Annotated in this window: 29 protein-coding genes (1 of these 29 only partly in view); 22 read left to right on the forward strand and 7 right to left on the reverse strand. The window is 71.0% G+C overall.

Annotated features, from left to right (window positions below; genetic code table 11):
- Window positions 1–1,373, forward strand: partial view of a GTPase HflX gene (hflX, locus tag ACFVTC_RS38100; RefSeq protein WP_390133661.1) — the 3' portion only. The gene continues 121 nt to the left of window position 1, outside the view; 1,373 of the gene's 1,494 nt are visible here — the last part of the coding sequence; its start codon lies off the left edge, out of view; the stop codon is at window positions 1,371–1,373.
- Between the two features lie 158 nt (window positions 1,374–1,531).
- On the opposite strand, the gene ACFVTC_RS38105 is transcribed toward hflX, so the two are convergent.
- The gene (locus ACFVTC_RS38105; RefSeq protein WP_390133663.1) at window positions 1,532–2,761 is read right to left on the reverse strand and encodes a trypsin-like serine peptidase; all 1,230 of its coding nucleotides are present in this window, start codon (window positions 2,759–2,761) and stop codon (window positions 1,532–1,534) included.
- A gap of 337 nt (window positions 2,762–3,098) precedes the next feature.
- Between ACFVTC_RS38105 and ACFVTC_RS38110 the strand changes: the two genes are divergently transcribed.
- The 5 genes from ACFVTC_RS38110 to ACFVTC_RS38130 all read left to right on the forward strand — a co-directional run bounded on the left by ACFVTC_RS38110 (window position 3,099) and on the right by ACFVTC_RS38130 (window position 12,053).
- Window positions 3,099–4,481 (forward strand): diaminobutyrate--2-oxoglutarate transaminase family protein, encoded by a 1,383-nt coding sequence (locus ACFVTC_RS38110; protein ID WP_390133721.1) that lies wholly within the window; start codon window positions 3,099–3,101, stop codon window positions 4,479–4,481.
- A gap of 194 nt (window positions 4,482–4,675) precedes the next feature.
- Window positions 4,676–6,922, forward strand: coding sequence for an IucA/IucC family protein (locus tag ACFVTC_RS38115; RefSeq protein WP_390133665.1), 2,247 nt, complete (start codon window positions 4,676–4,678; stop codon window positions 6,920–6,922).
- 39 nt (window positions 6,923–6,961) lie between these two features.
- On the forward strand, window positions 6,962–7,975 hold the full coding sequence (locus ACFVTC_RS38120; protein WP_390133667.1) for a GNAT family N-acetyltransferase: 1,014 nt from the start codon (window positions 6,962–6,964) through the stop codon (window positions 7,973–7,975).
- A 57-nt stretch (window positions 7,976–8,032) separates the two neighbouring features.
- Entirely contained in the window at window positions 8,033–9,910 is a 1,878-nt protein-coding gene (locus tag ACFVTC_RS38125) for an IucA/IucC family protein (RefSeq protein ID WP_390133669.1), read from the forward strand.
- Between the two features lie 112 nt (window positions 9,911–10,022).
- Window positions 10,023–12,053 carry an ATP-dependent DNA helicase gene (locus tag ACFVTC_RS38130; protein WP_390133671.1) on the forward strand — a complete coding sequence of 677 codons (2,031 nt, stop codon included), beginning with the start codon at window positions 10,023–10,025 and terminating at the stop codon, window positions 12,051–12,053.
- Between the two features lie 371 nt (window positions 12,054–12,424).
- Here ACFVTC_RS38130 and lexA read toward each other — a convergent pair whose 3' ends face one another.
- Window positions 12,425–13,201 carry a transcriptional repressor LexA gene (gene lexA, locus ACFVTC_RS38135; RefSeq protein ID WP_168530554.1) on the reverse strand — a complete coding sequence of 259 codons (777 nt, stop codon included), beginning with the start codon at window positions 13,199–13,201 and terminating at the stop codon, window positions 12,425–12,427.
- 518 nt (window positions 13,202–13,719) lie between these two features.
- Here lexA and nrdR point away from each other — a divergent pair.
- Window positions 13,720–14,283, forward strand: a complete 564-nt coding sequence (nrdR, locus tag ACFVTC_RS38140; protein WP_390133674.1) for a transcriptional regulator NrdR — start codon at window positions 13,720–13,722, stop codon at window positions 14,281–14,283.
- A gap of 150 nt (window positions 14,284–14,433) precedes the next feature.
- A complete protein-coding gene (locus tag ACFVTC_RS38145) occupies window positions 14,434–17,337 on the forward strand; it encodes a vitamin B12-dependent ribonucleotide reductase (RefSeq protein ID WP_390133676.1) in 2,904 nt (967 codons plus the stop codon).
- A 91-nt stretch (window positions 17,338–17,428) separates the two neighbouring features.
- On the opposite strand, the gene ACFVTC_RS38150 is transcribed toward ACFVTC_RS38145, so the two are convergent.
- On the reverse strand, window positions 17,429–17,962 hold the full coding sequence (locus ACFVTC_RS38150) for a TerD family protein (protein ID WP_390133678.1): 534 nt from the start codon (window positions 17,960–17,962) through the stop codon (window positions 17,429–17,431).
- A 156-nt stretch (window positions 17,963–18,118) separates the two neighbouring features.
- On the opposite strand from ACFVTC_RS38150, the gene ACFVTC_RS38155 reads away from it, so the two are divergent.
- The 3 genes from ACFVTC_RS38155 to ACFVTC_RS38165 all read left to right on the forward strand — a co-directional run bounded on the left by ACFVTC_RS38155 (window position 18,119) and on the right by ACFVTC_RS38165 (window position 20,408).
- Window positions 18,119–18,724, forward strand: a complete 606-nt coding sequence (locus tag ACFVTC_RS38155) for a YdbC family protein (protein WP_390133680.1) — start codon at window positions 18,119–18,121, stop codon at window positions 18,722–18,724.
- Between the two features lie 105 nt (window positions 18,725–18,829).
- On the forward strand, window positions 18,830–19,513 hold the full coding sequence (locus tag ACFVTC_RS38160) for a histidine phosphatase family protein (protein WP_153288193.1): 684 nt from the start codon (window positions 18,830–18,832) through the stop codon (window positions 19,511–19,513).
- Window positions 19,503–20,408 (forward strand): ADP-ribosylglycohydrolase family protein, encoded by a 906-nt coding sequence (locus ACFVTC_RS38165; protein WP_390133682.1) that lies wholly within the window; start codon window positions 19,503–19,505, stop codon window positions 20,406–20,408. Before ACFVTC_RS38160 ends, ACFVTC_RS38165 begins: the two co-directional genes overlap by 11 nt.
- A gap of 483 nt (window positions 20,409–20,891) precedes the next feature.
- On the opposite strand, the gene ACFVTC_RS38170 is transcribed toward ACFVTC_RS38165, so the two are convergent.
- Window positions 20,892–22,439, reverse strand: a complete 1,548-nt coding sequence (locus tag ACFVTC_RS38170; protein WP_390133684.1) for an MFS transporter — start codon at window positions 22,437–22,439, stop codon at window positions 20,892–20,894.
- Window positions 22,440–22,689: 250 nt separating this feature from the next.
- On the opposite strand from ACFVTC_RS38170, the gene ACFVTC_RS38175 reads away from it, so the two are divergent.
- The 3 genes from ACFVTC_RS38175 (at window position 22,690) to ACFVTC_RS38185 (ending at window position 24,789) form a co-directional block, all read left to right on the forward strand.
- Window positions 22,690–23,313, forward strand: a complete 624-nt coding sequence (locus ACFVTC_RS38175) for a TetR/AcrR family transcriptional regulator (RefSeq protein WP_390133686.1) — start codon at window positions 22,690–22,692, stop codon at window positions 23,311–23,313.
- A gap of 82 nt (window positions 23,314–23,395) precedes the next feature.
- Entirely contained in the window at window positions 23,396–24,097 is a 702-nt protein-coding gene (locus ACFVTC_RS38180) for a ribonuclease HII (RefSeq protein ID WP_390133688.1), read from the forward strand.
- A gap of 68 nt (window positions 24,098–24,165) precedes the next feature.
- Complete coding sequence (locus ACFVTC_RS38185; RefSeq protein WP_390133690.1) at window positions 24,166–24,789, forward strand: hypothetical protein; 624 nt, start codon at window positions 24,166–24,168, stop codon at window positions 24,787–24,789.
- A 1,119-nt stretch (window positions 24,790–25,908) separates the two neighbouring features.
- Here the strand turns inward: ACFVTC_RS38185 and ACFVTC_RS38190 are convergent.
- A complete protein-coding gene (locus ACFVTC_RS38190) occupies window positions 25,909–26,544 on the reverse strand; it encodes a hypothetical protein (protein ID WP_390133692.1) in 636 nt (211 codons plus the stop codon).
- A gap of 223 nt (window positions 26,545–26,767) precedes the next feature.
- Entirely contained in the window at window positions 26,768–28,948 is a 2,181-nt protein-coding gene (locus tag ACFVTC_RS38195; protein WP_390133694.1) for a RecQ family ATP-dependent DNA helicase, read from the reverse strand.
- Window positions 28,949–29,081: 133 nt separating this feature from the next.
- On the opposite strand from ACFVTC_RS38195, the gene ACFVTC_RS38200 reads away from it, so the two are divergent.
- The 7 genes from ACFVTC_RS38200 (at window position 29,082) to ACFVTC_RS38230 (ending at window position 39,890) form a co-directional block, all read left to right on the forward strand.
- Window positions 29,082–30,734, forward strand: coding sequence for a DUF4192 domain-containing protein (locus ACFVTC_RS38200; protein WP_390133697.1), 1,653 nt, complete (start codon window positions 29,082–29,084; stop codon window positions 30,732–30,734).
- 290 nt (window positions 30,735–31,024) lie between these two features.
- Complete coding sequence (locus tag ACFVTC_RS38205) at window positions 31,025–33,163, forward strand: glycogen debranching N-terminal domain-containing protein (protein ID WP_390133699.1); 2,139 nt, start codon at window positions 31,025–31,027, stop codon at window positions 33,161–33,163.
- A gap of 132 nt (window positions 33,164–33,295) precedes the next feature.
- Window positions 33,296–34,054 (forward strand): NUDIX domain-containing protein, encoded by a 759-nt coding sequence (locus ACFVTC_RS38210; RefSeq protein WP_168530566.1) that lies wholly within the window; start codon window positions 33,296–33,298, stop codon window positions 34,052–34,054.
- A 109-nt stretch (window positions 34,055–34,163) separates the two neighbouring features.
- Entirely contained in the window at window positions 34,164–35,924 is a 1,761-nt protein-coding gene (locus tag ACFVTC_RS38215) for an ATP-binding cassette domain-containing protein (protein ID WP_390133702.1), read from the forward strand.
- 162 nt (window positions 35,925–36,086) lie between these two features.
- Entirely contained in the window at window positions 36,087–36,974 is an 888-nt protein-coding gene (locus ACFVTC_RS38220) for a FadR/GntR family transcriptional regulator (RefSeq protein ID WP_390133704.1), read from the forward strand.
- 429 nt (window positions 36,975–37,403) lie between these two features.
- Window positions 37,404–38,939, forward strand: coding sequence for an RNA polymerase sigma factor (locus ACFVTC_RS38225; RefSeq protein WP_390133706.1), 1,536 nt, complete (start codon window positions 37,404–37,406; stop codon window positions 38,937–38,939).
- 132 nt (window positions 38,940–39,071) lie between these two features.
- The gene (locus ACFVTC_RS38230) at window positions 39,072–39,890 is read left to right on the forward strand and encodes a serine protease (protein WP_390133708.1); all 819 of its coding nucleotides are present in this window, start codon (window positions 39,072–39,074) and stop codon (window positions 39,888–39,890) included.
- A 350-nt stretch (window positions 39,891–40,240) separates the two neighbouring features.
- Here ACFVTC_RS38230 and ACFVTC_RS38235 read toward each other — a convergent pair whose 3' ends face one another.
- The gene (locus ACFVTC_RS38235; RefSeq protein WP_153288178.1) at window positions 40,241–40,471 is read right to left on the reverse strand and encodes a hypothetical protein; all 231 of its coding nucleotides are present in this window, start codon (window positions 40,469–40,471) and stop codon (window positions 40,241–40,243) included.
- Between the two features lie 439 nt (window positions 40,472–40,910).
- On the opposite strand from ACFVTC_RS38235, the gene ACFVTC_RS38240 reads away from it, so the two are divergent.
- Window positions 40,911–43,034: a type IIA DNA topoisomerase subunit B gene (locus ACFVTC_RS38240; protein ID WP_390133711.1), complete on the forward strand. Its 2,124-nt coding sequence runs from the start codon at window positions 40,911–40,913 to the stop codon at window positions 43,032–43,034.
- Window positions 43,035–43,293 lie beyond the last annotated feature (259 nt).

Consider the following 43,293-nt stretch of genomic DNA (forward strand, 5'->3'; position numbering starts at 1 on the left):
AACGGGACGGCGACCAGTTCGACCGCTCCGAGCGCGCGGCCCTGCGCCGTGTCGCCGGCCTCTCCACCGAACTCGAGGACGTCACCGAGGTCGAGTACCGACAGCTCCGCCTGGAGCGCGTCGTCCTCGTCGGTGTCTGGACCTCGGGAACCATCCAGGACGCGGACAACTCGCTCGCCGAGCTGGCCGCCCTGGCGGAGACCGCGGGCGCGCTCGTGCTCGACGGTGTCGTCCAGCGCCGCGACAAGCCCGACGCGGCCACGTACATCGGATCCGGCAAGGCCAACGAGCTGCGGGACATCGTCCTGGAGACCGGCGCCGACACCGTGATCTGCGACGGTGAGCTGAGCCCCGGCCAGCTGATCCACCTCGAGGACGTCGTCAAGGTCAAGGTCATCGACCGTACGGCCCTGATCCTCGACATCTTCGCCCAGCACGCCAAGTCCCGTGAGGGCAAGGCGCAGGTCGCGCTCGCGCAGATGCAGTACATGCTGCCGAGACTGCGCGGCTGGGGTCAGTCGCTGTCCCGTCAGATGGGCGGCGGCAAGGGCGGCGGCCTCGCCACCCGTGGTCCCGGTGAGACCAAGATCGAGACGGACCGGCGCCGTATCCGCGAGAAGATGGCGAAGATGCGCCGGGAGATCGCGGACATGAAGACCGGCCGCGAGATCAAGCGCCAGGAGCGGCGCAGGAACAAGGTGCCCTCGGTCGCCATCGCCGGTTACACCAACGCCGGCAAGTCCTCCCTGCTCAACCGCCTGACCGGCGCGGGCGTCCTGGTCCAGAACGAGCTGTTCGCCACCCTGGACCCGACCGTGCGCCGTGCCGAGACGCCCAGCGGGCGGATCTACACCCTCGCGGACACCGTCGGCTTCGTACGGCACCTGCCGCACCACCTGGTCGAGGCGTTCCGTTCCACGATGGAGGAGGTCGGCGACTCCGACCTGATCCTGCACGTGGTCGACGGATCGCACCCGGCGCCGGAGGAGCAGCTGGCCGCCGTGCGCGAGGTCATCCGTGACGTCGGCGCCACCGGCGTCCCCGAGATCGTCGTGATCAACAAGGCGGACGCGGCCGACCCGCTGGTCCTCCAGCGCCTGATGCGGAACGAGACGCGCTCCATCGCGGTCTCGGCCCGCACCGGCCTGAACATCGACGAGCTGCTCGCGCTGATCGACAACGAGCTGCCCCGCCCCTCGGTCGAGATCGAGGCGCTCGTGCCGTACACACACGGCAGGCTGGTCGCGCGTGCCCACTCCGAGGGCGAGGTGATCTCCGAGGAGCACACCCCGGAGGGCACGCTGCTCAAGGTGCGGGTCCACGAGGAACTGGCGGCGGACCTCGCGCCGTACGTTCCGGCGCCGGCGTTCTAGCTCCACCCGGTGCGCCCGGGTTCCGGGCACCCCGGTCCCGTGCACGTACGAAGGCCCGCCCCCTCGCGCAGGGGGCGGGCCTTCGTACGTGTGGCGCCGCGGGCACCGGTCCCGGCAGCGCCTACCGGCCGCCGTACGTCCCGCTCACGCCCGTCGCCCTACCGTCCCGCGAACTTCTTGCTCACCGAGTCGTACACACCCTTGGCCACATCGCCCAGGTGCGGGCCGGCCAGCCAGCCCGCGCTGACCGGGCCGATCGAGGTGTTGGAGACCAGCGCGGGCTTGCCGTCCGGGCCGGCGGCCACCCAGCCGCCGCCCGAGGAGCCGCCGGTCATGGTGCAGCCGATGCGGTACATCGTCGGATCGGCCTGGGCGACCGAGAGCCGGCCGGGCCTGTCCGTGCACTGGTACAGCTTCTGGCCGTCGAACGGCGCCGCCGCCGGGTAGCCCGTCGCCGTGATGCTCGAGACCTTCGGTACGGCCGGGGCGTTGAAGTCCACCGAGAGCGCGGCGCCGACCGTCTCCTCGAGGGACTTGCCGTCGCCGCCCTTCTCGGGCGTCACGTGCAGCACGGCGTAGTCGTACGGCGCGCCCTGACCGCCCGTGGGGCCGCCCCCTTCGATCCACTGGTCCGAGGTCTGCGCCCAGTCGCTCCACCAGACACCGTACGGAGCGACCTCCGTCCGGTCGGCGTTCTGCAGCTCGGCGGACGACTTGCCGGCGCTGTTGTACGAGGGCACGAAGGCGATGTTGCGGTACCAGCCGCCCTTCTTGCCGGCGTGCACGCAGTGGCCGGCGGTCCACACGAGGTTCGACTTGCCCGGGTGCGCCGGGTCCTCGACCACGGTCGCCGAGCAGACCATGGTGCCCTCGGGGGAGTCGAAGAACACCTTCCCCGCCTCGGGCACGCTGTCGTGGTAGGCGGGGCTCACGGCCTTCGCCGCCACCGGATCGGGGGTCGGATCGGTGACGCCCTGGTCACCGGAGAGGTCGTTCTCGTCGACGCCCTTGTTCTTGTCCGGGTCGTCGGCGCCGCGCATCCGGTCCGGGTTCCACAGCCCCTTGATGATGGGGTTGACGAAGTCGTTGGCCTCGCGCAGCCAGTCGTCCCTGTTCCAGTTCTTCCAGGCGCCGTTCTTCCACTTGTCGATGTCGATCCCGTGCTCTTTGAGCTTGTTCTTGATGTCGTCCGGGATCTTGATCTTGTCGTCGCCGTTCTGCGACGCCGGCGTGCTGGGCCGGTCGCCCGCCGTACTGCTGCCCGAGTCGCAGGCGGTGGCGGTCAGCGTCAGCGCCGCGGCCAGGCCGACCGCGGCCAGGACGGGGGAGGTCGTGCGGCGCGCGCTCCCGCCGCGACGGGCGGTGAAGGGCGGGCGTATGGATGGCATGGTGTAACTCCCCCTGGACGTAAGAGAACTTGTCAGGATCCGCCGGTCCGGAACACCTGGCACGGGACCGCGGGCGTCGACCGGCCGGCCGGAACCGGCGATCGTTCGATATCGCTGAACGGCACCACACACTATGCGCTCGCTGTAGGGGACATCCCACGGAACGGCAACGGTTCCGTCACGGCAAGGATCTTCGCCGCACCCGCTTCCCCACGCCGGTCACGTCGTTGATACGTACGGGGGGCCTGCACCGTGCGTTCAGAACCCCCCGCCAACTCGCGTCTGCACAGCGGGAGGACCTGAAGTCGTGGCGGTGACCGAGTCTGCGGTGGTGCCGGTGGGGCGCGAGCCCGAAGAGACGCGGGAGGGTTCGCCGGGCGTCTCCGAGGGGGCGCACGCGGCGCACGAGGGGATTCTGCGGCGCCAGTCGGCGCGCGAATCGGCGGCGCGCACCTATGCGCGCGCCCTGCCGATCGTTCCCGTACGGGCACGCGGGCTGACCATCGAGGGTGCGGACGGGCGCCGTTACCTCGACTGTCTCTCCGGGGCGGGGACGCTGGCCCTCGGCCACAACCACCCGGTCGTCCTGGAGGCGATCAGGAAAGTCCTCGACTCCGGGGCGCCGTTGCACGTCCTCGACCTCGCCACACCCGTCAAGGACGCCTTCACCACCGAGCTGTTCCGCACCCTGCCACCGGAGTTCGCCGCACGCGCGCGGGTGCAGTTCTGCGGACCGGCCGGGACCGACGCCGTCGAGGCCGCGTTCAAACTGGTGCGCGCGGCCACCGGACGCACCGGAATACTCGCGTTCACCGGCGCCTACCACGGGATGACCGCGGGGGCGCTCGAGGCGTCCGGCGGCGCGAGCGAGGTCAGGGTCGGCCGCCTGCCCTACCCCCAGGACTACCGCTGCCCCTTCGGCATCGGCGGCGAGCGTGGCGCCGAACTCGCCGCGCGCTGGACCGAGTCCGTGCTCGACGACACCAAGTCGGGCGTGCCCCACCCCGCCGGGATGATCCTCGAACCCGTCCAGGGCGAGGGCGGGGTGATTCCCGCGCCGGACGCCTGGATGCGGCGGATGCGCGAGATCACGGCGGCCCGGTCCATCCCGCTGATCGCGGACGAGGTCCAGACGGGAGTCGGTCGGACCGGCACCTTCTGGGCGGTGGAGCACAGCGGGATCACCCCGGACGTGATGGTCCTGTCCAAGGCCATCGGCGGCAGCCTGCCGCTGGCCGTCATCGTCTACCGCGACGACCTCGACGTCTGGCAGCCGGGCGCCCACGCGGGCACATTCCGCGGCAACCAACTCGCCATGGCCGCGGGCACGGCGACCCTCGCGTACGTACGCGAGAACCGACTGGCGGAGCGCGCCGCGACCCTGGGCACCCGCATGATCGCCGAACTCCGCCGCCTCGCCGGGGAGTTCTCCTGCATCGGCGACGTACGGGGCCGCGGGCTCATGATCGGTGTCGAGCTGGTGCGGCCCGAGGCGCCGTCGGACCCCGCAGCCGACGGACCCCGGCCCGCCGCGCCGGAACTCGCCGCCGCCGTGCAGCGCGCGTGCCTGCGCCGCGGCCTGATCGTCGAACTGGGCGGCCGGCACGCCAGCGTCGTGCGGCTTCTGCCACCCCTGACGATCACCGACGAACAGGCGGCCGCGGTACTCGACCGGCTCGCGGACGCCGTGGGCGCGGTGGCGCGAGGGGGATCGGGCTGAGGGGGCGCGCCGACCGGTCCCCGGTCCGGCCCCGTCCCGGCGGGCTCGTCGCCGCCCCGCACACCGCCCGGCCCCGGCCCGACGACGTCCGCGGCCACCGCCCCCGGCAGCCGTAAAAGGCGAAGAGCCCACGCCCCCAGGTACCGCCCCGACCCGTCGCCGCACGAGTCCGAACGACCCCACGAGGATCTCTCTTGAACGCCACCCCCGCACCCGACGGCCGTTTCGTCACCCCCGAGCGAGCGGGGCGTGGCCCGCACACCCCGCTCGCCGCGAATGCCGAATCGGTCCCCCGGCAGATGGGAGGGGCCCGGCGGGCCGAGCGGCTGCGCGGCGCCACCACCGACCCGCTGGAGCACCCCGTCGCGCACACCGCGGCCCAGGCGGCGGCGGTGGAGAACCTGCTGCGCTGCTGGGTACGGGAGAACGACCTCGCCGCGCCCGTGGACGGCACGCTGCGCATCCCCCTCCCGGCCAGCGGAACGGCCCTGCTGGTCCCGGTCCACTACTGGTCCCCGACGGGCTGGCACCGTTTCGGGCTCCCGTATCTCGCCGACGCCCCCGAGGGAGCACCGCCCGCCGACGCGGTCACGGTGGCGGCACTCCTCGCGCGCCAGTCGGCGCCGGGCACCGGGACGGCGTCCACCATCGGCGGGGCACCGGCAGACGATGCGGCGCCGACGTCCGGAACGGACCGTGCGCCGGCGTCCGCCACGACTTCCGCGCCCACGTCGGGCATGGCGTCCGCGCCCACGTCGGGCATGGCGTCCGCGCCCACGTCGGGCATGGCGTCCGCGCCCACGTCCGACATGGGCGGCGGTGCCCGCACCGACATGGGCGGCGGTGCCCGCACCGGCACCGGCACCGGCACCGGCACCGGCATCGACACCGGCATCGACGCCGGCATCGCGCGCGGTACGGATTCCGCGCTCCCGTGCGTCACGGATCCCGCTCCCGCCCACCACCCCGTCGGTGACGGATCCGACCTGGTCGGACGGGTCGCCGACTCCGTACGCCGGACCGTGGCGTTCCTCAGCGACCGCAGAGAGCGGCCCGCCGACACCTCCGACCTCTTTCTCGCGGCCGAGCAGGCGCTCCTGCTGGGCCACCCCCTGCACCCCACCCCGAAGAGCCGGGAGGAACTCTCCGAGGCCGAGATGCCGCTGTACTCACCCGAGTTGCGCGGTTCGTTCCCGTTGCACTGGATGGCGGTCGCCCCCTCGCTGCTGGCGTCCGACTCGGCGTGGACGGAGCGGGGACGCCCCGTCAGCGCACAGCAGCTCGCCGTCCGGCTGGCCGGGGCCGGCCTGCCGCTGCCCGACGGGTACGCCGCCCTGCCGCTGCACCCCTGGCAGATGGGCGAGGTCCGGCACCGCCCCGGGACCGCGGCCCTGCTCGACGCGGGGCTGCTCCAGGATCTCGGCCCGTACGGCTCCCCCTGGCACCCCACGTCCTCCGTCCGAACCCTCTACCGCCCCGGCGCCCCCGCGATGCTGAAGCTGTCGCTGGGCCTGCGGATCACCAACTCCCGCCGGGAGAACCTCCGTAAGGAACTCCACCGCGGTGTCGAGGTCCACCGGCTGCTGCGCGGCGGCCTGTCCAAGCAGTGGCAGGCCGCCCACCCGGGCTTCGACATCGTCCGCGACCCGGCCTGGCTCGCCGTCAACGCCCCCGACGGCACTCCCCTGACCGGCCTCGACGTGATGATCCGGCACAACCCCTTCGGCCCCACGGACGACGTCGGCTGCGTCGCCGGGCTCGTCTCGCCCCGGCCGTACCCCCAGCCCGGCGCACGGGCCGACGCCGAGCCGAGGCCCGTCATGCGGTCCCGGCTCGCCGAGATCGTCACCCGGCTGGCCGGCCGCGCCGGCCGGTCCCGTGGAGCCGTCGCCACCGAGTGGTTCCTGCGCTACCTGGAACACGTCGTCCGCCCCGTGCTCTGGCTGGACGGCGAAGTCGGAATCGCGCTGGAGGCCCACCAGCAGAACACCCTGGTCGTGCTCGACCGCGAGGGATGGCCCGTCGGCGGCCGCTACCGCGACAACCAGGGCTACTACTTCCGCGCGTCACGACGCGCGGAGCTCGACGCCCGGCTGCCCGGCATCGGTGTGCGCAGCGACACCTTCGTCTGCGACGAGGTCACCGACGAACGCTTCGCCTACTACCTCGCCATCAACAACGTGTTCGGCCTCATCGGCGCGTTCGGCTCCCAACACCTCGCCGAGGAGCGCCTGTTGCTCGCCGCGTTCCGCCGCTTCCTCACCGAGGCGGCGGCGGGCCCGGGGCGCCTCGACACGCCGCTGCCGTCCCTCCTGCTCGACTCGGCCGTTCTGCGCTGCAAGGCCAACCTGCTCACCCGGCTGCACGGCCTCGACGAACTCGTCGGCCCGGTCGACACCCAGTCCGTCTACGTCACCGTCACCAACCCCCTTCGTTCCTGAAGGACTTGACCCACCCCGTCTCCTGAGAGGAGCGTCGCCGTGCCTCCCACCGATGCGAGCGCCGACGCCGGTACCGCCCCCGACACCGATCCCGGCGCGGACCCGTACCCCGGGCCGGGCACGGACTGCGAGGACACTCTCGACCTGCGCCTGCCCGACGAGCTGATCGCCCTGTTCGGCGGCACACCCGCGCCGGTCGAGCGCGGCGGGCCGGTCGAGCCGATCAGCTCGGCGGGGTCGGTCGCGTCGGCAGGACCGGCTCACTCGGCCGAGTCGGTCGGCCCGGTCGGCCCGGTCGGTTCAGCCGGTTCAGCCGGGGAATCCCGGGGAGACGGCCGATCCGGGGAGGCCCACGCCCACTCCCGCGCGTCCGGGGCACCAGCGGTCGGCGGAAGCCGGCCCGGCGGGGACCGTGCGGGCGACGCCGGAGACCACCGCGCCGCGGGCGCGGCCCACTCCGCTTCCGTCGGTCCAGCCCGTGAGGACCTGCTCGGCGGCATCGGCGACTGGGGTCCGACCAGCACCCCCGTGGGCACCTTCCAGCTGGTTCCGGTACGAGTCGAACGCGATCTCCCACTCGTCACCCGATGGATGAACGACCCCGCCGTCTCGGCCTTCTGGGAGCTCGCGGGCCCCGAGTCGGTGACCGAGGAGCATCTGAACCGACAGCTCGCCGGCGACGGACGCAGCGTGCCCTGCATCGGCCTGCTGGAAGACACCCCCATGAGCTACTGGGAGATCTACCGCGCGGACCTCGACCCACTCGCCCGCCATTACCCCGCCCGCCCGCACGACACGGGAGTCCATCTGCTCATCGGCGGAGTCGCCCACCGCGGGCACGGTCTCGGCTCGGCCCTGCTCAGAGCCGTCGCCGATCTCGTACTGGACCGGCGTCCCGCCTGCGCACGGGTCGTGGCCGAACCCGATCTGCGCAACATCCCCTCCGTCTCCGCCTTCCTGAGCGGGGGCTTCCGGTTCTCCGCCGAGGTCGAACTGCCCGGCAAGAAGGCGGCACTCATGATGCGCGACCGGGCCCTGCGCGACCTGATGTAGATCCGTCACTCTCCGTACTCCACTCGTCCCGTCCCGGTTCCCCGTCGAGGAGTCCCCGTGCCGAATCCGTCCGCAAGCCCGGCCTCCGAAGGACTGTCCGCCCTGTACGACCCGCCCGAGCTGCGCGAGGACCGCTGGGAGCAGGCCGGCCGTCGACTGCTCGCGAAGATGATCGGGGAGTTCGCGCACGAGGAGATCGTCCGGCCGGAACAGGGTCACCCACGTCCATCGGCGCATCGCGACTCCCCGCACCCCGACGCTCCCCACGCCGGCGCCCTTCGCCCCTACACCCTCCGGCTCGACGCCGGCGACAGCCTCTCCTTCCGCGCCCGCCGCCTCTCGTACGACAGCTGGCGTGTCGACCCCGCCTCGCTCACCCTCACCGAAGAGGGGAAGGAACCGTGTCCGTTCACCGACCCGCTCGGCTTCCTCACCCGGGCCCGCGGCACGCTGGAACTGGACGGCGCGACGCTGGGCCACGCCCTGCGCGAGCTCAGCACGACACTCGCCGCGGACGTGCGCCTCGACCGTGACGCCCGTACGGCCGCCGAATTAGCCGACCTCGGGTACGCCGAGCTGGAGGGCCATCAGACCGGCCACCCCTGGATCGTGCTCAACAAGGGACGCCTCGGCTTCTCCGCGCGGGACGCCGCCGCCTGGGCCCCCGAGGCCCGCCGGGCCACGCCCCTTCCCTGGATCGCGGTGCACACGACGCTGGCCACCTACCGAGGCGTCGGCGGCCTCGACACCGCCGAACAGCTCTACGCACGCGAACTGGCCCCCGCCACCCGCGGGGCCTTCGACGAGGTCCTCCGCACCCGCGGGCTCGCACCGGAGTCGTACCTCTATCTGCCCGTCCACCCGTGGCAGTGGGACGACGTCGTGCTCCCGCTGTTCGCGCGGCACGTCGCCGCGGGGGCGATCGTGCCCCTGCCCTCCGACGGTGATCTGCGCCTGCCCCAGCAGTCGATCCGCACCTTCCTCAACGTCTCGCGCCCGGACCGGCACACGGTGAAGCTTCCGCTGTCCGTCCTCAACACGCTGGTGTGGCGGGGCCTCCCCACGAAACGCACGCTCGCGGCCCCCGCCGTCACCGCCTGGATGCGGACCCTGCGGGACGCCGACCCGTTCCTGCGCGACACCTGCGGGGTGATCCTGCTCGGCGAGGTCGCCTCGGTCACCGTCCACCACCCCGTGTACGACGGCCTCCCCGAAGTGCCTTACCAGTACCGGGAACTGCTCGGCGCGATCTGGCGCGAGCCGGTCTCACGGCACCTCGCACCCGGCGAGCGTGCCCGCACCCTGGCCGCCCTCCTGCACACCGACCCCCAGGGCCGCGCCTTCACGGCGGAGCTGGTCGCCCGCTCGGGTCTCGCCCCCAGGGCCTGGCTGCGCCGCCTCTTCACCGCGCTCCTGCCGCCGCTCCTGCACTTCCTCTACCGGTACGGCACGGTGTTCAGTCCGCACGGGGAGAACGCGATCGTCGTCTTCGACAACCACGACGTACCGGTCCGACTCGCCGTGAAGGACTTCGTCGACGACATCAACGTGAGCGCGGATCCACTGCCCGAACACTCCTCCATGCCGGACGAGGTGCGCGAGGTGCTGCTGTCCGAGCCGCCGGCCTTCCTGACCCAGTTCATCCACTCGGGGCTCTTCGTCGGGGTCTTCCGCTATCTCGCGCCGCTCTGCGAGGAACAACTGGGTGTTCCGGAGGCCGAGTTCTGGTCACTCGTCCGCGCCGAGGTCGTCCGCCACCAGACCCGCTTCCCCGAGCTCAAGGAACGTCACGAGACGTTCGACCTGCTCACTCCGCGTATCCAGCGGCTGTGCCTGAACCGCAACCGGCTGCATCTCGACGGATACCGCGACCGCTCCGAGCGCCCGCACGCCGCCGTGCACGGCACCGTGCCGAACCCCCTTCACGCGTCGTGATCACCCGCCCCGCGCCCGTGCTCACGACCCGTCCCGCGATCGTCCTGATCGTGTCCGTCCACCGGGCCGTGATCGCCCGGTTGTCAGTGGAGCCCCGTAGGCTGGCATCGCTATGACAGAGCCCTCACTCCCCGAACTCCTGCACGCCGCCGTCACCGCCGTCGGTGGCACGGAGCGCCCTGGTCAGGTGACCATGGCCGAAGCCGTCGCGGGTGCCATCGACGACAGCTCCCACCTGCTGGTGCAGGCGGGCACCGGCACCGGAAAGTCCCTCGGCTATCTGGTGCCCGCGCTCGCCCACGGGGAGCGCGTCGTCGTGGCGACCGCCACCCTGGCGCTCCAGCGGCAGCTCGTGGAGCGTGATCTTCCACGGACCGTCGACGCGCTGCATCCCCTGCTGCGCCGCCGCCCCGAGTTCGCGATGCTCAAGGGCCGGTCGAACTACCTGTGCCTGCACCGGCTGCACGAGGGTGTGCCGCAGGAGGAGGAAGAGGGCCTCTTCGACCAGTTCGAGGCCGCCGCGCCCACCAGCAAACTGGGCCAGGACCTGCTGCGTCTGCGGGACTGGTCGGACGAGACCGAGACCGGTGACCGCGACAACCTCACGCCGGGCGTCTCCGACCGCGCCTGGAGCCAGGTGTCCGTGTCGTCCCGGGAGTGCCTGGGCGCGAGCAAATGCGCCTATGGAGCGGAGTGCTTCGCCGAGATGGCCCGCGAGCGCGCCAAGCTCGCCGAGGTCGTCGTCACCAACCACGCGCTGCTCGCGATCGACGCCATCGAGGGCGCACCGGTCCTCCCGCAGCACGAGGTGCTGATCGTCGACGAGGCCCATGAGCTGGTCTCCCGGGTCACCGGCGTCGCGACCGGCGAGCTCACCCCCGGCCAGGTCAACCGCGCCGTCCGGCGCGCCGCGAGGCTCGTCAACGAGAAGGCGGCCGACCAGCTGCAGACCGCCGCCGAGGGCTTCGAGCGGCTGATGGAGCTGGCGCTTCCCGGTCGTCTGGAGGAGATCCCGGAGGATCTCGGATACGCGCTGATGGCGCTGCGTGACGCCGCGCGCACGGTGATCTCCGCGATCGGCTCCACCCGCGACAAGTCCGTCCAGGACGAGGACGCGGTCCGCAAGCAGGCCCTCGCCGCGGTGGAGTCGGTCCATGACGTGGCGGAGCGCATCTCCAACGGCTCCGAATGGGACGTCGTCTGGTACGAGCGCCACGACCGCTTCGGCGCGTCGCTGCGGGTGGCCCCCATGTCGGTGTCCGGTCTCCTCAGGGAGAAGCTCTTCTCGGACCGGTCGGTCGTCCTGACGTCGGCCACCCTGAAGCTCGGCGGCGACTTCAACGGGGTGGGGGCGTCGCTGGGGCTCGCCCCGGAGGGCACCGAGGGCGAGGACCTCCCGCAGTGGAAGGGCGTCGACGTCGGCTCGCCCTTCGACTACCCCCGGCAGGGCATTCTGTACGTGGCCAAGCACCTGGCACGCCCCGCGCGTGACGGCGACCGCGGCGACATGCTGGACGAGCTCACCGAACTGATCCAGTCCGCCGGGGGCCGCACGCTGGGCCTGTTCTCCTCGATGCGGGCCGCCCAGCTCGCGGCGGAGGAGCTGCGCACGCGCATCCCCGAGTACCCCATCCTGCTGCAGGGCGAGGAGACGCTCGGCGAGCTGATCAAGAACTTCGCGGCCGACCCGAAGACCTGTCTGTTCGGCACGCTCTCGCTCTGGCAGGGCGTGGACGTCCCCGGTGCCAGCTGTCAGCTGGTCGTCATGGACAAGATCCCGTTCCCGCGCCCGGACGACCCGCTGATGAGCGCCCGCCAGAAGGCCGTCGAGGACAAGGGCGGCAACGGCTTCATGGCCGTCGCCGCCACGCACGCCGCGCTGCTGATGGCGCAGGGCGCCGGCCGCCTCGTACGCGCCACGGGGGACCGCGGTGTGGTGGCGGTGCTGGACCAGCGCCTGGCCACGGCTCGCTACGGCAGCTATCTCAAGGCCTCGCTGCCCGACTTCTGGTACACGACGGACCGCAACCAGGTCCGGCGGTCGCTCACGGCGATCGACGAGGCGGCGCGCAAGGCGGAGGACGCGGTGCACGAGCAGAAGGCGGAGGAGGCGGAGACGCCGGGGCCGGCCGAGGAGGCGTAGCGGCTGCATGCCGGCGGCCGGTCGTGCCGGCGGCCGGTCGGTTCGGGCGGTGCTCCGGTGGAGTCGAGGGCCTGGTTCGAGCGGTGCCCAGGTGGAGTCGAGGGCGTCGGATGCCCGGGTCGCCACGATCGACGGACACCTCGAGGTCACCGTCGAGGTGTATCGAGGCCGGCGCGCCTTGAGGGTCAGCGTCGAGGTGTATCGAGGCCGGCGCGCGGGTGTGAGACGCCGGGGCGTTCCGCGGCCCGTACCGATCTCACCGGGCGCGGCCGCGGGGCCGCGCGGTGGAACGTGCAGGGCCCCGGAACCGGCGCAGTTGGTCCCGGGGCCCGGTCAGGGGCGGGGCGGACGGTGCCGCCCGGCGCGCGCTGTCACACTCGCCGCAGTACGGCCACCACCTTGCCCAGGATGGTCGCCTCGTCGCCGGGGATCGGCTGGTAGGCGGAGTTGTGCGGGAGCAGCCACACGTGGCCGTCCTCGCGCTTGAACCGCTTCACGGTGGCTTCGCCGTCCAGCATCGCGGCCACGATGTCGCCGTTCTCCGCGACGGGCTGGCGGCGGACCGTCACCCAGTCACCGTCACAGATGGCCGCCTCGATCATCGAGTCACCGACGACCTTGAGGACGAACAGCTCACCGTCACCCACCAGCTGCCGGGGGAGCGGGAAGACGTCCTCCACGGACTCCTCGGCCAGGATCGGGCCACCGGCGGCGATACGGCCCACGAGCGGGACGTATGACGCGGCCGGCTTGCCCGCGGTGTCCGTGGGCTGTGCCGAGGACTGGTCGGAGCCCCTGACCTCGTACGCGCGCGGGCGGTGCGGGTCTCGGCGCAGGAAGCCCTTGCGCTCCAGTGCCATCAGCTGGTGTGCGACCGAGGAGGTGCTGGAGAGGCCTACCGCCTGTCCGATCTCCCGCATCGACGGCGGGTAGCCGCGTCGCTGCACGGAGTCCCTGATGACCTCGATCACCCGGCGTTGCCTGTCGGTGAGTCCCGAGCTGTCCGCACGGATGCCTGGAGGTCGGCCCGGCAGGGAACGCTTGGGCCCCTCATGGTTCGTGGCTTCGTTCATCGCATGCACCGGCTCGAGTCGGCCCTGGGAGCGGTCCTGGGCAGTGATGGTGGCGCTGTCTGCGGTGGTGGTCACGTCGGCCCCTCTCGATGGTCTCCCTGCTGGACAACGGTAGTTGCTTTCGAAAGGTTGCGCCAAACACACGTTCGAGTGAAAAAACGCGGATTGCCCCACGCGATCATGTGGCTAGGTGTATGGCTGATGCCGCATCCGTCGGACAAAAGGTCTCATTGCTGTACTCTTCAGCGCCGAGGCGATGACCGTGCCGGCGGATGTGGGCCGCGCCCCAGTCTGCCATCCGGCACCCCGTCCGGCGGGTACCGACCCCCCGTCCGCGCGCTGACCACGGTATCCCCGTGTGTCCGGGATCGGTACGCCCGTGCGGCACATGCCCATACGTGCGCGACACGCGCGCCCTGGGCGAATTTACGGGTCGATCCCCACATCTAGTGGTTGGATTGCCGGAGCGGCCCAGAAGTTGTGGTCCCCCGGGTCTTCGAGCCTCCGGTCATCGCCTATGCTTGGGGCTGCTCCGAGAGGCCCGTGAGGTCTCGCGGGGTCTATGAGTCGTGCTGTGAAGGAGGGTTGGAGCCATGCACTGCCCCTTCTGCAGGCACCCCGACAGCCGCGTCGTCGACAGTCGTACGACCGATGACGGCACGTCGATCCGCAGGCGCCGCCAGTGCCCCGACTGCTCCCGTCGTTTCACGACCGTGGAGACGTGCTCGCTGATGGTGGTCAAGCGGTCCGGCGTCACCGAGCCCTTCAGTCGTACCAAGGTCATCAACGGCGTGCGCAAGGCGTGCCAGGGGCGGCCCGTCACCGAGGACGCGCTCGCCCAGCTCGGCCAGCGGGTCGAGGAGGCGGTGCGAGCCACCGGAAGCGCCGAACTGACCACCCACGACGTGGGGCTGGCCATACTCGGCCCGTTGCAGGAACTCGACCTCGTCGCCTATCTGCGGTTCGCGTCCGTCTACCGGGCGTTCGACTCGCTCGAGGACTTCGAGGCCGCCATCGTGGAACTCAGGGAGACGGGGCGCTGCCCCGCCGCGGGGAACGAGGGAGGCGCGGGCGCCGCGGACGCGGAGCGCCCGGAATGCGACCGCGGGTCCGGAGGGACCGTCCAGGTCCCTGTGCCCGCCACCGCCGCCGACTGACGGGAAGGCCGGCTCGGGCCGGCCGCCCGGCGGCGACCACAGACCTGCCGCGCAAGGCCGTACGGACGGCGCGCGCGGCATCAGACACACAACGTGCCATGGGAAGAACGTGGCACTTCAGGGCGTTTTAGCCTGAAACAGGGAGGCGGCATGACAGAGACGGCGAGCGGTCCGGCACGAGGTTCCCGCGCCAAGGGCACCAAGGCCAGCAAGGGACTGCGCATCGAGCGTATCCACACCACCCCCGGCGTGCATCCGTACGACGAGGTGGAGTGGGCGCGCCGTGACGTCGTCATGACCAACTGGCGCGACGGCTCGGTCAACTTCGAGCAGCGTGGCGTCGAGTTCCCCGGCTTCTGGTCGGTGAACGCGGTCAACATCGTCACCAGCAAGTACTTCCGGGGTGCCGTGGGCACCCCGCAGCGCGAGGTGAGCCTCAAGCAGCTCATCGACCGCATCGTGAAGACGTACCGGAAGGCCGGCGAGGACTACAAGTACTTCGCCTCGCCCGCCGACGCCGAGATCTTCGAGCACGAGCTGGCGTACGCGCTCCTGCACCAGATCTTCAGCTTCAACAGCCCCGTCTGGTTCAACGTCGGGACGCCGCAGCCCCAGCAGGTCTCCGCCTGTTTCATCCTGTCCGTCGACGACTCCATGGAGTCGATCCTCGACTGGTACAAGGAAGAGGGGATGATCTTCAAGGGCGGCTCCGGCGCCGGCCTGAACCTCTCCCGTATCCGCTCCTCCAAGGAGCTCCTCTCCTCGGGCGGCAACGCCTCCGGTCCGGTCTCCTTCATGCGCGGTGCCGACGCCTCCGCAGGAACGATCAAGTCGGGCGGCGCCACCCGCCGCGCGGCCAAGATGGTCATCCTCGACGTCGACCACCCCGACATCGAGGACTTCATCGAGACCAAGGTCAAGGAAGAGGAGAAGATCCGCGCCCTGCGCGACGCGGGCTTCGACATGGACCTGGGCGGCGACGACATCACGTCCGTCCAGTACCAGAACGCCAACAACTCGGTCCGCGTGAACGACACGTTCATGAAGGCGGTCGAGTCGGGCGGCAAGTTCGGCCTCACCTCGCGCATGACCGGCGAGGTCATCGAGGAGGTCGACGCCAAGTCGCTCTTCCGCAAGATGGCCGAGGCCGCCTGGGCCTGCGCCGACCCGGGCATCCAGTACGACGACACGATCAACCAGTGGCACACCTGCCCGGAGTCCGGCCGTATCAACGGCTCGAACCCCTGCAGCGAGTACATGCACCTGGACAACACGTCCTGCAACCTCGCCTCGCTGAACCTCATGAAGTTCCTGAAGGACGACGGCAAGGGCCGCCAGTCCTTCGAGGTCGAGCGCTTCGCCAAGGTCGTCGAGCTCGTCATCACCGCGATGGACATCTCCATCTGCTTCGCGGACTTCCCGACCCAGAAGATCGGCGAGAACACCCGCGCCTTCCGTCAGCTGGGCATCGGCTACGCCAACCTCGGCGCCCTCCTGATGGCGACCGGTCACGCGTACGACTCCGACGGCGGCCGCGCCCTGGCCGGTTCCATCACCTCGCTGATGACCGGCACCTCGTACCGCCGCTCCGCCGAGCTCGCCGCGGTCGTCGGCCCGTACGACGGCTACGCCCGCAACGCGCAGCCGCACCAGCGCGTCATGAAGCAGCACTCCGACGCCAACGCCGTGGCCGTCCGGGTGGACGACCTGGACACGCCGATCTGGGCCGCCGCCACGGAGGCGTGGCAGGACGTGCTGCACCTCGGTGAGAAGAACGGCTTCCGCAACGCGCAGGCCTCGGTCATCGCCCCGACCGGCACCATCGGTCTCGCGATGTCCTGCGACACCACCGGCCTGGAGCCCGACCTCGCGCTGGTCAAGTTCAAGAAGCTGGTCGGCGGCGGCTCGATGCAGATCGTGAACGGCACCGTCCCGCAGGCCCTGCGACGCCTGGGCTACCAGGAGGAGCAGATCGAGGCGGTCGTCGCCCACATCGCCGAGAACGGCAATGTCGTCGACGCCCCGAGCCTCAAGCACGAGCACTACGAGGTCTTCGACTGCGCCATGGGCGAGCGTTCCATCTCCGCGATGGGCCACGTCCGCATGATGGCCGCGATCCAGCCCTGGATCTCCGGCGCGCTCTCCAAGACGGTCAACCTGCCGGAGACGGCGACCGTCGAGGACGTCGAAGAGGTCTACTTCGAGGCGTGGAAGATGGGCGTCAAGGCGCTCGCGATCTACCGCGACAACTGCAAGGTCGGCCAGCCCCTCTCCGCCAAGACCAAGGAGAAGTCCGCGACCGACGCCGTCACGGCGAAGGCCGAGGCGACCATCCGTGAGACGGTCGAGAAGGTCGTCGAGTACCGCCCGGTGCGCAAGCGCCTCCCCAAGGGCCGTCCCGGCATCACCACCTCCTTCACGGTGGGCGGCGCCGAGGGCTACATGACCGCCAACTCCTACCCGGACGACGGTCTCGGCGAGGTCTTCCTGAAGATGTCGAAGCAGGGCTCCACCCTCGCGGGCATGATGGACGCCTTCTCGATCGCGGTCTCCGTGGGTCTGCAGTACGGCGTGCCCCTGGAGACGTACGTCTCGAAGTTCACCAACATGCGCTTCGAGCCGGCCGGCATGACGGACGACCCGGACGTGCGGATGGCGCAGTCGATCGTCGACTACATCTTCCGCCGCCTGGCGCTGGACTTCCTGCCGTTCGAGACGCGTTCCGCGCTCGGCATCCACTCGGCCGAGGAGCGTCAGCGTCATCTGGAGACGGGTTCCTACGAGCCGTCCATGGAAGATGTCGACATGGACGTCGAGGGCCTCGCCCAGTCCGCGCCCCGCGCGCAGGAACTGAAGGCCGTCGCCGCCCCCGTGGCCGAGGTCGCGGTGGCCGAGCCCGCCCCGAGGCAGGCTCACACCAGTGCCGAACTGGTGGAGATGCAGCTGGGCATCCAGGCGGACGCCCCCCTGTGCTTCTCCTGTGGCACGAAGATGCAGCGGGCCGGTTCCTGCTACATCTGCGAGGGCTGCGGTTCGACCAGCGGTTGCAGCTGATCACACCGGCGAAGGGCGGCACGACCACCGGTCGTGCCGCCCTTCGGCGTTTTCGCGGCCCTACGGAGAGGGCGGTTTCTTCGGGTGCGGTTCAGGAGCCGTGCCGGCGGCCCATGATCGCGGGGAACGCCGCCGGGTCCGTGTCGTAGCCGTGGATGCCCGGGTGGAAGGTCCACTCCCCGGAGTCGTCGCGGAGGAACTCACCGACCGTCGCGGCCGTCGCGCCCAGGACACCGCCGAAGCTGTCCTCCGCCAGGACCGTGTAGCCCTCGCGCATCCGCAGACCGGGGTTGAGCACGCCGACGAACGCCTTGTGGCCGGAGCGCTGCTGGATCAGGACGCCGACCACCACACGCGTGTACCGGCTGTTGAGACGGTCCAGCTCCAGTGTCATGACCTCGTCCCAGCCGAAGCCCTTGCCGTCCTTGCTGTCCCGGTTGAGGTAGATCGTGCCGTCCGGGGAGCGGCTGTCGAAGTGCACCACGTAGACAGGGCTTCCGTACGGGTCGTCGGCCCCGTAGGTCGCCGCGATGATGTCGAGGTCGGTCGCGGGCTCACCGACGGGACTGGGGTCCCATTTCACCGCGAGCTCGACCTTGCGTATCCCCTTGTTGAGACCGTTCATCCGAATTTCCCCTCCCCGCGTTCCATCAGTTTCCTGCCCCAACTGCTGTGCGGTCAGGTTCGGTTGCCCATCGTGCCACGCGCGCGGGAGCGCTCGCGCGGGTGGACTCCGCCGGAGCGTGACCGACGCCACGCTCCGTGGCCTTACGATGGCGCGGTGCTGGTCAAGTGGATTCGCTGCACCGTGGTGGACCGTCGCGGTTTCGAGCGCGGGCAGCGAAAGTGGGCGGGGCTTCTGGGCGAGCCCGGATTCCGAGGACAGGGTGGGGGCTGGAGCCGGGGGCGGCCCGGTGTGGCGCACCTCTTCACCTTCTGGGAGAGCCGTGCCTTCTACGACTCCTTCATGGCCCGCTCGCACGATCGGCTCGCCACCGCTCAGTCCGGGACCTTCAAGGACGCGCAGGTCAAGCTCTTCGATCACCGGTTCGACGTGAAGACCGGCTTCGAACCGCGCTTCGCGGACGCCGACGTGCTGCGGGTGGCCCACTGTCGTGTCCACGAGGAGCGGGCCGAGCACTTCGCGCTGATGCAGGAGAAGGTATGGAACCCCGCGATGGCCGGGTCGCCCGGCATGGTGCGGGGGCTGTTCGGCGAGGCGCCCGGCCACGAGTTCCTGATCCTGTCCATGTGGCTGTCGGCCGCCGAGCACGGCAAGTACCGAGCCGAGCGTGTCGAGCGGCTCACACTGCGTGCCCAGACGGACGCCGATGTCGCCGCCCTCGCGGGCGACATAGTGGCGCTGGAACCCGCCTGGACGGTCTGAAGGCGTGGTGACCATGGGTGCCCGATGTGGGGGACGCGTGTGATCTGTGCCGTATGGAGCCCGTACGAGTGCTCGATCGGCCATCACCCGAATTAGGGTCTTGGCATGGTAAGACCACGGCGCATCGTCCTTGTCCGGCACGGCGAGTCAGCGGGCAACGCGGACGACACCGTGTACGAACGCGAACCCGACCACGCTCTCGCGCTCACCGAGAAGGGGTGGCAGCAGGCCGAGGAGACCGGAAAACGGTTGCGGGAGGTGCTGGGACGCGAGCGCGTCAGCGTGTACGTCTCCCCGTACCGGCGTACGCACGAGACGCTCCGTGCCTTTCACCTCGACCCCGAGCTCATGCGGGTGCGCGAGGAGCCCCGGCTGCGCGAGCAGGACTGGGGCAACTGGCAGGACCGCGACGACGTACGTCTTCAGAAGACGTACCGGGACGCCTACGGGCACTTCTTCTACCGCTTCGCCCAGGGTGAGTCCGGCGCCGACGTGTACGACCGGGTCGGCGGCTTCCTGGAGAGCCTGTACCGCAGCTTCGAGGCGCCCGACCACCCGCCGAACGTGCTCCTGGTGACCCATGGTCTGGCCATGCGCCTGTTCTGCATGCGCTGGTTCCACTGGACGGTCGCCGAGTTCGAGGCACTGTCGAATCCGGGGAACGCGGAGATGCGGATGCTCGTTCTCGGCGACGACGACAAGTACACCCTCGACCGCCCGTTCGAGCGCTGGCGTGATCCGGAGCCGTACGGGGTCAGCGGGATAGAGTGGCAGGGCGATGACCGCTGACACCTCTCACGACGCACGCATGGGCCGCGCCCTGGCCAGCCTGCGTGGACTCGCGGTGGGGGACGCGCTGGGCTCACAGTTCTTCGTGCCCGCGAACTACCCGCTGCTCAAGCGCCGCGATCTTCCGCCCGGCCCCTGGCAGTGGACGGACGACACCGAGATGGCCTCCTCCGTGGTGGCCGTCCTGGGCCGGCACCGCCGCATCGACCAGGACGAGCTCGCCCGCTCCTTCGCCGAGCACCACGACTTCGACCGCGGGTACGGTCCCGCGGTCAACCGGCTGCTGCGACAGGTCCGGGAAGGCGGCGACTGGCGACAGCTGGCCTCCGCCCTCTTCAAGGGGCAGGGCTCGTGGGGCAACGGCGCGGCGATGCGGATCGCCCCCCTGGGGGCCTGGTACGCGGACGACCCCGAGCAGGCGGTCCACCAGGCGGAGATCTCGGCGTACCCCACCCATCAGCACCGTGAGGCCGTCGTGGGCGCCATGGCTGTCGCCGCGGCCGCCGCCCTCGCGGCCGACCCGGCGGGGCCGCCGAGCCCCGGGGCGCTGCTCGACGGCGTCATCGCGCTCGTGCCGCGCAGCGCCGTCGGTGCAGGGCTGCGCAGGGCCCGGGACATGCTCGACTACGGGGACACCGCGACGGTCGCGGCCGTACTGGGATGCGGGCGGCGCACCACGGCGCACGACACGGTGCCGTTCGCGCTCTGGTCGGCGGCACGGACCCTCGGGGACTACGAAGCGGCCTTCTGGGCGACGGCCCAGGTGGGCGGCGACATGGACACGACCTGTGCCATCGTCGGCGGAGTGGTCGGCTCCGGTAAGGCGGGGGCCCCACCGGGGGAGTGGGTGACGCGGACGGAGAGCCTGCCGCGGTGGATGGCTGTCGCGGCGTAGGCGGGGTGTCGCTCGGGTGCGGGTGTCCTCCGCGCCCGTGAAGGTTCAGGTGCGGGTGTCCTCCGCACCCGTGAAGGTTCAGGTGCGGGTGTCCTCCGCACCCGTGAAGGTGATGCGAGCGGTCCCGCGGCGCCCCGGGTCGGTCGATGGGCCTCCTGGGACCGTCCATGGGGCCCATGGGTCCACCCAGGGGGGCCATGGACGGGCCCAGAGATCCAACCCTGGGCCCCTTGCGCCCGTCGATGGGCCCCAGAGAGCCGTCCTCGGGGCAGTGGAGCGGTGACGCGTCCCGTTTGCGACGCGGGGTCGGGACGGTGTTCCGTCCGTGACGCGGGGTCGGGACGGTGTTCCGTCCGTGACGCGGGGTCGGGACGGTGTTCCGTCCGTGACGCGCGACGGCACGGTGCCGCGCGCTGCGGAGGGCCGGACCGTGGACCGTACCGGTCATCCCCGGGCCGGGCCCGCCCTCCGCAGCCCTCCTCGTCAGGCTCCTGCCGGTCCCGCCGTGCCCGCCAGGGCTTCCAGGTCGCTCTTGCGGACGCGGATCACCACGGAAGCGGTGAGCAGGGCCAGTACCGCCATCGCGACGGCCGGTACGAAGGCGGTCGAGATGCCGTGGGCGAGCACGTCATGGCCCCAGGGCGCGGGCAGTTGACGCGTCTTGGCGAACTCGGCCTTCTGCTCCGGCGAGGAGCCGGTCAGGAACTTCGGCACCTGCTTCTTCGCCTCGTCCCGGCTCGCGGTGCCGAAGACCGTGGTCAGGATGGAGAGACCGAGCGAACCACCCACCTGCTGCGTGACGTTGAGAAGTCCGGACGCCGCGCCCGCCTCGTGCTGGGCGACACCGGAGACCGCGGTGACGGTCAGGGTCACGAAGTTCAGTCCCATACCGAAGGCGAAGAGCAGCATCGGACCGAGGATCCCGCCGACATAGGTGCTGTCGGGGCTCATGAACGTCAGCCAGCCGAGCCCGACCGCCACCAGCGCGGAACCGCCCATCATGAAGGGCTTGGGCCCCAGTACGGGAAGGAACCGCTGCGACAGGGCCGCGCCGATACCGATCGCCGCCGTCACGGGGAGGAAGGCGAGGCCCGCCTGGATCGGGGTGTAGCCCAGAACGTTCTGCACGAACAGCACGATGAAGAAGAACATCCCGAACATCGCCGCCGCCAGGCTCAGCATGATCACGTACGTGCCGGAGCGGTTGCGGTCGGCGAACATCTTCAGCGGGGTGATCGGCTCCTTCGCCCGGGTCTCGGTGAAGGCGAAGGCCAGCAGCAGGAGCAGTGCCGCGACGAACGACCCGATGGTGAGACCGTCCCGCCAGCCTTCCGCCGCAGAGCGGATGAAGCCGTACACGAGGGTGGCCATACCGGCCGTCGAGGTCAGCGCGCCCGTGATGTCGAAGCGTCCGGGATGGCGCTCGGACTCGTTTATGTACATCGGCGCGAGCACCGCGATCAGCACACCGATGGGCACGTTGACGAAGAGCACCCAGCGCCAGTCGAGCCACTCGGTGAGCATGCCGCCCGCGAGGAGTCCGATCGCGCCACCGCCCGCGGAGACCCCGGCGAAGACGGCGAAGGCCCTGTTGCGTTCCGGGCCTTCGGGGAAGGTCGTGGTGATGAGCGCCAGCGCGGTGGGCGACGCGATCGCGCCACCCACGCCCTGGAGGGCACGCGCGGCCAGCAACTGCCAGGGTTCCTGGGCGAGTCCACCGAGCAGCGAGGCGAGCGTGAAGAGCAGGATGCCGGTCATGAAGACCCGGCGACGACCGAGGATGTCGCCTGCCCTGCCGCCGAGCAGCAGCAGGCCACCGAAGGTGAGGGTGTACGCGCTGACCACCCAGGTCAGGTCGGTTGTGCTGAACTTGAGCGCGTCTTGAATGTGCGGGAGGGCAATGTTCACAATCGTCGCGTCGAGTACCACCATGAGTTGGCAGGCCGCGATGACGGCGAGCGCGAGGCCGGGATGTCCTTCCCGACGGGCCGCTCCTGGCTTCGATTCCTGAATCAACTGAGAGGTTGTCACTATGGGTCCCCCACAAGTGCGTTAGTGAACGCTCGCGTTCACTGTCGCGTCAACGGTAGTGAGTCCCCGACAGTGAACGCAAGCGTTCACTGAAGTCGCTGCCGCGTGACGTCGGTCGGGCGCTCGTACCGGTCCCGAGTTCGCCTACCGCACCCGACCGCGGCGGCCCTCCCCCCAGGAGGTCTCGCCTTCGGCCTCACCCCAGGTCCCGCCCCAGTCCCCCGCCTCCTCGCACAACGGAGACACTCAGATGGTTACTTCGCGTTGGACGGCCGCCCCCGCTCAGGCGGCCTCCCTGCGCCGACGCGGTGCTGTGCTCGAACGCGCGATCCTCGAAGCCGCACTGGAGCAGCTCAGTACGGTCGGCTGGAGCGGCCTCACCATGGAGGGTGTCGCCGCGCGGGCCCAGACCGGAAAGGCGGCGGTCTACCGTCGCTGGCCCTCCAAGGAGGACCTTGTCGCGGACGCGCTGAAGGCCGGGCTGCCGAGTCTGGCCGACGCCCCCGACCTGGGGAGTGTCAGGGAGGATCTGCTGGAGCTGTGCCGGCTGGTGCGGGAGGCGATGTACTCGCAACCCGGATTCGCGCTCCGATCGGTACTTCACGAGTGCGACGCGGCACAGGCCGAACGCTTCCACGGCGTGATTCTCGGCGGGGTCATCGAGCCGACGACGCATCTGCTGCAGGACATCGTCCTCCGGGGGATCGAGCGGGGAGAGGTGCGTCCGGACGCCGCGAACCCCTACGTCTTCGACGCCATTCCGGCGATGATGATGTACCGCTCGAAGGTGTGCGCGAGCGAATGGGGCGAGCGGGATCTGGAGGAGATGATCGACCAGCTGATGGTTCCGCTGCTCCGGCGCGACGGTGCCTGAACCGGGTCGGGGGCGGGGCCCCGGCCGCCGTGGGAAACCCTGGTGTCGCGAGGGGCTCCGGGCGGCGTAGGCTGAGGTCGCCATGCCGTACGAACCACCCACCCACACTGTCGAGCGCTCCCTCCGCGCCACGACCGGAGCGAAGATCATCGCCGGTGTCGACGAGGTGGGCCGCGGTGCATGGGCCGGCCCGGTCACCGTCTGTGCCGCGGTCACGGGTCTGCGCCGTCCCCCCGAAGGTCTCACCGACTCCAAGCTCCTCACCGTCAAGCGGCGAACCGCCTTGGCCGTGGAGTTGGAGAAGTGGGTGACGTCGTACGCCCTGGGGCATTCCTCTCCCGAGGAGATCGACGAACTGGGGATGACGGCGGCCCTGCGCCTCGCGGCGGTGCGGGCCCTGGAGGCCTTGCCCGTCCGGCCCGACGCGGTCATCCTCGATGGGAAGCACGACTACCTCGGGTCGCCGTGGCGGGTCCGCACGGTGATCAAGGGTGACCAGTCCTGCGTGGCCGTCGCGGCGGCCTCGGTGATCGCCAAGGTTCAGCGCGACAAAATGATGGCCGAACTGGGTGTCGGCCATGCAGACTTCGCCTTTGCGGCCAACGCCGGGTATCCGTCTCCCGTGCACAAGGCCGCACTGGCGGAGCGGGGCCCCACCCCGTACCACCGGCTGACATGGGCGTACCTTGATGCGCTGCCCCAGTGGCGGCACCTCAAGAAGGTCCGCAGCTGGGCGGACGGAAGCGCTCCGGAGATCGAGGGTCAGCTCGGCTTCGATTTCTGACGGTTCCGTTCGCACTCATGTGCCACCCGCCGACGCGAGTCGTGTCGGCGTTTGATAAAAATCAGCTCATGCCTCTCATTCCCGAGGAGCCTCAGATTCACGAGAGTGCCCAGGGTCCCCGCGCGACTCCGGCCAGTGGCCGTACCGCGCCGACCCCTCGTCCCGTACCCGGTCCCCGTCCCGTGGCTCCGCCGCGTCCCGGACGTCCGGGACCTGTCAGGCCGATGCCGGCCCAACGCACCCCGCGCGAGCCGGTCGTGGCCGCGTCGGGGCCGTCCGTCCCGGTGGCCGCACCCGCTGCCGCCACCCCGAAGATCCAGCTGATCCCGGCTCCGGCCGAGGGTGCGCTGGACGCCGCCGAAGAAGCGGTCGATCTGCTGTTGGAGTCGGGCCGTGCCCCCGGTGAGGTGCTGGTGATCACCACCGGCCAACCGCACCCGTGGGCCGCGCACGAGCTCTCCTTCGGCGAGACCGCCTACTGGGCGCAGCTCGACGCGGGCGACGACGTGTTCTACGCCGATGCCTCCGTCGTGGGCCGGGCCAAGTCCCGTCCCGTCGTCGTGGTCGCCGTCAACGGCGGTTCCGACACTGTCGCCACCGCTCTGCCCCTGGCCCTCGGCCGGGCCGGCGCCCTGTTGATCGTCTGCGGTGACCCGCAGCAGATCAACTCGGTTCTGGGCGCCGGAGTCTGAACGAGTCCCGGACGCCGTCCGAGGCCGTCCGGGGCTCGCTCGGAGCCGCCGCCCGCCGGTGAGTCGGCGTGGTGACGTACGCGGGGTGATCGTTTCGGCGTGCCCGCAGATCACTGTGTGCGCCGCGATCACGCCGCGACCGCGGTGACGGCTCCCTCCCTCGGACACCTTTCGTCGTGGTTCCGCCGGACACCTTTCGTCGTGGTTCCGCCGGACACCTTTCGTCGTGGTTCCGCCGGACACCCTTCGTCGTGGTTCCGCAGGTCGCTGCGGGCTGCGAACTGTGGATCGCGGGCTGTGCGCCTCGGTCCCGGGGCCATGTCCTGTCGCGCGGGGTTCCACAGGGGAGTACCCGAGCCGTCGGGTGCCGGGTTCGGGTGCCGGGTTCGGGTGCCGGGTGCCGGGTGCTGGGTTCGGGTGCCGGGTGTGGGTTCGGGCGTCGGGTTCCGGTGTTGGGTTCGGCTGTCGAGTGCGGGGTGTCGACTACGGAGCGCTCACCGGTGTACGCCGTTTTCGTACGGTTCCGAAGACCGGCGGCAGGCCATGAAGGGCCTCGTCGACGGGTCGCCCCATGGGCGCCGGCGCCGCTGCTATGCCGGCGGGTGGCGGGTGGCGGGTGGCGGATGTCGGATGGCGGATGGCGGATGGCGGGCTGAGGTTCACCGAAGCGGGTCCGCGCGCGGGCTCGCCTGTAGGTGACTGCTGGCGGAGACGGCCTGTTCGTCGCGGAACCGTGGATGGTGGGCCCTCCGGTATCCGGTGCGGCTGATCGACAACGCCGCTGTCGGCGATCGGCAATGCCGCGGTCGACGAACGGCCCGTCGGCGGGCCCGCCCTCTCCCAGGCGGCCTTCTGGACGTCCTGAGCCGCTCCGAACTGGCCGAATCATGCAGCGCCGAGGCGGTCCGCGTCGGCGCGGGTGACCTTCCCGCCCCCGGGTGCCTCCCGCGCGGTGAACGCCCATCGGGTGCGGTCGTCCCGCCCGGTGGCCGCCCGCCGAGCGGCTGCCCGCCAGGAGGCCGGTGCCGGGGCACCGACGGTTCGAGGATGGTCGGCGGTGCCCGAAGCCGCCGCCGGTGGCGGTGTGGCCGAGGACCAGCGTGGAACGAGGCGTTTGAATCAGCGGGCGGCCGCCCGCCGCAACACCTCCGACGCGACGCCTCCGGTGCGCGGCAGCGGCGGCGGTGCTTCGGACATCGCGAAGGACTCCGGTGGTGAGTCCGCGTTCGGACGACGTCCACCCCGGCCCTCGCCGAGAACCTGCCAGCCGTCGTGCGTCAGCGTGATGTACGCCCCGCAGCGCAGCCCGTGCAAGGTGCACGCGTCACGCAGTCCCCACATCCACGCCCCGTCCTCCTGTGTCCAACGCGCGTCGCCCTCGCGGCAGTAGAGCAGGACCGCCGTACGAACCGGGGTGCGCCGCCGCAGGTCGTGCGGGATGACCCGGCGCAACTGCGCGAGCAGGGCGTTGCGGAACATCCAGCCGTCGGCCGGAGCCGGCCGCCGCACGAACGAGGCGCTCGCGCTCAGCCGCTCGTCCGCGTCGAGGACGGCCACGATCGCCGTCGCCGGTCCGGGCCGGTGCCGAGCGTGCAGACCACTGACGACCTCACGGGGATTGCGCAGAAGCGGAATGCCCGCGGCCGCCCATTCAGCGGGTTCGAGCATGCGGGTCAGTGGGTTGGCGGAAGCGACGGACAGATCGGCAGACGTCGACATCGATGCCGCCGAGGACGGAGCGAATCCGAAGGTCACGGTCCTCCCTTCGGCTACGCGCCCACACTGCGGGCGGGGTCGGACTTGGGGGAGCGCACGTCGCGGCAGAGCCCTACCGGACCACGGGCGAGCCGTGCGGGGAGCGGACTTCAATTCTTCCTGTCGAACTTGGTTGCGGCAACGAGCAATTGGGGCCACCGACCGAATTCTTGCTATACGCCGTTTATATCCTTGCCCACTGTTCTTGATGACGACACATGGTTCACGCCTGTACGGCCAGGACCAGCGGCAACACTCCCTGCGCCCCGGACTTGCGGAGCAGTCGCGCGGCGACCGCGAGCGTCCATCCGGTCTCCGTCGCGTCGTCCACGAGCAGCACCGGGCCGGCCGCGGCTCTCAGTGCCTCGGCCAGTGGGGGAGGCACGGACAGTGCGCCGTCGAGAGCCTTCAGGCGCTGGGCGCTGTTGCTCCGCGAGAGCTGCGAGGCCTCGCCGACGTACTCCACGGACCCCAGCAGCGGCAGTCGGCCGATCTCCGCGATCCGCGCGCCCAGCGACTGGATCAGTTGCGGACGGGTGCGTGAGGCCATGGTGACGACGCCCACGGGTCGCGGCTGCGCGTCGGGCCGTCCCGATGCCCAGCCGCCCGGCCCCTTCGCCCAGTCGGTCAGCACACCGACCACGGCCTTCGCCACATCGTCAGGCACAGGTCCGTCGGAGGCCTGGCGGGCGAGCAGGGGGCGCAGTCGGTTGCCCCAGCCGATGTCCGAGAGCCGTCCCAGGGCACGCCCCGCCGCGGCCTGTTCGCCGGCCGGGATACGGCCCTTCAGATCGACGCCGACCGCCGGCAGGCCCGTCGGCCACATCTTGCGCGGCTCGACGTCGACGCCCGCGCGGCTCAGCTCGCCGTTGGCGGCGTCGAGTGCCGACGAGGAGACGGAAGCCTCGAACCGGGCTCCCGCGCAGGTGTCGCAGCGCCCGCACGGCGCGGCCCGCTCGTCGTCCAGCTGCCGCCTCAGGAACTCCATCCGGCACCCGGTCGTCGAGACGTAGTCGCGCATCGCCTGCTGCTCCGTGGCCCGCTGTCTGGCCACCCACGCGTAGCGCTCGCTGTCGTACGTCCAGGGGACGCCGGTGGAGATCCAGCCGCCCTGGACACGTCGTACCGCTCCGTCCACGTCGAGCACCTTGAGCATCGTCTCCAGGCGGGACCGGCGCAGCTCCACCAGGGGTTCGAGGGCGGGCAGCGAGAGCGGCCTGTCGGCGCGGGCCAGGACGTCCAGGGTGCGGCGCACCTGCTCCTCCGGAGGGAAGGCGATCGACGCGAAGTACTGCCAGATCGCCTGGTCCTCCTTCCCCGGCAGCAGGAGTACTTCGGCGTGCTTCACGCCGCGGCCCGCACGTCCCACCTGCTGGTAGTAGGCGATGGGAGAGGACGGGGAGCCCAGGTGCACCACGAATCCGAGGTCGGGCTTGTCGAAACCCATGCCCAGCGCCGACGTGGCGACCAGGGCCTTGACCCGGTTGGCGAGCAGGTCCTCCTCGGCCTGCTGGCGGTCCGCGTTCTCCGTTTTCCCGGTGTACGACGCCACCGTGTGCCCGGCCTGCCGGAGGAAAGCGGTGACCTCCTCGGCTGCGGCCACGGTCAGCGTGTAGATGATGCCGGAACCCGGCAGGTCGTCCAGGCGCTCGCCGAGCCAGGCCATCCGGTGGGCCGCGTCCGGCAACTGCAGCACGCCGAGACTCAGGCTCTCCCGGTCCAGCGGCCCGCGCAGGACGAGCGCGTCCGTGCTCGCACCGGTGCCCAGCTGCTCGGCCACATCCGCGGTCACGCGCGCGTTGGCCGTCGCCGTGGTGGCCAGGACGGGGACACCGGGCGGGAGATCGGCGAGCATCGTGCGCAGTCTGCGGTAGTCCGGCCGGAAGTCGTGCCCCCAGTCGGAGATGCAGTGGGCCTCGTCGACCACGAGCAGGCCGGTAGCCGCCGCAAGCTTGGGCAGCACCTGATCGCGGAAGTCCGGATTGTTGAGCCGCTCGGGACTCACCAGGAGCACGTCGACCTCGCTCGCGGCCACCTCGGCCTGGATGGTCTCCCACTCCTCCGTGTTGGACGAGTTGATGCTGCGCGCGTGGATGCCGGCACGGGCCGCCGCCTCCACCTGGTTGCGCATCAGGGCGAGGAGCGGGGAGACGATGACGGTGGGCCCGGCACCCCGCTCGCGCAGCAGCGCGGTCGCGACGAAGTACACCGCGGACTTGCCCCAGCCGGTGCGCTGCACGACCAGCGCTCTGCGCTTGTCGGCCACCAGGGCCTCGATGGCGCGCCACTGGTCCTCGCGCAACCGGGCCTCGCCCGCCGGGGCGCCGACGAGGCGGGCGAGTACGGCATCGGCCGCGATGCGCAGGTCTTCGCCGGACGTGGGTCGCGGGTCTTCGTTGGTCATGGCCCCATGCAACCCGATGAGTCGGACATCGCGCGAATGAGGCCACCGCGTTGTGGACAACTCGTGTCGTGCTCATGGCCATGGTTATCCACAGGTCGAAGCGGGATTTCGTGATCCGCGGGATGGTCACGGCATGACGAATCACAGCGAAGCGGCCGGTGCGTCCGGCGACAGCGACATCAGCGGGCGCGGCGGGCGCGGGGGAGAAGACGTGCACGGCGGACGCGATGAGGGCGGTGCGCGCGGAGTGCATGACGAGTGCGGGGCCCGCGGTACGCGCAGCGGACGGTGGAAGAAGCGGCCGGGGCACGACGGACGCGATCTGCCCGGCGGACACCAGGTCACCCTGCGGACACCGGCCGAGCTGGCGGACGCCCTGCCGTACCTGCTCGGGTACCGGCCGGAGGACAGCATCGTGCTCGCCGCCCTGCACGACGGGGAGAGGCGAGGCCGCTTCGGCGGGCGGGCGCGGCTCGGCATCCCGGCCCAGGCGGACGACTGGCCGTCCGTGGCCGAGCAGCTGGCGCACGGGCTGGTGAAGGGGAGCGAGCGCAGAGGCGCCCGGCCGGGGAGCATGGTCGCGTACCTCTGCCAGGAGCCCGGGAGCGGCGAGTCGGGCCGGGACGTCATGGAGCGCCTGCGCCCGCTCGCCCAGTTGCTGCGGACGGCCTGCGGCCGCCTGGACGTGCCGGTGATCGAGGCCCTCTGCATCTCCGACGGACGCTTCTGGTCGTACTGCTGCCCCGGTCAGGGATGCTGCCCATCGGACGGAGAGGCGATGGGACTGCCCGGCACCTCCGTCCTCGCCGCCGCGGCGACCTACGCCGGCCTCCAGGTGCGCGGAACTCTGCGGGAGCTCACGGCTCGCCTCATCCCCTGGGAGCGCGGGGCCGCCGTGGATCAGGAGCTGGCGCTCGATGCCGCGAACAGGGCGCTGATCCCCAGGATCCTGGACGACGAGAGCCGCGCGGCCCTGTCCGAGGAGACACTCGGACAGGCGCGACGGCTCCTGAAGCGGTTCGCGGACGCTCCGCCCGTCTCCGGTGTCCGTCCGGCCGACCTCCGCGACGACGGACTCCTGGATGCCGAGGAGGCCGCCACCCTGATCCTCGGCCTTCAGGACCGTACGACCCGTGACCGCGCCGCCGAGTGGATGGAGGGCGACGAGGCCGGTCCGGCCCTGCGCCTGTGGCGAGCGTTGGCCCGCCGTTGCGTCGGCTCCTACGGCGAACACGCGGCGGCCCCTCTCTCCCTCGCCGGATGGGTCGCCTGGTCGAGCGGTGACGAACTGGAGGCCCGAGAGGCCCTGGCCATGGCTCTGGGCGCCGATCCCGACTATCTCTTCGCCCGCCTCCTGCATCAGGCCTGCAACGAGGGACTGGACCCCGAGTCGATCCGCCGGTGCCTTCGCGCGGAACGCACCGGCAGGCCGGGGGCGGAAGCGGCGCGGACGTCGGAAGCCGACCGCGCGGCACCGCTCGGAGCCGCGGAGCCGTCACCGGACCCGGGAGCATCGGCTCCTGCCGGATCGTCCGATCCTGCCGGATCGTCCGACGTCACGTCGCGGCCCGCCGGAGCGGCCGGCCGGCGTCGGCGCAGGGCGCGACCGGCGGGGAGCGGAGGGACGCGCGTGAGCCGCCGCTCTCCCGGGGCACGCGCTCTCCCCGTGCTCGGTCCCGCCGAGGACACCTCGCCCACCGGGGAAGGACCGGGGCGTGCGTTCGGGCGGACGACCGATCGGGCTCGCCGCGAGGGCGGTCGCCGGGATGCGGAGGAGGCGACATGAGCGGTCGGTCCCACCGAGCACCTGGAGGCAAGGCACGCGCACCCGTGTTCGCCCGGCGAATCCCCGGCGTGTTCCGTCGGCCCGTCAGCCTCCCCGCCACGGACGGCCGTCCGTCCCGCCGCCATTCGGTCGGCTTCCGGCATCGAGGGCGTGACCCGGAGCAGGTCCGTTCCGTTCACCTGTGTGGCGGTACCAGCGGCCGGGCCGCGCCGCCGAACGCCCCCGACCCTCCGGAGTCCCCGACCCGGCGCCGAGCGCGCCCGCAGCGCACCGAGCGCGGAGGAAGCCGCATGCCCATGTCCAACCCGCCCTCCGAATCCGACGGCGACGTCCCGCCGCCGCGCGGCCCCGCGCGACACCTCAACCGCCGAGGCGGTTCGGCACCCCCGTTCGCAGGAGTGGAGACCGCATTGAGCCCTTTCGCGGCGACGGCGGGTGCCCCCACGGCCCGCCCGGCACCGGTTCCCTTTCCGCGCCGCTCCACCGACCTGCCTCCCGTGCACACGTCGCTCGTCTGTGTCGCCCTGCCGGGACTGGCGATCTCCACGGAACAGGGACAGCTGACCGGTCGCGGACTGGACGGGTTCTACCGCGCGGGCCGGCGGATGCTGTCCCGCTGTCAGGTAAAGGTGGCGGGGCGCGAACCGCTCCCCGTACAGGCCCGGATGATCGGCGCCGACCGGGCCCGCTTCGTGGGGACGGTGCGCGCGTCCACCGACTCGGGCCCCGATCCGGACGTGATCGTGGAACGGACCAGGAGCGCGGACGGCACGGAGGCGATCGTCCTGCACAGCGCCGCCTCCCGCACGTTGCGCCTCTCGCTGGAGGTCGCCCTCGGCACGGACCTCGCGGAGCTCGCTTCGGTCGCCTCGGGCCGAGCGGGACCCGAACTGCCCGCCACCGTCAACGACTCGGGCCTCCGGTGGACCTGCGCCACGGGAAACTCCACCGTCACCGCCGACCCGCCACCCGCCGACGCGCTGGCTTCCGCGGGACTGCTCCGCTGGGAGCTGGAACTGCCGCCGGGCGGCACACGCACCGTGGAGCTGCGGGTACGGCCGGACGGCGCGGGGCCCCACAGAGCCGTGGGGCGTGGCGCGACGAGCCCGCTGGCCCAGGTCCTGGCGGTGGGCGACGACCCCAGGATCCAGGCGCTCCTGCACACCGGCGTGGAGGATCTCCGGGCCCTGCTGCTGCGCGACCCCGCGCATCCGTCGGACCCGCACCTCGCGGCCGGCGCGCCGTGGCGCTGCGGCCTGGCACCGGCCGACGCGCTCGCCGCGGCCCGGATGACGCTGCCGCTCGGCACCCGCCTTGCGGCGGGCACCCTGCGGACTCTCGCCCGGACCCAGATCGTGGGCCAGGGAGCACGGTCCGGCCTGATCCCCGGGCCGCTCCGGGACGCGGGTCCCTATCTGCCGCCGGGATGCACGGCAACCGAGGCGACCCTGCTTTTCCCCGTGCTCCTCGCCGAGGCCCGGCGCTGGGGGCTGGCGGAGCAGGCCACCGAGGAACTCCTGCCCGCCGCCCAGCGGTGCCTCGCCTGGTTGCGGGCGACGGTGGGCGACGGCACCTACCTGCCCGACCCGCAACCCGGCGGGCCGTACCGCTGCGAGACGCAGGCCCACGCCCATCGGGCGGCCGTGCTGGGTGCCGACCTGCTCGACGAGACGGGCCGGCCCGGTGGCGCGGGACTACGGCAGTGGGCGCAGGACCTGCGGGCGGCGTTCCACGAGGACTTCTGGGTCGAGGACAGAGGCGAGGAAAGACCCGCGGCCGCCCGTGCCCCGGACGGGCGGCCGGTGCCCCAGCTCGGCGCGGGCACAGTCCACCTCCTCGACACGGGACTGCTCGGCTCCGGAGCCCTGGCCCCCGGCCTGCTGGACAAGACGCGGACCGAGCAGTTCGCGCGGGCGCTCGCAGGCCCCGCCATGGACTCGGGCTGGGGGCTGCGCAGCCTCGGCGCCAAGGACGCGGCGTACAACCCCTTCGGCCACCGCAGCGGCGCCGTACGGGTCCACGAGACCGCCGTCGCCGTCGCCGGGCTGATCGCCGCCGGGTACGAGAAGGAGGCGAACGCACTGCTTCAGGGACTCCTGGCGGCCGCCGAGACGTTCGGACACCGGCTGCCCGAGATGTACGCGGGCGAGCAGCGCACCCAGGGAAGCGCGCCGGTGCCGCATCCCACGGCCTGCCGGCCCGCGGCCACGGCGGCGGCCGCCGGGGTGCTGCTCGTCACCGCCCTCGCGGGCATCCGCCCAGACGCCCCGGCGAGGACGGTGACACTGCGTCCGGCCGGCAGCGCACCGCTCGGTGAGATCGGGCTGACGGGACTGCGGATCGCGGACGGTCCCTTCTCCGTACGCGTCAGCAGGCTCGGCCTCGCCATGGTCGAGGAGGCCGCCGACGGGCTGCAGTTGGGAGTGTGACCTCGCGGTGGGCCTCCTCGGACCGTGCTCCGCGGCGTCCCCCGGAAACCTGTCGCGAACGGAAGTGGATCACGGTCGGACGTGGTCGGCGAAGCACGTGTTTATCGTCAAGGAGACGACTATGATCGCGGCATGCCCTACGACCCGTCTGCCTTTCCGCCCTTTGCCGTGACCGTGGACCTGGTCGTGCTGACCGTGCGCCGCCATGCCCTGTGCGCGCTGGCGGTACGCAGGGGCGAGCAGCCGTTCCAGGGCCGGTGGGCGCTGCCGGGCGGGTTCGTACGGGCCGACGAGAATCTGGCGCAGGCGGCGGCGCGCGAGCTGGCCGAGGAGACGGGGCTGCGCGCCCACGACCCGTCCGTGCCGGCGCAGGACAACGGCGCGCACCTCGAGCAGCTGGCGACGTACGGCGACCCCGAACGCGATCCGCGCATGAGGGTCGTCAGCGTGGCCCATCTCGCGCTCGCCCCCGACCTGCCCGCGCCCAGGGCCGGCGGTGACGCCAGGAGCGCGCGCTGGGCGCCGGTGGAGGAGCTGCTCCAGCAGGGCGGTTACGGCCGCGACGGCGAGCAGGCGGCGCCACTCGCCTTCGACCACGCGACGATCCTCGGGGACGGCGTGGAACGCGCCCGGTCCAAGATCGAGTACTCGTCGTTGGCCACCGCCTTCTGCCCGACCGAATTCACCGTCGGAGAGCTGCGCCGTGTCTACGAGGCGGTGTGGGGCGTCGCGCTCGATCCGCGCAACTTCCACCGCAAGGTGACGGGCACGCCGGGCTTCCTCGTGCCCACGGGCGGGACGACCACGCGCCAGGGAGGACGCCCCGCCCAGCTGTTCCGCGCGGGCGGCGCCACCCTGCTCAATCCGCCGATGCTGCGCCCCGAAGTCTGACGATCGGACCGGCGCCGGGGCAGGAAGGTCACGCGACAGGGGGACGGCCTGGCAGAGACCGGCCGTCCGGTGCCCGAAAAAACGTAAATGTCGCGCTATCTTGCTGTGAGTGATCCAGGCCATCGGACTGACCAGCAACCCCCGCAGAGAGCTTCCGCCCGCCGTCGACGACGTGTCCTTCGAGGCGCGCGCGGGCCACGTCACAGCCCTCCTCGGAGCTTCGGGTGCGGGAAAGACAACGACGCTGAAACTCATGCTCGAACTCCGGCAGGGCCGAGGAATCACCTACTTCCGAGGCCGGCCGCTGCACCGGATCGCCCATCCGTCGCACGAGGTCGGCGTACTTCTCGGCGATGTGCCCGGCCATCCCGCGCGCACCGTCCACGGCCAGCTCCGCATGCTGTGCGCCGCGGCCGGTGTTCCGGTACGGCGCGCCGACGAGGTCCTCGAAGTGGCCGGGCTCGTCAGCCTGCGCGACGAGCGCCTGAGCTCTCTCTCGCGCGGCCTGGACCGCCGCCTGGGCCTCGCCTGCGCCCTGCTGGCCGACCCGCACACCCTCGTCCTCGACGACCCCGCCGCCGGACTCTCCGCCCGTGAGGGCCGCTGGATGCACGGGATCCTGCGCGCGCACGCGACCCAGGGTGGCACCGTCCTGTTCAGCACGGGCGACGCCAAGGAAGCCGCCCGGGTGGCCGACCGCGTCATCACGTTGCGGGAGGGCCGCCTCGCCGCCGATCAGGAGGCCGCGGACTTCGCCCGCACCCGGCTGCGCCCCCGGGTGGCCGTCCGCAGCCCGCACGCCGCCCGCCTCGGCGCCCTGGTCGCCAAGGAGGCCCGGACCGGCCAGCGCTCCGTCGAGGTCGTGCGCGAGGACGGCAACCGGCTCTCGGTGTACGGCAGCACCTGCGCCGACGTCGGCGAGACCGCCTTCCGGCACGGCATCCTCGTCCACCAACTCGCCGACGAGATCGGTGACATGGGAACTCCGCCCGACCCGTCCACCCGTGGCGAGGCGCTCGGCAGTGACGATTCTTCCCGGGGCGGGACACCGGCCACGGAGGGGCGGCCCGCGCTCCCGCCCCCCATCGCCGTACGCCAGGCACCGAGTCCCCTGCGTCCGCTGCGCTACGAACTGCGCCGCGCCGCCGGTATCGGCACCGGCTACCGCACCTCCGCCGCCGTGCTGCTCGTCTCCGCCCTCCTGTCCGTGTTCCTCGCCAGAATCGGTCACACCCCCACCACGCGGCTGCTGGTCGCCTGGCCGCGCGAAAGCCCTTTGCCGCCCGCGGCGCTCGGCGCGGGACTGCTCGGCGCGATCGCCTTCGGCGAGGAATTCCGCTACCCCGCTCTGGCCGCGGACCGCGGAACCGTCCCCCGGCGGCTGGGACTGCTGGCGGCCAAACTCCTCGTCTCCTCGGGTACCGCGCTCATGCTGGCCTTTCTCACCGTGGGCTGCGACCTCGAAATCCTCTATCTCGTGTACGGGCGGGAACTCACCGCAATTCCCGGCGATTGGCTTTCCCTGGGCGCGAGTTGGGCCTGCCTGGTGGTCGGCTGCGCCTGGGCCGGGGTGCTGGCGGCGGGTCTCTTCCGGTCCACCACCGCCGGGCTCGCGGCCGTTCTCGCCGTTCCGGTCGTCGTCGTCCCACTCGTACAAAAGGCATTGTCGGGGCCATCCGTGCGGACGGCGGCCGGGTTCCCGGAGCGGCTGCGCGAGCTCACGCTGGTGCAGTGGCCCTTCGGGGGAGCGCGTTATCTGGCGGCCATGGCACGGCTGGTCGCCCAACCCGTCGGCGGCGCGCTGACGTTGTCGCTGACCGCACTGCTCTGCGCATATCTGCTCACGACCCTGCGGAGCCGGGTTCGATGACGACCGTCGGCGCCCTTCCGTTTCCGCCCTGCTCACAACTCCTTGGAGAACGCCCATTTCTTTCCGATAAGGCGTCAATTGCGACGGGGTGAGCGATCACCCTTTCGTGTGCTTTTCACCAAAGACCTCAAGGGAGTTGGAGACAGCGCCGACAAATGATCCGTGAGTACCCTTGCGCACGCCATGATGACCGCCGCCCGCTCCACAGACTCCGGCCTGGCCGGCCCGGGCGAACTCGACCGCTACCCCTATAGCGACTCCCCCGGCACCGAACGCCTCGGTGTCCCGGCGTGGGAGAACACCGACCAGGAGCTCGGCCGCGTGGGCCGACGCAGCGCGGGCAACCGCGGACGCGGACTCCACGGACAACTCGTTCAACAGCTGGGTCAGATGATCGTCTCCGGCGACCTCGGCGCGGACCGTCCGCTCGTCCCCGAGGAGATCGGACAGAGGTTCGAAGTCTCGCGGACCGTCGTCCGTGAATCGCTCCGCGTCCTGGAGGCGAAGGGCCTGGTCAGCGCCCGGCCCAACGTCGGTACGCGGGTGCGCCCCGTCAGTGACTGGAACCTTCTCGACCCGGACATCATCGAATGGCGTGCCTTCGGTCCGCAGCGCGACGATCAGCGGCGCGAGCTGAGCGAGCTGCGCTGGACGATCGAACCGCTCGCCGCCCGCCTCGCCGCCGGGCACGGCCGGGAGGAGGTGCAGCAGCGTCTCGGTGACATGGTCGAGATCATGGGCCACGCCTTGGCGCAGGGTGACTCGCTCACGTTCTCGCGGGCCGACTCCGAGTTCCATTCGCTGCTCATCCAGGTCGCGGGCAACCGCATGCTGGAGCACCTTTCCGGGATCGTGTCGGCCGCGCTCCAGGTCTCCGGTGGTCCTGTCACCGGCTGTGAGCGGCCGACCGAGGCCTCTTTGGTGCACCACGGCCGCATCGTCGACGCGCTGGCCGCGGCGGACGGCACGGCGGCCGAGACCGCCATGCGCCAGTTGCTCACGGTCCACCCCGAGGTGGAGCGCGTGGTGCCCGCGCCGCGCGAGCACTGACCGCGCTCCGAGGGCGGCGCGGTAGGGGGCATGTGTCCTCGTGTGGCATCGCTCGGCCGGTGAACCATCTTTCGCCGGACCCCTTCGGATCCTCCCGGATCCGGCGGGGTCCGGTGATGTGATGAGGTGATGCACCCGTCGGTTTGAGGTGATGAGTCCATCAGCTGACCCTCTCTGACCGTATCTGGCCGCTTTTGGGCTCTTACGGGGTGTGACTCGGGCCACGCAGATTGGGCGTAACGCTCTTCGGAACTGCGCGATGACCTAAGAGGTGACAGCCGAGGAAGGAATACGGACGCCGTTCACGGCGCTGTGAATCTTCCCGGCCCCCGCCCGCGCCGTCGACCCATCCCCAAGTCGGCGGTCGTCGGTCCCTGTCCGTACCGGACGGGGCCGGAAGCCGTTTTCCAACGTTCCGAGAGGTTGTTCGTGTCGGCCAGCACATCCCGTACGCTCCCGCCGGAGATCGCCGAGTCCGTCTCTGTCATGGCGCTCATCGAGCGGGGAAAGGCTGAGGGGCAGATCGCCGGCGATGACGTGCGTCGGGCCTTCGAAGCTGACCAGATTCCGGCCACTCAGTGGAAGAACGTACTGCGCAGCCTCAACCAGATCCTCGAGGAAGAGGGTGTGACGCTGATGGTCAGTGCCGCGGAGCCCAAGCGCACCCGAAAGAGCGTCGCAGCGAAGAGTCCGGCCAAGCGCACCGCCACCAAGACGGTCGCGGCGAAGACGGTGACCACCAAGAAGGCCACCGCCAGCGCAGCTCCGGCCGCCCCTGCCGCCCACGATCCGGCCGAGGACGCGTCCGACGGCCGGGTCGCCGCCAAGAAGACGGTCGCCAAGAAGGCCGTCGCGAAGAAGACGGTCGCCAAGAAGACGGCGGCCAAGAAGACCACCGCCAAGAAGGACGACGTCGAGTTGGTCGACGACGAGGCGGCCGAGGAGACCCCGGGCAAGCCCGGTGCCGAGGAGCCCGCCGAGGACGGCGCCCAGGGCTTCGTGCTGTCCGACGAGGACGAGGACGACGCGCCGGCGCAGCAGGTCGCCGCCGCCGGTGCCACCGCGGACCCGGTCAAGGACTACCTGAAGCAGATCGGCAAGGTCCCCCTGCTCAACGCCGAGCAGGAGGTGGAGCTGGCCAAGCGCATCGAGGCGGGCCTCTTCGCCGAGGACAAGCTGGCCAACGCAGACAAGCTCGCGCCGAAGCTCAAGCGCGAGTTGGAGATCATCGCCGAGGACGGCCGTCGGGCGAAGAACCACCTCCTGGAGGCCAACCTCCGTCTGGTGGTCTCCCTGGCCAAGCGCTACACCGGCCGCGGCATGCTCTTCCTGGACCTCATCCAGGAGGGCAACCTCGGTCTGATCCGCGCGGTGGAGAAGTTCGACTACACCAAGGGCTACAAGTTCTCCACGTACGCCACCTGGTGGATCCGTCAGGCGATCACCCGCGCCATGGCCGACCAGGCCCGCACCATCCGTATCCCGGTGCACATGGTCGAGGTCATCAACAAGCTCGCGCGCGTGCAGCGCCAGATGCTCCAGGACCTGGGCCGCGAGCCCACCCCGGAGGAGCTGGCCAAGGAACTCGACATGACCCCGGAGAAGGTCATCGAGGTCCAGAAGTACGGCCGCGAGCCCATCTCGCTGCACACCCCCCTGGGTGAGGACGGCGACAGCGAGTTCGGTGACCTCATCGAGGACTCCGAGGCCGTCGTCCCGGCCGACGCGGTGAGCTTCACGCTCCTCCAGGAGCAGCTGCACTCCGTACTCGACACTCTCTCCGAGCGCGAGGCGGGCGTCGTCTCGATGCGTTTCGGTCTCACCGACGGTCAGCCGAAGACCCTCGACGAGATCGGCAAGGTGTACGGCGTCACGCGCGAGCGGATCCGTCAGATCGAGTCCAAGACGATGTCGAAGCTGCGCCACCCGTCGCGCTCGCAGGTGCTGCGCGACTACCTCGACTAGGTCTCGGCCGTACGTCACCGAGGGCCCGACTCCCGCTGGGGAGCCGGGCCCTCGGTCTGTGCGCGGAGTGCGCGTCGTCACGCGCTGGATCACTCTGGGTGTTCCAGGACCATCCCAGAGTGAGGAGCGCGCATGCGCCGCCCCCTTGTCGCCTCGCTGGCCCTTGCGGCCGCCGCGGCCATGATACCGCTGGCGTCCCCCGCCCCGGCCGCGACCGGTGGCGTCATCATCGGAGGTCAACCCGTCGATATCGCCCAGAGCCCGTGGACCGTGGCGCTGTCCAGCCGTGACCGGTTCGGGGGTACGCGGGCCGGGCAGTTCTGCGGCGGTGTGGTGATCGGCCCGACGCTCGTACTGACCGCGGCCCATTGCATGGGGTCGGTCGTGCTCGGGGGGCCACCCCAGGAAGTCCGCGACCTGAAGGTCATCGCGGGCCGGGGGAACCTGATGTCCGCCAAGGGTGAGGAGGTCCGGGTCGGCAAGACCTGGGTCAACCCGGCCTACGACGCCGCCGCGAACACCGGGGACTTCGCGGTGCTGACGCTCGCCTCCCCGCTGCCCCAGAGCTCGGTCATCAGGATGGCGGCCTCCGGGGACGCCGCCTACGCGCCCGGTACGGAAGCCGCGGTCTACGGCTGGGGTGACACGTCGGGCGGCGGTGACTACGCGCTCACCCTGCGGTCCGTGGGCGTGAACGTGCTGTCCGACGCGGTCTGCGAGCGAGCCTATCCGGGAAACGAGGACGGCACCTACAGGGCCGCCTCCATGCTGTGCGCCGGCGAGATCGAGGGCGGGCGGGACGCCTGCCAAGGTGACAGTGGAGGGCCGCTGGTCGCTCGGGGCCGACTGATCGGTCTCGTGTCATGGGGCAGCGGCTGCGGGCAGGCGGGGAGCCCCGGGGTGTACACACGGGTCTCAGACGTCGTCAGGGCGCTCGGCTCGCGCCGCTGAGGGCCGCGCGGGCCGAAAGCGGGCCTGTCGGACCTGCCGGTCGTTCCAGGCGGGTGCGGAGGCCGTGGAAGCCCGGGAAGGCCCTTCGAGCCGGGTCGGCCGGCGTACGGAATCCGCGTGCTTCCGGAAGCTGTGCGGCCCAGGGTCGCGTGCCAGGTGTCTCCGGGGATCCCGGCCGTCGAGGCCGCGCCGTCCCTGGTGCTCGAAGCGGCTGAGGCCGCACGCGCCGGGGCGGCGCGGCTCATCGGGGTGCGGCGGAACGCATACGGGCGGCCACCCCCATTGGCAGGGATGGCCGCCCGTACACCCGGCCTGTGCCGGAGGTGGCTCGTCGTTGATGCGAAGAAGTGTCAGCGCTCTTCGTCGTCGGACGTTGCAGGGACCGACGTCAGTCGTTCCGTCTCGTCCTGTATCTCAGCGGCGATCTTCTTGAGTTCCGGCTCGAACTTACGCCCGTGATGGGCGCAGAAGAGCAGCTCACCGCCGCTGAGGAGGACGACGCGCAGATATGCCTGGGCGCCGCAACGGTCGCAGCGGTCAGCGGCCGTCAGCGGGCTCGCGGGGGTCAGAACAGTAGTCACGTCGCCTCTTCTCTAGCTCGACGAGCTGTCGTACCAGGGTCAACATCCAACCAGGCCGAAAACGTTCCCGCTCGTGGCTTTTCCTCGAAAATTTCTCTCCGAGGCGGCTGTCTGCTGCCGGGTGGCGGCGAATGAGCCGTATTGCGTCTTCGCGTCTTACGGGTTCGCGCTGTCTGTCAGGGTCGGTCCTCCCCGGCTGGCTTGCCGGTTGTTCATGAGGACGTGCCCGGAGCCTAAATGGTTCATGCCCCGAAGGGAACGTGATATGTACTTCACTCCATCGAGGGATCGAACACCCATGCGACCCTGGACTAGTCTGAGTTCATGCGAGGGTGGCGTCACAACGGCTCTACCAGGCCTCGGTACCCTCTCAGCGGTGACCGAAGCCGGCCCCTTACCCAAAAGGGCCCCATCTGAAATTCAGCGAGGAGCGAACCGCGTGACCGCCGACACGTCCGTGCCGTCCACAGCGTTGCTGACCGGATCAGACCGGGACGGTTCCAACTACACCGCGCGGCACCTGCTCGTCCTCGAGGGGCTCGAAGCCGTCCGCAAGCGCCCCGGCATGTACATCGGGTCGACCGACAGTCGCGGTCTGATGCACTGCCTGTGGGAGATCATCGACAACTCCGTGGACGAGGCCCTCGGGGGCTACTGCGACCACATCGACGTGATCCTCCACGACGACGGCTCGGTGGACGTGCGGGACAACGGCCGCGGCATCCCGGTCGACGTGGAGCCCAAGACCGGCCTGTCCGGCGTCGAGGTCGTGATGACCAAGCTGCACGCCGGCGGCAAGTTCGGCGGCGGCTCGTACGCGGCTTCCGGCGGTCTGCACGGCGTGGGCGCCTCCGTGGTGAACGCGCTCTCCGCCCGTCTGGACGTCGAGGTGGACCGCGGGGGCAACACGCACGCGGTCAGTTTCCGGCGCGGCACCCCGGGAGCGTTCAAGGCGGACGGTCCCGAGGCCGCCTTCGACGCGACGAGCGGGCTGCGCAAGCTCAAGCGGATCCCCAAGACCCGCACCGGCACCCGCGTGCGCTACTGGGCCGATCGTCAGATCTTCCTCAAGGACGCCAAGCTCTCCCTGGAGCACCTGCACCAGCGTGCCCGGCAGACCGCCTTCCTGGTCCCGGGCCTGACCATCGTCGTACGTGACGAGTACGGGCTCGGCGAGGGCGGGAGCAAGGGCGAGGAGTCCTTCCGCTTCGACGGCGGCATCAGTGAGTTCTGCGAGTACCTGGCCGCCGACAAGCCCGTCTGCGACGTTCTCCGCTTCTCGGGGCAGGGCAGCTTCAAGGAGACCGTCCCGGTCCTCGACGACCACGGGCAGATGACGCCGACCGAGGTCACCCGCGAGCTCGGTGTGGACGTGGCGATGCGCTGGGGCACGGGCTACGACACGAGCCTGAAGTCGTTCGTGAACATCATCGCCACCCCCAAGGGCGGCACCCATGTCGCCGGCTTCGAGCAGGCCGTGGCCAAGACGATGAACGAGGTGCTGCGGGCCAAGAAGCTGCTGCGCGTCGCCGAGGACGACATCGTCAAGGACGACGCCCTGGAGGGCCTGACCGCCGTCGTCACCGTGCGTCTCGCCGAGCCGCAGTTCGAGGGCCAGACCAAGGAGGTCCTCGGGACCTCGGCGGCCCGCCGCATCGTGACCAACGTGGTCTCCAGGGAGCTCAAGGCGTTCCTGACCTCCACCAAGCGGGACGACGCCGCGCAGGCCCGCGTCGTGATGGAGAAGGCGGTCGCCGCCGCGCGCACGAGGATCGCCGCGCGCCAGCACAAGGACGCGCAGCGCCGGAAGACGGCCCTCGAGTCCTCGTCCCTGCCCGCCAAGCTCGCCGACTGCCGCAGCGACGACGTCGAGCGCAGTGAGCTGTTCATCGTCGAGGGAGACTCCGCGCTCGGTACGGCCAAGCTGGCGCGGAACTCGGAGTTCCAGGCGCTGCTGCCGATCCGGGGCAAGATCCTCAACGTTCAGAAGTCGTCCGTGACGGACATGCTCAAGAACGCCGAGTGCGGTGCGATCATCCAGGTCATAGGGGCCGGGTCCGGGCGGACCTTCGACATCGACGCGGCGCGCTACGGGAAGATCATTCTCCTCGTCGACGCCGATGTCGACGGTGCGCACATTCGGATCCTGCTGCTCACGCTGTTCCAGCGGTACATGCGGCCGATGGTCGAGGCCGGGCGGGTGTTCGCGGCGGTGCCGCCGCTGCACCGCATCGAGCTCAGCCAGCCCAAGAAGGGGCAGGACAAGTACGTCTACACGTACTCGGACCGTGAGCTGCGGGAGACGCTGCTGGAGCTGCAGCGCAAGAACGTGCGGTACAAGGACTCGATCCAGCGGTACAAGGGTCTCGGTGAGATGGACGCCGATCAGCTGGCCGAGACCACGATGGATCCCAGGTACCGGACGCTGCGCCGGATCAACATCTCCGACCTGGATGCATCCGAGCAGGTGTTCGATCTGTTGATGGGGAACGACGTGGCTCCGCGCAAGGAGTTCATCTCCAGGTCCGCGGCGACGTTGGACCGCTCGCGTATCGACGCGTAGAGGCTGCGCGGGCTGTCGCGGGTGCGGGGGCGTCCGCGGGCTCGGGCGCGCGGGTGGCGCGGTGCGGGCGTGCGGGTGGCGCGGGCGTGCGGCGCGGCGCGGTGCGGGCGTGCGGGTGGGGCGGGGCCGTGCCGGTACGTCGAGCCCGTCGCCGTTGGATCAGGCGTGGGCCGGGTAAGGGAGCCGTTGCTCGATCCGGGCGTAAGCGACGGGCTGCGACGTACCGGCACGGCCCCTCGCGTGCGTCGCCGGGTGCGGG

The sequence above is a fragment of the Streptomyces sp. NPDC057950 genome, assembly GCF_042887295.1.
GTDB lineage: Bacteria > Actinomycetota > Actinomycetes > Streptomycetales > Streptomycetaceae > Streptomyces > Streptomyces kaempferi.

Bases quoted from the DNA above. Each gene is read 5' to 3' on its own strand.
- ACFVTC_RS38105 (WP_390133663.1), bottom strand. From the start codon at position 2,761: ATGCCATCCATACGCCCGCCCTTCACCGCCCGTCGCGGCGGGAGCGCG.
- ACFVTC_RS38130 (WP_390133671.1), top strand. From the start codon at position 10,023: ATGACAGAGCCCTCACTCCCCGAACTCCTGCACGCCGCCGTCACCGCC.
- nrdR (WP_390133674.1), top strand. From the start codon at position 13,720: ATGCACTGCCCCTTCTGCAGGCACCCCGACAGCCGCGTCGTCGACAGT.
- ACFVTC_RS38145 (WP_390133676.1), top strand. From the start codon at position 14,434: ATGACAGAGACGGCGAGCGGTCCGGCACGAGGTTCCCGCGCCAAGGGC.
- ACFVTC_RS38150 (WP_390133678.1), bottom strand. From the start codon at position 17,962: ATGAACGGTCTCAACAAGGGGATACGCAAGGTCGAGCTCGCGGTGAAA.
- ACFVTC_RS38160 (WP_153288193.1), top strand. From the start codon at position 18,830: ATGGTAAGACCACGGCGCATCGTCCTTGTCCGGCACGGCGAGTCAGCG.
- ACFVTC_RS38165 (WP_390133682.1), top strand. From the start codon at position 19,503: ATGACCGCTGACACCTCTCACGACGCACGCATGGGCCGCGCCCTGGCC.
- ACFVTC_RS38175 (WP_390133686.1), top strand. From the start codon at position 22,690: ATGGTTACTTCGCGTTGGACGGCCGCCCCCGCTCAGGCGGCCTCCCTG.
- ACFVTC_RS38180 (WP_390133688.1), top strand. From the start codon at position 23,396: ATGCCGTACGAACCACCCACCCACACTGTCGAGCGCTCCCTCCGCGCC.
- ACFVTC_RS38185 (WP_390133690.1), top strand. From the start codon at position 24,166: ATGCCTCTCATTCCCGAGGAGCCTCAGATTCACGAGAGTGCCCAGGGT.
- ACFVTC_RS38195 (WP_390133694.1), bottom strand. From the start codon at position 28,948: ATGACCAACGAAGACCCGCGACCCACGTCCGGCGAAGACCTGCGCATC.
- ACFVTC_RS38200 (WP_390133697.1), top strand. From the start codon at position 29,082: ATGACGAATCACAGCGAAGCGGCCGGTGCGTCCGGCGACAGCGACATC.
- ACFVTC_RS38205 (WP_390133699.1), top strand. From the start codon at position 31,025: ATGCCCATGTCCAACCCGCCCTCCGAATCCGACGGCGACGTCCCGCCG.
- ACFVTC_RS38210 (WP_168530566.1), top strand. From the start codon at position 33,296: ATGCCCTACGACCCGTCTGCCTTTCCGCCCTTTGCCGTGACCGTGGAC.
- ACFVTC_RS38230 (WP_390133708.1), top strand. From the start codon at position 39,072: ATGCGCCGCCCCCTTGTCGCCTCGCTGGCCCTTGCGGCCGCCGCGGCC.